This window comes from Clostridium transplantifaecale, assembly GCF_900626075.1.
Lineage (GTDB): Bacteria > Bacillota > Clostridia > Lachnospirales > Lachnospiraceae > Otoolea > Otoolea transplantifaecalis.
In genome coordinates, this window is record NZ_UYZY01000001.1 from 230,686 (window position 1) to 288,356 (window position 57,671).

Sequence of the window (57,671 nt, forward strand, 5' to 3'; positions counted from 1 at the left end):
GAATATCTTTTTTGCCCAGCTGGCCTCACCCGATGTGGTGCATTTCAGCGCGGACGCAACGAGATACTTCTCCGGAGAATTCATCTTCATGATTTTCGGACTACCGGGAGCCGCCCTGGCGATGTACAGACAGGCAAAGCCGGAGCATAAAAAAGCGGCAGGCGGCCTTCTTCTGTCGGCAGCGCTGACCTGTATGCTGACCGGTATCACGGAACCTATTGAATTCTCCTTCCTCTTTGTGGCGCCGATGCTGTTCGCGGTTCAGGTGATCCTTGCCGGTTCGGCCTATATGATTGCCCACATCCTGAATATCGCCGTGGGCCTTACATTTTCCGGCGGTTTTCTGGATCTGCTTCTGTTCGGAATTCTGCAGGGTAATGCAAAAACGAGCTGGCTGTGGATTATACCGGTGGGAGTGGTTTATTTCTTCCTGTATTACCTTATTTTCAGTTTCCTTATTAAAAAATTCAATCTGAAGACTCCGGGACGGGAGGATACGGGCGAGGAAACCAGGCTGTATACCAAGGCAGACGTTCATGCCGGTAAAGGTGGCCGTGGAGAAAACACCGGCAATAAGAGAGAACAAAAAGACCGTGCCATAACTGAACGCAACAGGATGATTGCGAAGGGCCTGGGCGGAAAGGATAACATTTCCGATGTGGACTGCTGTGCTACCAGACTGCGCTGCACGGTTTTAGATTCCGCCAGGGTGCGGGAGGACGTTTTAAAGGCAACCGGCGCCTCTGGAGTCATCAAACGAGGAAACGCGGTCCAGATTATTTACGGACCTAATGTTACGGTGATAAAAGCAGAGTTCGAGGAATACCTCAGGAAGTTGGTGGAAACCGGCGGAGACGAAAGCAACGGGGATGAAACCGATGGGAATCAAACTAACGGAAATCCGATGCGTGAGAATCAGAAACATGAACGCGGCGCTCAGAAAATCCGCCGATTATATTCCCCGTTTAACGGACGCGCACTGCCGATCACGGAGGCTCCGGATCCCGCATTTGCAGATAAAATGATGGGAGACGGATATCTGGTAGTTCCGGAGAACGGTGAAGTCATTGCGCCGGAGGATGGACAGGTGGCATTTGTATTCCCGACCAGCCATGCAATTGGGATGAAGACGGGGGACGGCATCGAATATCTGATTCATGTCGGCATTGATACCGTAAAACTTCAGGGCAGGGGATTCGAAGTTTTTGTAAAGGACGGAGATTTTGTGAAAAAGGGTGACAAACTGATGCAGTTTGATTTACAATACATCAGAGAACACGCGTCATCCGAACACTGTATTGTTGTGTTCACCAGCCTCACAGACGGCCAGGAAATTGTGAATGTAAAAGAGGGACAAGTTAAGGCTGCACAGGCAGTGGCTGAACTGAAACTCTGATATTCTGATAACGGCGGCGCAGGGGAAGAAAACTCTGCGCCGCGTGTTATTGTTCACAGTGCAATGCGGTGTGAACAATACCCCATTGCTCATTCACAAAAGAAAAAGATTTCTGCCGTATTCCCATTTTTTTATATAGGTGCTATAATGTCTGAAAGGTGTCTGCGATTGATATTTGCATGTGACGGCTAATACAATATTAAAATGGAAAATATTAGAAACAGAGAACAGGAGTACATAACATGGAGCATTTAATTGTGCCGGCGGGATATGAACCGGCGATCGACCTTAGGGAAACCCAGATTGCAATTAAGATTATCAAAGATTTCTTCCAGAGGGAGCTGGCAAAGCAGTTGAATCTGACCAGGGTGTCCGCCCCTCTGTTCGTTTTGCCCGAATCGGGACTTAACGACAACTTAAACGGCGTGGAGCGTCCGGTCCAGTTCGGGATTCTGGAGCAGGAGGACCGCCTTGCGGAGATCGTCCACTCCCTGGCCAAGTGGAAACGTATGGCCCTCAAGGATTACGGCTTTGGCAACGGAGAAGGCCTGTACACCGATATGAGCGCCATCAGAAGGGATGAGGATACGGACAATATCCATTCCATCTATGTGGATCAGTGGGACTGGGAAAAGATTATTAATAAGGAAGAAAGAACCAGGGAAAATCTGGAACAGATCGTGAAAGCGGTTTATAAAGCGCTGAAGGTGACGGAAGATTACATGGCTTACGAGTACGAGTATATCGGAAGATATCTGCCCGATCACATTGAATTTGTCACCACCCAGCAGCTGGAAGACATGTACCCCGACAGTACCCCGAAAGAAAGGGAATACAAAATTGCGAAATTACATAAAGCGGTCTTCATCGAGCAGATCGGCGATAAACTGGCCTCGGGTGAGAAACATGACGGACGTGCGCCGGACTACGACGACTGGAAACTGAATGGAGATATTATCGTATATTACCCTGTCCTGGACATTGCGCTGGAGCTTTCTTCCATGGGCATCAGGGTAGATGAGGAGGCTCTGAAAGAGCAGCTTAAAAAGGCCGGATGTGAGGAGAGGGCGGAACTTCCGTTCCAGAAGGCCCTTTTAAACGGAGAACTTCCGTACACGGTCGGAGGCGGTATCGGCCAGTCCAGAATCTGTATGTTTTTCCTGAGAAAAGCGCACATTGGCGAAGTCCAGGCGTCCATCTGGCCGGATGGAATACGCAGGGAAGCGGAGAAACACAATATACACCTGCTGTAACAGCATAACAGTTCAGAGAGGTCTGCGCATTTACTGCGCTGACCGTACAAAAAGGTAACAGCAGAGTTAGGGGGAGCAAATGACGGACCAGTACGATGTAATCATAATCGGAGCAGGCCCCGGAGGCTACACGGCTGCGGCGAAAGCAGCCGGTTTTGGCATGAATGTGGCATTGATAGAACAGGGAGAGCTGGGCGGAGTCTGTGTAAACACAGGCTGCGTCCCGGCCAAGGCCATGCTGCAGGCATCCGCTGTCTACGGAGATTTGAAGCACGCATCACGATTTGGGATCAGCGTGAATTCGGTCGGCTTTGATTTAAAGAGAATGCAGGTGTACAAAGATGAATCGGTGGAAGAGTACAGGAGCATGATCCGCTCGCTTCTGAACCGGAAGAATGTTACGCTGATTCAGGGAACCGCAAAATTACATAAGGGTAATGTTGTGGAAGTGGAGGGAACGGACGGTTCCTTTTCCTGTGTTGGAAAGAATGTGATCCTCGCTACGGGAGCGGAGCCGGCGATTCCGGATATCCCGGGCGTCGATTTGCCTCAGGTGCTGACAAGCCGTGATATCCTCCGGGCGGACGAATGGCATTTTGACCGTCTCGTCATTATCGGAGGCGGTGTAATCGGCATCGAGATTGCAACGATTTTTTCGGCGCTTGGTTCCAAAGTGACGTTACTTGAAAAGAGCAGTAAGCTTCTTGAGACCATGGACCCGATGATTTCCGACCAGTTGGAGGAATCCCTGCGCTCGAAAGGAATCGACGTGATATGCAATGCCTCTGTGATGGAGATACGCAGCCGCGGGGACGACAGCGTGGCGGTCAGTTACCGTGAGGAGGGATCATGGCAGGAGATTGCCGCGGACCGTATTCTCCTGGCGGTCGGCAGGAGGCCCGACATGAGGAAGGTCCTGGCGGAGGACTGCCAGGTGGAATTAAAAGACGGAAAACCGGTGGTCAAGGGAACCTACAGGACGACACAGGAGAACGTGTATGCCATCGGCGATACGGTTGCGAAGATGCGTCTCGCCCATGTGGCGGCGGCCCAGGCCACCTATGTGATTGAGCATCTGACCGGGAAGGGCCACAGGATGCAGCTCACCGTCGTGCCCAACGGAATGTTTGTGGTTCTTCCGGTCGTCCCGACCTGTATTTATACGGACCCGGAGATTGCGGCGGTAGGATTTACCGAGGAAGATGCAAGGCAATATAATATGAAGGTAAAATGCGGCCAGGCCTTTATGGGAATCAACGGAAAGGCGATTCTGGCAAGAAAGAAAGCCGGATTTATCCGCCTTATCTTTGAAGCATATACGGATACCCTGGTGGGAGCGCAGATTATGTGCCCGAGAGCGACCGATATGATCGGGGAGATGGCCACGGCTATTGCCAACGGACTGACGGCCTACCAGCTTTCCACGGCAATGAGGGCGCATCCTACCTACAGTGAGACTATATCACTCGCTATCGAGGATGCCCTGAAGAGCTACGGATGATCAGGGACGGAGACGGTATCAGACAGCCGCTAAGACCGGCTGATATAAATGTATGAAAAAATGCAGGAGGAACGAAAATGGAAAATGCAGTCAGCACAAGAATTGCAGCGCTCAGAAAGCTAATGGCGGAGCGGGGAATGGATGCCTATCTGATTCCTACCGGGGATTTTCACGGTTCTGAGTATGTGGATGGGTATTTTAAAACGCGGGAATTTATGACCGGTTTTACCGGTTCTGCGGGAACTGCTGTCATTACAATGGATGAAGCTGGAGTCTGGACGGACGGCCGGTATTTTGTGCAGGCAGGCAGGGAACTGGCCGGAGGGGAAGTAAAACTGTTTAAGATGGGGGAGGAAGGCGTTCCCACTGTAGAAAAGTATCTGGAGCAGACCATGAAACCGGGCGGCGTCCTGGGTTTTGACGGCCGTGTGGTAAATGACCTGATGGGTGAGGAACTTCAGGACAGCCTCTCATCCAAGGATATCTGCATTGCTTTTTATGAGGATTTGGTGGGTGAGATTTGGGAAGACCGCCCACAGCTCCCGAAAGAGCCGGTATGGATTCTGGAAGATAAATACGCAGGAAAGCCGGCTTCGGTAAAGATTGCCGAGCTGCGCAGCGCCATGGAAGAACACCATGCAAGCGCCCATATATTGACCAGCCTTGACGATATCATCTGGCTGCTGAATATCCGCGGCAATGACGTACCATGTACTCCGGTGGTACTTTCTTATGTGATAGTGACCAGGACGGAATTTTTCCTGTTTATCAACCAGGAGACGCTGAACGATGAGGTAAGAACCTATCTTGGCGGCCTGGGAGTGAAAATTTATGATTACAATGAGATTTACCAGTTTGTTCCGACCTTTAAAAACGAGACGGTGATGCTTGAGAAGGCCCATGTCAATTATGCGGTTTGCCAGAGCCTCGACAGCACGGTCACGGTCATCGATACGATGAATCCGACCTCTTCGGCAAAGGCCGTAAAGAACCCGGTCGAGATTGAGAACATGAAGAAGGTACATATCAAAGATGGCGTTGCTATGGTCAAATTTATGTACTGGCTGAAGAATAACATCGGAAAAATCGAGATGGATGAGATCACGGCCGCCGCTTACCTGGATCAGTTGAGAAGCGAGCAGGAAGGAAATCTGGGACTCAGTTTCGGCACGATTTCCGCTTACTCCGACAATGCGGCCATGTGCCATTACGCCGTGTCCGAGGAGAGCAATAAGAAATTGATGCCGAGGGGACTGTATCTGGTTGATTCCGGCGGACAGTACTATGAGGGCACCACAGATATTACAAGGACTTTTGCGCTGGGAGAAGTGACTGAGGAGGAAAAAGAATATTTTACCATTGTGGCCTCCTGTATGCTCCGGCTCTTGAATATTAAATTCCCATACGGCTGCCACGGATATAATTTTGACTTTGCAGCCAGAGAGCTTCTGTGGAGACGCGGCCTGGACTTTAACCACGGAACGGGTCACGGCGTCAGCTTCCTCGGAAGCGTCCACGAGCGTCCGAACGGAGTACGCTGGCGCGTTGTGCCGGAACGCCAGGATAACGCCGTATTTGAGGCGGGCATGGTAACTTCCGACGAACCGGGCCTGTATTTTGAAGGGAAATTCGGAATCAGGACGGAAAACATGATGCTTTGCGTAAAAGCGGAGAAGAATGAATTTGCCCAGTTTATGAAATTTGAGAACCTGACATGGGTTCCGATCGACCTGGATGCAATCGATGTAAAGTATATGGAGCCGCGTGACAGAGAACTTTTGAATGAGTACCACAAAGAAGTTTATGCAAGAATTTCCCCATATCTGAACCCGGAAGAAGCGGAATGGCTCAAGACGGCAACAAGGGAAATCTAAGCTGCTGTGCACAGGCGCAGGAATAACAAATCTGACGGCCACAGGAATAACATCCGCATTGTTTATATATGATATAGTAACCAACTGTAATGAGAGGTTACAAAAAATGCAGAGATACGGACGTGGTTATGGAGATCTGCGAGCCTGTGAAGCAATAGGGACAGAGCCGGGCTACCTGCAGGTAAATGTAGTCAACAATGAGAATAATTTCCCCATACAGGGGGCAGATGTTACGATTCGGTATCAGGGAACGGAGAGACCGGAAGAGGTGCTTCAGACCAATAACTCCGGACAGACGGATTCCATCACAGTGACGGCGCCCCCTGTAGAACTGAGCCTGAATAAGGATAATCTAATCAGGCCCTATTCCGAATATACGGTGTCTGTAACGGCTCCGGGATTTGAACCAATCACGGTAGTCGGGACCGAGGTGCTGGCAGGGGTTACGGCAATACAGCCAATCCGGCTGATTCCGCTGGCCGATGAGCAGGGAACGCGGGAAGAAATCGATATTCCGGATCACACGCTTTATGGAACCTATCCCCCGAAGATTGCCGAGGAGGAGATAAAGCCGACTAATGAGACCGGTGAGATTGTCTTAAGCCGCGTGGTGGTGCCCCAGACGATAGTCGTACATGACGGAGTGCCTTCAAATGCATCGGCGAAGAACTATTACGTGCCCTACAGGGATTACATCAAGAATGTGGCATCCAGCGAGATTTATGCAACCTGGCCCCAGGCGACGATTGTGGCCAATGTCCTTGCTATCATGTCCTTTACGCTGAACCGCGTCTATACGGAATGGTACAGAAACCAGGGGTATGATTTTACAATCACCTCCTCTACCGCATTTGATCACAAATGGATTTACGGCAGGGATACCTTTGATACTATTAACGTGGTGGTGGATGACATATTTGACAGCTATCTCTCCAGGCCGGGCGTGAAACAGCCTATCCTGACCCAATACTGCGACGGAAGGCAGGTAACCTGCCCGAACTGGATGACCCAGTGGGGTTCCTGCGACCTGGGAGAACAGGGATACAGCCCGATTGAAATACTCAGATATTTTTACGGAAGCAATATGTACATAAATACAGCTGAGATGATATCGGGGATACCGGCGTCTTTCCCGGGAACCAGCCTTACAATCGGTTCAAGTGGAGATAAGGTGAGGCAGATGCAGGAGCAGCTCGACACAATTGCCTCTGTTTATACATCCATCCCCCGTTTGGCGGTGGACGGCATCTATGGACCCTCTACGGCGGAATCCGTAAGGGTATTCCAGTCAATATTCGGCCTGCCCCAGACCGGGGTGGTGGATTTTGCCACCTGGTATAAGATTTCACATATTTATGTCGGCATTACACGGATTGCCGAGCTTTCATAAAGCCGGAAACCCGCATGGATTATTTAAATATAACAAAAGATAAGAAGGAGAAGTGCTATGAACAGCCTGTCTGCCAGGGAGCAGAAGAAGAAAGAGATTAAAAAAAGCGGTGCGGGCTCCATCACGGAGGGCGTAATCTGGAAACAGCTTCTGTTGTTTTTCTTTCCGATTCTGTTTGGAACGTTTTTTCAGCAGCTCTATAACACGGTAGATGCTATTATTGTAGGACGGTTTGTAGGGAAGGAGGCCCTGGCGGCGGTAGGCGGCAGCACGGGAATGCTCATCAACCTGCTGGTCGGCTTTTTCGTCGGCCTTTCTTCCGGGGCAACCGTCATTATATCCCAGTTTTATGGTGCGCAGAATGAGAAGAGGGTCAGTGAGGCGGTCCATACCGCCATGGCCTTTTCTCTTGTCTGCGGATTAGGAATGACTGTAATCGGCCTGCTTTTCGGACGGACAGCCCTGGAGGCAATGGGAACTCCGGAAGAGATTATGGATTATTCTCTTTCTTATTTGAATATTTACTTTGTGGGAATTATCACGAACCTGATTTATAACATGGGCGCCGGTATCCTGAGGGCGATCGGAGACTCCAAACGCCCGCTCTATTTCCTGATGGCCAGCTGTTTTACCAATATTATACTTGATGTCCTGCTGGTAGTCATTCTCAAGATGGAAGTGCGGGGGGCGGCGATTGCGACCGTATTTTCCCAGCTGGTCAGCGCGGTGTTGGTAATAACAGCCCTGATGAAGGCGACGGATTCCTACAGGCTGATCGTCAAAAAGATCCGTTTGAATCTTTTCATGGTAAGGCGAATTATACAAATCGGGCTTCCGGCCGGACTCCAGTCGGTTATGTACGCCCTCTCCAATATTATTATTCAGAGCAGCGTCAACTCCCTGGGTACGGATACCATTGCGGCATGGACAGCCTACAGTAAGATTGACAGCGTGTACTGGATGATCATCAGCGCTCTTGGAATTTCCATTACCACGTTTGTCGGACAGAACTACGGGGCGGGGAAAATCACGCGTGTCAAGAGAGGCGTCAATGTCTGTCTTGGGGTTACCGCCATTATCACCCTGATTCTCTGCACCGTCCTGTATCTCTTCGGGGGATATGTGTATCTCCTGTTTACAACGGATGCAGATGTTATTGCAAAGGGTATGGAGATTCTGTACTTCCTGGTGCCGACATTTATCCTCTACATTTGTATTGAGATTTTCTCGGGTGCGCTCCGCGGGGTGGGAGACTGCTGGATACCGATGATCATGACGGCCCTGGGCGTCTGCACGCTCCGTGTTGTATGGATTATCATCGCAGTTCCGCTCCGTCCGAGTATTATCACCGTTATATTCAGCTATCCGCTGACATGGGGAATTACCACGGTGCTGTTTATCATTTACTATTACGGTTTCAGCACTCTGAAAAAGTTCAATGTGCCACTGCCAAGACTGCGGAGGAAGAGGAGAAGGCGGCTGGAATAAGCAGCAACAAATGGTAGACACTTCAGGTTAATTGTGGTAATCTGTCTATAAGAGAACGAAATTATCAAGTTAACGTGAAAAATTCATTTTATTGTTTTTTCACCGGAGTGAATAAGAAAGGATGAAAGCTATGGATTATGAACAGATGAATCAGGTTTACCAGGCGGAAGGATATGGCCGGGAGACACTGGGACAATATGTGGCAAAGACGTATCTTTGGATGTTTGCAGGACTGATGCTCACCTTTGCGGTTGCGATTGCAGGCTATTTATCGGGAGCCATTTTATTTGTTTTTGCAATCCCGTACGGACTGATTGTCATATCGGGACTGGAACTGCTTACCGTATTCTGGATGTCCGCCAGAGTCAATAAGATGTCAGTGGGCGCGGCAAGAGGAATGTTCCTTTTTTATGCGGCTCTAAACGGAATCGTATTTTCTGCCTACTTCCTGGTATTCGGAGCAGTGCAGCTGCTTCTCGTATTTGTGGCGACCTCCCTGTTCTTCGGGATTATGGCAGGCGTCAGCCTGATCTTTAAGATTGACATCAGCGGAATCAGGCCGCTTCTGGTGGGTGGTTTGTTTTTCCTGATTATCTTCGGCGTGCTGTCCATGTTCCTGAACCTGGGAGCCATGGAAACCGTTATGTGCTATGTGGGAATCGCTGTTTTCCTTGGATTTACCGCATATGACACGGGCAAGATCAGAACGAACTATACTTACTTTGCAGGAAACCAGGAGATTCTGGAGAAAGCGTCTATCTTCTCCGCACTGTCCCTGTATCTTGACTTTATCAATCTGTTCCTTTACATCTTAAGACTTTTGAACAGAAGCAGAAATTAAGGAGGCTGTCTCAAAACAGCCCGTCCGGCCGGCGGCCCGCGATGACAGACAGGTAAAATCCTGGCTGGCGTCACGGGTGCGCCGGTTTCTTATATCATAGGTAAGCCCTCCGGGCAGGATCGCACCGCGGTGTCATATCATGCAAGAATTTTTTCCGGTTCGGTGATAGAATGACAAAAATGCCCCGGGACTGCGGAAAAAAGATACTCTGCGGCATTCCCGGCGCGATTATACAGGAAAAAGGAGGGGGAGAAAATGCCTCATGAGGGGGAGCAGCGTCATATTTATTATGACAGTGATTTGAAATTAGAAGCGTATAATTTGAGAGGGATTGTCCAGAAATTCCCCAACCATTTCCATGAATATTATGTGGTGGGTTTTGTGGAGGGAGGCAGCAGGCATCTCTGGTGCAGGGGACGGGAGTACGATTTAACGGCGGGCGATCTTTTGCTGTTTAACCCGCGTGACAATCATTTCTGCGCGCCGGTCAATGGGGAACTGCTGGATTACAGGGGGATTAATATCGACCGGGACGTGATGGTGAGGGCGGTCGGCGAGATTACCGGCCGGGAGTTTGTTCCTCATTTCACGCAGAATGTTGTTTTTCACAGCGAACTGGCCCAGTCGGTGGGGGAGCTGTATGATGCGATTTTGTCGCATGCGCCTGTGATGAAAAAAGAGGAGGCCTTCTTTTTTATGCTTCAGCAGGTACTGCAGGAATATGTGCAGCCCTTTGAGGAGGCGGACATAGCGGAGCCGGATCAGCAAATCAAGACGCTTTGTGCTTATATGGAAGAACACTTTGACGAAAATATCACTCTCGATGAGCTGCTGTCTATGACGAACTTCGGGAAATCCTATCTGCTTCGTTCTTTTACAAAACAGGTAGGTGTTTCGCCTTACCGCTATCTGCAGACCGTTAGACTGGACCGGGCTAAGAAGTTTTTGGAACAGGGGATTCTGCCGATTGACGCGGCGAACATGGCCGGGTTCTCGGATCAGAGTCATTTCACGAATTTCTTTAAGGAATTCATCGGCCTGACGCCGAAACAGTATCAGAAAATCTTTACCGGCACGCCTCAGGCCGCCGCTAAGACGAAGGAGGATGAAAATGAAAAATAAATCTCTGGCAGGCCATATTGCCGCCTTTGTCACAATCCTGATCTGGGGGACGACATTTATATCCACCAAGGTGCTCCTTCAGTCCTTTTCACCGATCGAGATACTTTTTATCCGCTTTGTCATCGGATATGCGGCGCTCTGGTGTGTCTGCCCCCGCAGGCTGACCCTGTCCGACCGGAAGCAGGAGGGGTACTTTGCACTGGCGGGACTGCTTGGCGTGACGCTTTACTACCTGTTTGAAAATATTGCGCTGACGTATACGCTGGCGTCCAATGTGGGCGTTATTATCTCAATTGCCCCATTTTTTACCGTGATCTTTACCTGTCTGTTTCTGCATGAGGGGCGTCCCGGCCCGCGGTTTTTCTGCGGTTTTCTGATTGCCATGGCCGGAATCTTTCTCATCAGCTTTGACAGTAAGACAAAGCTGCAGCTCAATCCGCTGGGGGACATCCTGGCCGTGACGGCGGCGGTGCTTTGGGCGGCCTATTCCACGCTGATGAAAAAGATTACAGGGTATGGCTATAATACGATTCAGACGACGAGAAGAATTTTCTTCTACGGAATCGGCCTGATGATACCCGTCCTGTTTATTATGGACTTCCACGTGGAGCTTTGGCAGTTCTATGATATGAAAATGTTTTTAAACCTGATTTTCCTGGGACTGGGCGCTTCGGCCCTCTGCTTTGTAACGTGGAACTTTGCCGTGAAGATGGTGGGTTCGGTGAAAACTATCATCTATATTTATATGGTACCCGTCATCACGGCCGTCACATCGGCCCTGATTCTTCATGAAAAGATGACGAAAGCGATAGTCGGCGGCATTGCCCTGACCCTGCTGGGCCTGTTCCTGTCGGAGGACAGAAGAGGAGCAGGGAGAAAGCAAAAGGGAGACAGCCGGGGAGACCAGGATGCGGCAAAATGATTTTTACCGCATCTCCTCGTATACTTTTTGGTAAATATCGGAGAAAACACTTCCTTTATTCCAGATAAAAGTAAAGTCGTGCTCCAGCTGAAAATCCCTCAGGTTCAGAGGGCGGAGCGTTCCGTCTTCGATTCCCTGAAGAGCCGCGGCCTGATAGAGGAAGGAGATTCCCAAATCCGCCTTCAGCAGTTCCAAGATAACGTGAATGTTGCCTATCTCGGTAATATGGGCAAAATCGGTGATGCGGATATTCTTCATATCCAGGTGTTTTTCCAGAATATCCCTGGTGCCGGAACCGGTTTCCCGAAGCAGCAGGCGTTCGTTCAGCAGATCCCGCAGGCAGCCCGGCTCCTTTGAAAAGATGTGGCGGGCAGAGCAGATGGGGATGAATGGTTCGGTGCGGTAAATCAGTGAATCGTATTCGGCCGTATCATAATTGCCTTCCACCAGGGCAAAGTGGATATCCCCCGCGTGGAGCCGTTTTAAAAGGTCGTCTGTATTGGAGATAATCATGCTCAGGCTGACTTCCGGATGGCGGGTCAGGTAGGAGGCCAGGGGAGCGGAGATAACGGATTCCCCGATGGTCATCGTCGTGCCGAACCGCAGCGCTAGACCGTGGGAAGAGAGCTGGGAAAACTGCTCCAGCATAAACTGTTCATCGTTTTTTAGGGCTGCCGCCGTCCTGAGAAGTATCTCGCCGGCAGGGGTGAGACGGATCTTCTTACCCTCGTACCGGAAGAGCTTGACGTGATAAAGGCTTTCCAGATAGTGGATGTGCTGGGACACGGCCGGCTGCGTAATGTGGAGCGCCTCGGCCGCTTTTGTATAATTCATATGTTCGCATACGGACAGAAACGTATTGACCCTGAAGTCCAACATAACAGATTCCTCCTGATATCAGCAGAACCGTTCCGCTATTGGAACGTGTCCCTGCTGTTTTTTGATTGACGTAGTCGGATAATGATAACGTATATTTATTGTAACATAAATATATATAATTTTACATTATTGAATTGGAGAGTTACCATATATTTCATAATAAACAGATGCTTCAGTCCGAAGGTTTTATGAATTGGCGGTGAAAAGTACGCAGAAGATACTTTTCGCCGGAGGAGTGGAAAACTGGCGGCGTCTGCGCACTACTGATTACAGAAATTCAGGAGGAAATAAAATGGAGTTTATGAAAAAGAATGGAAAAGGCCTGCTTCTCTGCCTGGCGGTTGCGGTTCCGTCCTGGTTTGCAGGAAAGTTATTCCCGGTGGTCGGAGGAGCCGTTATTGCGATTATTGCAGGAATGCTGATCACCATGCTCATCAGGGATAAATCACCTTTTGCGGGAGGCATCCGCTTTACATCAAAGAAGATTCTGCAGTGGGCCGTTATCCTTTTGGGATTCGGGCTGAATCTTCACGTGATTCTGGAAACGGGAAGACAGTCTCTTCCGATTATCATTTCCACAATCACCACATCACTTGTAATAGCATTTCTGTTACATAAGACAATGCGCATTCCGGCTAATATTTCAGCGCTAATCGGAGTCGGTTCTTCCATCTGCGGAGGATCGGCGATAGCGGCTACGGCGCCGGTCATCGACGCCAATGACGAGGAGGTGGCTCAGGCGATATCCGTTATCTTCTTTTTCAATGTCCTGGCCGCCATCCTGTTTCCCGTTTTCGGCAAATTCCTGGGCTTTGATACGGCGACGGGTAATGCCTTCGGTATTTTCGCAGGTACGGCGGTCAACGACACCTCCTCGGTAACGGCCACGGCGGCCACCTGGGACAGCATGTGGAACCTGGGTTCGGCTACGCTCGATAAGGCGGTCACGGTTAAGCTGACCAGGACGCTGGCAATCATACCGATTACGCTGGTTCTCGCTTTTATCAGGGCCGAAAAGGAAGAGAAAGAGGATAAGGCCGAGGGAAAGAAAATCAGCATGAAACAGATATTCCCATTTTTTATCCTCTACTTTATCGGTGCGTCCGTTATCACGACAATCGCGCTGCAGATGGGAGCCCCGGTGGGCATTTTTAATCCGGTCAAAGAGTTAAGCAAGTTTTTCATTGTCCTTGCGATGGCAGCAATCGGCCTGAATACGAATATTGTGGAGCTGATCCGGACGGGAGGCAAACCGATTATCATGGGGTTCTGCTGCTGGGTCGGAATTACTGGAGTCAGCCTGGTGATGCAGAGAATGCTGGGAATCTGGTAGAAAGGATCTGGTAGAAAGCGAATTTAAACTTTACAAGGGCGCTTTCTGTGGTATACAATGATCATGACAATTCCGCCTGGTAAAAGAGGCGGAGAGACGTGTGCCGGACAGTCCGGCCAAAGGAGATGCCATGACGATTGCAGAGGTAAGTAAAATGTATGAAATATCGGCCGATACACTTCGCTATTATGAGCGTATCGGCCTGATTCCTCCGGTACCGCGCACAAAGAGCGGAATCAGGGATTATGATGAGAGTTCCCTTGGATGGATTCAGCTTATGAAGTGTATGAGAAAGGCAGGGGTTCAGATCGAGGCTCTTGTCGAGTATGTGGCCCTGTTTGAACAGGGGGAGGAGACTGCGGAGGCGCGTAAGAATATCCTCATTGAGCAGAGGGAACAGCTCCTCTTCAGAATGGAAGATCTGAAGGCATCCCTGGAACGGCTGGACAGCAAGATTGAACATTATGAGCAGGGGCTCCGGCAGGTGGAGGAAAGCCTGAGGAAACCGGTGGAGATGGAAACTAAAAAGGGCGCCTGAAACGAACAACACAATCCGTCCGTTCCGTTTGACGGCGTCGGGGCCGGCAGAGAGCGTTTTGGCCGACGGTTGCCGCATTTTGGTATTATTGTAAGAAAAGTGTCAGAAAAATTCACAATTTCTATATTGACTTACCCCGGAGGGGATTTGGTATAATGTTGGCGGAGCAACTATTATCCAGACGCCCTCCGGGGCTTTTTACGTAAACAGAGAAAACGGGATTTTCTTTGAAAATACGGATGGAAGATAAATTTCGTCGCCCCTTGCCCACGAGATATTGCCGGCAAGGCATTTGTGCAATGGAAGGTCTTCGGAAAGGAATGTATTTACTTTATGAAATATGGAAAACGTTTGACTGCATATACAATAGCAGGACTGCTGGGCCTTTCTGTATGCGCACAGCCATTTACCGCTTACGCAAAGGAGTGGGACAGAGTGGGCAATGTGTATCAGATGGTGGATGGGACCCCCATCCATGGTGTTCTGGCAAGAGGAATTGATCTTTCTTACTGGAATCAGAATGTGGACTGGAACCAGGTGGCTGCGGATGATGTGAAATTTGCGATGCTTGCGACCAGGTTCAGGGGGGAAGAGGATCCTTTTTTCAGCATTAATGCAAAGGGAGCGACCAGCGTTGGAATCAATATAGGAGCCTATCTCTATTCCTATGCCACATCGGTGGAGATGGCCGAGCAGGAAGCCGACTTTATTTTAAATATCATTAAAGATTATCCGATCTCCTATCCGGTCGTATTTGACGCGGAGGATACCAACACCCTTGGAACACTGTCACCGTCCGAGGTCAGCGCCGTAATCAACGCGTTCTGCCGGAAGATTGAGGCGGCGGGGTACCGCCCGATGGTTTATGCCAACGAATACTGGATCAAGAACAAGATTGACATGTCGGCCCTCAATTATGACATGTGGGTGGCGCGGTACGGTGTCATGTATACATATGACAATCCGGCGATGTGGCAGGCTACAAACACCGGTTCCATCAACGGCGTCAATGGAAATGTGGATATCAACTTCCTTTACAGGGATTTTGCAAGCCTCATTCCTGCCAATACGTGGAGGACAATCGGCGGCAATACTTACTATTATCAGAATTATATAATGCAGAAATCCACCTGGATCAACGACGGCCAGGGACAATATTATATGAATGCGGACGGAACGCCGGCTAAAGGCTGGATGACGTTCCCGGAGGGACGCTACTATCTGGATGCTTCCACCGGAAAGATGGCCGTGGACTGGCAGAACCTGGACGGAGCCTGGTATTACTTTGACCCGTCTGGCACAATGGCAACCGGCTGGAGAGATGTGGGCGGATCCAGATACTATCTGGATAGCGAAGGCAGAATGCAGACCGGCTGGAGAGACATAGACGGAGCCAGATTCTATCTCGATAATTCGGGCAGGATGACGACTGGCTGGCAGGATGTGGACGGAGCCCGCTATTATATGGGAGCCGAAGGCAAGATGCAGACCGGCTGGGCGGAAGTAAACGGAGCCTGGTATTATATGAACGGAGAAGGAAAGATGACGACCGGATGGCAGGATATAGAAGGCAAACGGTACTATCTCGATGCCTCCGGAGCCATGAAGACGGGCTGGCAGGATATTGACGGAGCCAGATATTATTTCAGTCCTTCGGGAACCATGAAGACGGGTTGGCAGAATCCGGACGGAAACTGGTACTGCTTAAGCGGCGACGGAAAGATGTTAACCGGTTGGCAGACCGTGGACGGCCAGCATTATTATATGGATGCGGCAGGCATTATGAAGACTGGCTGGCAGAATATAGACGGAAGCTGGTACTATCTGAACGACAGCGGAGCCATGCTGACGGGCTGGCAGGATATCGGCGGAGCCCGGTACTATCTGAACGACAGCGGAGCCATGCTGACGGGCTGGCAGGATATCGGCGGAGCCCGGTACTATCTGAACGACAGCGGAGCTATGCTGACGGGCTGGCAGGATATTGGCGGAGCCAAATATTTCTTTGACCAGACGAGCGGAGCCATGGCCGTGAATGCGGTTCTGGATTTTAACGGAGTTTCCTATCAGGCCGGAGCCGACGGAATCTGTACCCAGATCGCCGCAGACGGCGCGGACGCTGCCACACAGCAGGCGGCGCAGCCGACGGAAGAGACACCATCACAACAGGGACCTGGACACTGATTGCCGGGATAGATAAAATAAACAGAAGGGAATGAGAACCATGTAATCGTATCACAGCAAAACGGACCGCAGCTAAAGGAAAAGCGTATCTCTTGCATCATGTAAAAGTGATGGAAGGTTTAAGGCGTATTCCCTTCTGCCGCGCTGTTACCCGACAACTGTGATACATAAGGCATGGGGCTCGGTGCAGAGGCTGCGGGGAGTTCTTTACCCCGCAGCCTCTTTGATGGTGTTTTGGAGTGCCTCGGCATTTCCAGGGAGCTGCCTTATCCGTATCACCTCAGAAAGTGAGGATGATATCATATGGAAGATATTATAAAATACCCGAGAACCCGGCACATAGAAGGATCAAGAATTCAGGCCGGGGATGAAGATTTAAACAGTGTGCCGTTTTCCGAAATCAGGGGACGTTTTGTGGTGCTGGAAGAGAAAGTCGACGGCGCCAACTGCGGCATTTCCTTTGACGGAAACGGGAAAATGCTGCTGCAGAGCCGTGGCCATTACCTGAACGGAGGTTATGGCGAGCGGCAGTTTGCCCTTCTTAAAACATGGGCGGGCTGTTTTCAGGAAAAGCTCTACGGCCTGTTGGGAAGCAGATATATTATGTATGGGGAGTGGCTCTACGCCAAACATACGGTTTACTATGACGGGCTGTCCCATTATTTTATGGAGTTTGATATTTACGACAAGGAGAGGAAGATGTTCCTCAGTACAAAGGAGCGCCGCAGACGGCTTTTGCCTTATCCGTTTATTAAACAGGTCCCGGTGCTTTTTGAGGGCTGTCTCGACAGGGCGGAGGAGCTTACCTCCCTCCTTGGAAAGTCTGCGTTCAAATCGGAGAACTGTCTTGCGTCACTGCAGGAAGAGTGCAGAAAAAGGAATTTGTCTTTTGAGCTGGCGGCCCGCCAGACGGATGCAAGCGATCTGATGGAGGGAATCTATATTAAAATCGAGGAGGGGGAGGAGACCACCGGCAGATTAAAATATGTCAGGAGTTCCTTTTTAAATACCATCCTAGATTCCGAGACCCACTGGGCTAACCGGCCGATTATTCCAAACGGGCTAAGGGGTGGAGTGGATCTCTTTGCGGAGGAGGTGCGTGAATGATGAAGAAACGTCTGCTTGACCTGCCGGAGGCAAATGATTACGATTATGAAAGGATGAAAACCCTGTTTCCGGAACTTGAGGCAATGAAAGAGGCGGAACAAAATCCGGCCTACCACGGGGAGGGGAATGCCGAAACACATACCAGGCTCGTGTGCCGGGCGGTGACGGAACTTCCGGAATGGACCGGACTAGGAAAGGAGGAGCGGGGAATTATTTATCTCTCCGCCCTGTTCCACGACATTGGAAAACCTGTTTGTACAAAGCTTGAGAACGGAGTGTTTGTCTCCCCGAAGCATACGGTTACGGGCTCCAAAATATTCCGGCGGATGATTTATAAAAAATATGCCTCCCAGTATGAGGTGTCCTTCCGGGAGAGAGAGGAAATTGCCTGGCTGATTCGGTATCATGGCCTTCCACTTCATTTCTGGGACCGGGACAGGGCGGAGGCCAGGCTGTGCCGGGCGGCCGAGAGCGTGCGCCTGCCGCTTCTTTATATGCTGTCCAAGGCCGATATTCTGGGCCGGATTTGTGAAGATACGGAGGACCTGCTCTGCAATGTGGAGTGTTTCCGGGAATATGGCAGGGAAATAAACTGCTATGAAGGAAAACCGGAATTTGCATGTGATTACACCAGATTTAAATATTATAATGACGATTTTGGCGGCGGAAGCAGCCGGATCGGCCGCGGCATACCGCTGTTTGACGAGACGGAATTTACCGTCTTCCTGATGGCCGGCCTGCCCCTCGCGGGAAAGGATACCTATATCGGAGAGAATTTAAAGGAAATTCCCGTCGTCTCGCTGGATGATATCAGACAGGAGTGGGGAGTAAACCCCGCGGACGGTTCCGGCGCGGTGGCCGATGAGGCGCGGAAGAGGGCCAGGGTATTCCTGCGCAGAAAAGAATCCTTTGTATGGGATGCCACAAACACCGTGCTGAGTACGAGGCAGAAACTGCGCCGTCTTTTTGAGGATTACGGCGCCAGAGTAATCACGGTCTACGTGGAGGCTCCTTATGAGGAGCTTTTAAGGAGAAATAAGAAGCGGGACAGAAGCGTACCCGAGGCAGTGATTGACCGAATGCTTGAAAAGATGGATATGGTGGAGCCTTCGGAGGGCTACGGGGTTATCTATGCCGTTGGGGTCTGAGTTTCATGAATGGCGGCCGCCGAAACGGTAAAAAACCGGAAAGCAGCATCAGTTATGGCTGCTTTCCGGTTTTTTATTGACGGATGCCTCGCGGCTCTCCTCGACATCCTGGATAAAGGTTTCATTCAGTTTTTTCTGGATCTCCACGTAGATCATAAGCTGTTCATCGCTGAAGGAACCCAGATTGTGATAAGTGCGTTTATAGCAGCGCTGTTCAAATTGGTTATGTCCCTCGTAGATGGCCCAGCCTTCCGGGGTGAGGTTTAAGTTATACTCGCGGTTGTTGTCGGCGTTTCTTGTCTGTTCGATCCAGCCTTTACGGCGGAGCTTACGCAGGATTTGGGAACAGGCGCTGGGAGTCTTTTTGAGGATTGCAGACAGTTCAACGGCGGTCACTCCCGGCTTTTCACCGACAAGGTGAATGATCTTGGATTCCGCCTGATATAGAACAGCCGTTCCGTAATCGTGGATCATAGAATCATATTCATGCATCAGGCGATATGACTCGTCCAGCTCGTCAATCATTTCATGATAAATTTTGCATCGCTCATCCATTATAATTGTCCTCACAGTATTGATTCTCTTTCTGCAAGTATAATATGGAACACACCGGTTTGTCAAATACTCACGGGAACCGCTGTGCGGACAGAAATACGCTGTCATGCAGAAGCGGCTTCAGTGAGTATTTTTTATCTACTGTGTGAAACAAACAGGATGCTGCGGTTTATTTATTAATCGGACTGTTACTGGACAAATTTTTTATCGAATTCCGGGTTAAAATAGTAATAGTTTTTGGAATCCATGGTAGTTTTTAAGTTTTCCAGAGCTTCTCCGAACCGCTGGAAGTGGACGAGTTCCCTGGCGCGTAAGAACTGGAGCGGAGCGCGCACGTCGGGATCCGTGATAATTCTCAACAGGTTATCATAAGTGGTTCTGGCTTTCTGCTCAGCTGCCAGATCCTCTGTCAGGTCGGTTATGGCATCGCCTTTACTCTGGAACTCACATGCATTAAATGGCACTCCGGCTGCCGCTGTCGGCCACAGGGCGCTGGTATGATCCACATAGTAGGCGTCAAAACCGGCTGTTTTGGCGTCTGCGGTTGTCATATTTTTAGTAAGCTGGTAAATCATGGCACAGATCATTTCCATATGGGCCAGTTCTTCCGTACCGATGTCGGTCAGCAGTCCGGCTACCTTTTTACATGGCATCGAGTAACGCTGGGACAGGTATCGCATGGATGCTGCAAGCTCGCCGTCGGGACCGCCGAACTGGCTGATAATAAGCTGAGCTGTTTTTGGACAGCAGGTCTTAATGCTGACCGGAAACTGAAGCCGTTTTTCATAATTCCACATTAGAGAGCACCTCCTTCCCAGGGCGCCGGGCCGTCAAGCCAGGTGAAATGATCGGTAAGTCCGCCGTTTTTACTGATACAGTCGATTGTAAGCGGTTCAAAATTAGCTGCAAATTCCTGCATCAGGCTGGCGCGTTTTGGAGCCATTTCATTAAAATAGGAGATGGCGTCCGCACAGTCGGGATGGGTATCGAGATACAGTGTAACATCGTTGATAGCGAAGCTGACTTCGTCTATCTGTTTCAGAAGTGTGGCTCTGTCGGTCATTTTTGTTCACCTCCTATATAAAATGGAAAGTCAAGGTTTTCAAAAATAGTTCCGCGCTCCAGGGCGATGGAAAGTTCCCTGGGTTGAATCCAGGGCTGCATTGGGACAGAAGCGATGGCCAGTATTTGTTGACAGTTACATTCTTTTGCCTTATAGTCGTTTGCCGGGCTCATGATAAGTCCTCCTTTCATGATTTGATGGATGAAGTTCATATAAAGTTAATTTCTGATGAAGTTCATTATTTAGTATTGGACTTTGAGCCGGATAATAAATTGCAAAAATATTGCTAAATCAGGGAGAATGTGCAGAGAGAGAAAAAAACGGGAATAAAAAATTTACAGCCCGCAGAAAAATTGGCACATTATTAAAAGAAAAAATGAAAATCTGTGAAAAAAAGTTGTTATAAATTAGAAAAGGTGAATAAAAACTCTCTGAAAGAACTTGCAATTTGACAAAACCCATTATACAATGGCACTAGGCAAAAGTTGGACTTACTAAAAAGTGAACTTTTATGGGGTCACGGTAGGTAGTATCCGTTGTCGAAATAATTCAAATGGAGGACAGCAAAATGAGTAATTCTGCACAGACATTGTCGGGCAAGAGAATTGATTCCCTGCTTGACGATAACAGTTTTGTTGAAGTAGGTTCTTATATCACGGCAAGGAGCACAAATTTCAACATGACGGCACAGGAGACTGCGGCTGATGGTGTGATTACCGGATATGGTACCATCGAAGGCAACCTTGTGTATGTGTACAGCCAGGATGCGTCTGTAATGGGCGGCTCCATCGGCGAAATGCACGCAAAGAAAATTTCCAATATCTATAAGATGGCGATGAAGATGGGAGCGCCGGTGATCGGGCTTTTAGACTGTTCAGGCCTTCGCCTTCAGGAGGCGACAGACGCACTTGACGGTTTTGGCCAGATGTACCTGGAGCAGACTATGGCATCCGGCGTCGTTCCGCAGATTTGCGCGGTATTTGGAAATTGCGGCGGAGGAATGGCAGTATCTTCTGCAATCGCAGACTTTGTATTCATGGCAGATAACGGCAAATTATTTGTTAATTCTCCCAACGCACTGGCTGGCAACGATGTCACAAAATGTGATACGGCATCGGCGGCATTCCAGAGTGAAGAGACAGGGCTTGTTGACGCAGTTGGAAGCGAGGAGGAGATCTTATCCCAGATCAGGACTCTTGTATCTATCCTTCCGGCTAACAATGAAGATGATATGTCCTATGATGAATGTGAAGACGATTTAAACAGGGTTTCCGAAGATCTTGCGGGATGGACCGGCGATACGGCCAAAGCTCTTGCTGAGATTTCGGACGGCTATTTCTTTATGGAAGTGAAGAAAGAGTACGATCCTTCTATGGTGACCGGTTTTATCCGCCTGAACGGTTCTACGGTGGGCTGCGTTGCAAACCGTACTGAAATTTATAATGAAGAGAATGAGAAAACAGAAGAATTCGAAGCGGCACTTTCGGCCAGAGGCTGTGAGAAGGCGGCAGATTTTGTAAACTTCTGTGATGCATTTAATATCCCGATCCTTACACTTGTAAACGTAAAAGGATACAAACAGTGCAAATGCACGGAGAAGAAGATTGCCAGAGCGGCAGGCCGCCTTACGTATGCATTTGCGAACGCCGATGTGCCGAAGGTAACGGTAGTGGTTGGCGACGCATTCGGAAGCGCTTATGTGACGATGAACAGCAAGTCCATCGGAGCAGACATTGTCTATGCATGGCCCCAGGCAAAGATCGGAATGATGGATGCCCAGAGCGCCGTTAAGATTATGTACGCGGAAGAGATTGGCAAATCAGAGAATGCAGCGGCTCTCATCAGTGAGAAAGCTGCCGAGTATGAAAAACTTCAGAGCTCTGCTCAGGCAGCGGCAGGAAGAGGATATGTGGACGATATTATCGAGGCCGGCGAGACCAGAAAACGTGTTATCGCTGCATTTGAAATGTTATTCACAAAGAGAGAGGATCGTCCGTCTAAAAAGCATGGAACGGTCTGATTATGATGAGGTGACGCATATATGAAACAGAATATGAAAAAGGTATTGCTTGTGTTATGTATGGCAGTCAGCTTCTTTGCCCTTACCGCCTGCTCAGGCAGCAATAAGGATTCAGAGCCGGTTCCCGAGACAATAGAGTCTACGATGAAGACGGGGGCTGAGAATTATCTGAAGGAGTTTGACAGCTACGACGATGAAGCGCTGGCAACTACATTAAAAAGAGTGCAGAAACAAAAGAATACTGTCATGGAAAGTGCAATTTCTTCCTGGCAGAGCTCAAAACCTGATTTAGGAAGACTGGTATCCATTCTTTCTGAGGAAGTTGAGCGTGTGAGCGAGGACAGCTACAAAGTAACAGTCAGAGCAAGCTATGAAGAGAGGGAACTGGAATTTGCCCTCACTGCGGAAGAGGTGGTCAGTGATAATTACGGCGGTACTTCTCTTGCAGCGACCGAGATGGTCTTTACTCCAATTTTTACTACAGGTGAGAAGCTCGAGAGAGCGGGAATGAATACTCTGATGGGTATGGGAACCGTGTTCCTGGTACTTATTTTTATCAGTTTTATTATTGCAAGCCTGAAGAATGTAAATACACTGGAAGCGAATTACAAGGCAAAGAAAGAGGCGGCAAAAGCAGCAGCATCAGAACCTGTTGTTCCGGCGCCCGCTCCCTCTGCTCCGGTTCCAGCGCCTGCTGTTCCGGTCCCTGCCCCAGTTCCGGCGCCCGTTGTTTCAGAACCGGTACCGGCTCCGGAACCTGCCTTCTGTGAGGAAGAAAACCTGGCAGATGATATGGAATTGGTGGCGGTAATCACAGCAGCAATTTCGGCTGCCGCCTGTGTCCCGGCAGAAGGACTGATAGTACGTTCAATCAGACGCAAGTCTGGCTCAAAATGGAAAAACGCTTAATTGAATCAGGAGGAAAATCAGATGAAGAATTATACAATTACAGTAAATGGCAATGCTTATGAAGTAACAGTAGAAGAAGGATTTACAGGAGCAGCTAAGGCGGCAGCGCCAGCACCAGCACCAAGAGCGGCAGCACCGGCTCCGGCGCCAGCACCAGCACCAAGAGCAGCGGCACCAGCACCGGCTCCGGCGCCAGCACCAGCACCAAGAGCAGCGGCACCAGCACCGGCCCCAGCGCCTGCGGCACCAGCTCCAGCCCCAGCACCGGCGGCGCCAGCAGCAGGCTCCGTACCTGTGACAGCCCCAATGCCAGGCAAAATCCTCGGAGTTAAAATGCAGGCCGGCGCAGCGGTAAAACGCGGACAGGTGATCCTGATTCTGGAAGCGATGAAGATGGAGAACGAAATCGTAGCACCTCAGGACGGAACAATTGCCAGCATTAATGTAGCAGTAGGCGATATGGTAGAACCAGGCGCAACACTTGCAACATTAAACTAAAAACTGGTAGATACGGGTCATGAAAGATTCCGTTTGGAGGGATTAATATGGAATACATTACAACTACATTGTCTAATCTTCTTCAACAGACGGCATTTCTGAATTTGACTGTCGGAAATATGGTTATGATTTTAGTGGCGCTCATTTTTCTCTATCTGGCTATCCAGAAGGGGTTTGAACCGCTCTTATTGCTTCCGATTGCATTTGGTATGCTGCTCGTTAATATCTATCCGGATATTATGAAAACTGTTGAAGAGTCGTCGAGCGGTGTCGGCGGACTTTTACATTACTTCTATTTATTGGATGAATGGAGTATTTTGCCGTCACTTATTTTCATGGGTGTAGGCGCAATGACCGACTTTGGTCCATTGATTGCCAACCCGAAGAGTTTCCTGCTGGGGGCAGCTGCCCAGTTCGGTATTTATGGCGCTTACTTTATGGCTATTTTCCTTGGATTTAATGACAAGGCCGCCGCTGCTATTTCTATCATCGGCGGAGCTGACGGCCCTACATCCATCTTCCTGGCCGGCAAGCTTGGACAGACAGGACTGATGGGTCCGATCGCAGTAGCCGCATATTCTTACATGGCGCTGGTTCCGATTATTCAGCCGCCGATTATGAAACTTCTTACTACAGAAGAAGAGAGAAAGATCAGGATGGAACAGCTCCGCCCTGTATCGAGACTGGAGAAAATTCTTTTCCCAATCATTGTTACGATTGTTGTATGCCTGATTCTTCCGACGACAGCTCCACTGGTTGGTATGCTGATGCTTGGAAACCTGTTCCGTGAATCAGGTGTTGTTAAACAGCTTACAGAGACAGCTTCCAACGCCCTTATGTATATCGTAGTTATCCTGCTCGGCACATCCGTAGGAGCTACGACGAGTGCAGAAGCGTTCCTGAACATGGATACAATTAAGATCGTTATTCTGGGTCTGGTTGCATTCTCCCTTGGCACTGCAGCAGGTGTTATTTTCGGTAAGATTATGTGCAAGGTAACCCATGGAAAAGTTAACCCGCTGATTGGTTCCGCCGGCGTGTCCGCAGTTCCGATGGCAGCCCGTGTATCCCAGAAGGTGGGAGCGGAAGCAGATCCGACCAACTTCCTTCTGATGCATGCAATGGGACCAAACGTTGCCGGTGTTATCGGCACCGCAGTTGCAGCCGGAACATTCATGGCTATCTTTGGAGTGAAATAAATGAAAAATTCAGGAGGTCACAAAATGGCTAATATAGAGAAAAAGCCGGTTAAGATTGTGGAGACCGTCCTTCGTGACGCTCACCAGTCCTTAATCGCAACCAGAATGACAACAGATCAGATGCTTCCGATCATCGACAAGATGGATCAGGTAGGGTATCATGCCGTAGAGTGCTGGGGCGGCGCTACATTCGACGCATCCCTGCGTTTCTTAAAAGAAGATCCGTGGGACAGACTGAGAAAACTGAGAGCCGGATTCAAACACACAAAACTGCAGATGCTGTTCCGCGGACAGAATATCCTCGGTTACAACCATTATGCAGATGATGTTGTAGAATACTTTGTACAGAAATCCATCGCCAACGGCATTGATATTATCCGTATCTTTGACTGTTTAAACGATATCAGAAACCTTAAGACAGCCGTGAAAGCAGCCAACAGCGAAAAAGGCCATGCCCAGGTAGCTTTGAGCTATACGCTGGGAGATGCCTACACCCTTGATTACTGGAAAAATATCGCGAAGGAGATCGAGGACATGGGCGCCAATTCCTTATGTATTAAGGATATGGCCGGACTTCTGACACCATATGCGGCAGAAGAGCTTGTTACAGCGCTAAAAGAATCCGTGAAGCTTCCGATCGATCTTCACACACACTATACCTCCGGTGTAGCTTCCATGACGTACTTAAAAGCAGTAGAAGCAGGCTGTGATATTATTGATACGGCGATGTCACCATTCGCACTTGGAACCAGCCAGCCGGCAACAGAGGTTATGGTTGAGACTTTCAGCGGTACACGCTACGACACGGGACTTAACAAAGATGCACTGGCCGAGATTGCCGAATACTTCAGACCTCTGCGCGAGGAGGCTCTTGCAAGCGGCCTGATGAATACAAAGGTACTGGGCGTAGATATCAATACGCTCCGTTACCAGGTACCGGGCGGAATGCTTTCCAACCTGGTGTCCCAGTTAAAAGAGGCTCATGCCGAAGACAAATATTATGCCGTACTTCAGGAGATCCCGAGAGTCCGCAAGGATTTCGGAGAGCCGCCGCTTGTTACCCCGTCCTCCCAGATCGTGGGAACACAGGCCGTATTAAACGTACTGATGGGACAGCGTTACAAGATGTTTACAAAAGAGTCCAAGAAACTTCTTATGGGCGAATTCGGCCAGACTGTTAAACCGTTCAATGCCGAAGTCCAGAAAAAAGCAATTGGGGACGCAACACCAATCACCTGCCGTCCGGCCGACAAGATCGAGCCGCAGCTTCAGAAACTGGAAGCAGAGATGTCCCAGTGGAAGAAACAGGATGAGGATGTGCTGACTTATGCATTATTCCCACAGGTAGCCAAGGAATTCTTTGAGTACCGTGAGGCACAGTCAACCGGGATTGATCCTGCGAAAGCCGACAGGCTGAACAGGGCGTATCCTGTATAAAGAGTAGTTTGGAAAAGAGCAGAGGCCATGAGTCTTTGCTCTTTTTATTCCACCCACCCCCTAACTTTTTCAAAATTTCTGTCAACATCCCCCCCTTGTCTGCATATAATACTATAGATAATGGGACTGTTTTGCAAAAATATCAAAACAGATCCGGAGATGGAGGAGGATATGACAGTCAGAGTGATTAAGTGGTGCAGGAAGGATACGGTAAGACAGGCCGTGTTAATCCTTCTGATGCTCATCACAATCCTGTTAGGCAGAATTTGTTAAGAAAATCTTACAATTCCTGTAAATTCCTGGATATTCTGTGAACTTTTGTTCATGAGGTTGACATATAATGGTAGTTTTCATTATAATGTACATAATGCCTAATCAGGCAAATCGCTTTTTTGACCCGTATGGGATTGAAAAGAATTCGCAGGTTTTGAAAATATAGAGGAAAATGCCGCTTCAGGCATTACGGGGAGAGACACGAATGAAAAAAAAGGGATATAAGAGGGTGGTTGCGCTGCTGCTTGGCTGTATTATGGCCTTCAGCCCATGGCAGGCGGGACGTACGGGATTATCCGGTATGGTCAGCATGGCTAGCGAGCGGACCGCCTCGGTCAATGCGACGAATCTGAACGTGCGAAGCGGACCGGGAACCTCCTATCAGGCAGTGGCGAAACTGTCTCATGGGGCCGCGGTTACCGTAATCGGTGAGCAGACCGGGACGGACGGAAAACTGTGGTATCAGATACGGTTCAGCGGAGGCGGCGGAGCCGAGACAATCGGATACGCGTCCAGTGACTACATAAAATTTCCGACGGTAATTACGTCTGATGGTGACTTTGAGAGCTATATGAACAGCCAGGGATTTCCGGAGAGCTACAAGCCGGGACTGCGTGAGCTTCACGCCATGTATCCCAAATGGACGTTTACGGCCCTTCAGACCAATCTGGACTGGAATACCGCAGTAGAGAACGAGAGCGTAATCGGAAGAAATCTGGTGGGGAGAGAGAACATTTCTTCCTGGAAGTCGACCGCAACGGGAGCCTATGACTGGGATACCGGTTCGTGGCCCGGCTTTGACGGCAATTCCTGGGTTCAGGCGTCGGAAGATATTATCCGCTACTACATGGATCCGAGAAATTTTTTAAATGAAAAATACATTTTCCAGTTTATGAAGCAGTCCTATGACAGTTCTATCCATACAAGAGAGGGGCTGGAGAGCATGGTGGCCGGTACCTTCCTGGCAGGCAGCGCGGGAGGAGGCACGGCGCCGTCCGGCGGAAGTTCTTCCGGGGGTTCTTCCGGCTCCGGCTCCGGCAGTTCAGGAGGGGGGCCGGGCTCAGGTCCTGGTTCCGGTCCAGGCGCAGAATCTGGTTCCGGTCCGGGAGACAGTTCCGGTTCAGGGGATAACGGTCAGGTTGTTTCTCCGATTTCACCGCTTGCCTCGATCAGTGATCATCAGGTGGACCGTGTTATGACGGCATACGGACCGGGAATGGGAGGAGACTCCGGTTTCTCCGATTCAGGCAGCAATTCCGGCAATTTTGGCGGTACGGCGCCTGTATCAGGCAGCAGCTCATACGTTGATATTATTATGAATGCAGCGGCCCAGTCGGGCGTGAATCCTTATATCCTTGCCTCGATGATTATCCAGGAGCAGGGCAGCCAGGGCACCGGCCGAAGTATATCGGGAACCGTATCAGGCTATCAGGGATATTATAACTTTTTTAACATTGAATCCTATCAGTCCGGCTCCATGGGAGCGGTCGAGAGAGGGTTATGGTGGGCATCTCAGTCCGGCAGTTATGAACGTCCATGGAACAGCGTGGAAAAGTCCATACTCGGCGGCTCTATTTACTATGGAAATAATTATGTGAAACGCGGACAGGATACTCTGTATCTGAAAAAATTCAACGTACAGGGGGACAACCTCTATAAACACCAGTACATGACCAACGTCCTTGCGGCGGCGGCGGAGGGGCTTACACTGGCTAAAATCAGTGCGCTCAAGACAACGTCTCTGGAGTTTTCCATACCGGTTTATAAGAATATGCCTGCTACGGCGTGCGCAAAGCCAACGATTGACGGCAGCCCGAACAATAAGCTGTCCGGCCTTGGAGTGGAAGGTTTTGCCCTTACCCCTACATTTAACAGGGATACGGAATCTTATGACCTGATTGTGGACCACTCCGTCAGCAGTGTGACGGTGGCGGCTTCCGTGATCGATTCCAAGTCGACCGTCAGCGGAACGGGAAATATTAATCTGCAGAGCGGCAACAACGATATCACCGTGGCTGTCAAGGCACAGAACGGCAGCATAAGAAATTATGTGATTCATGTTGTACGTCAGGACAACGGTCCTACCTATTCTGATTCTATCGGCAGCGGAGTGAACTCCGGTTCGGGAGGCGGTTCAGGCTCCGGTCCCGGGGGAGGTCCTGGAACTGGCCCGGGAGGCGGTTCGGTAAGTAATCCCGGGGGCAGTTCTGCCGGCAATCCGGGAGGCGGTTCGGATGTACAGATTATTGCTCCGGACGGCTCAGGCTCAGGGTTAGAATCGGGTAATACGAACGGGCCGGTGGCTCCGGGCGGCAGTGTATCCGGTTTTGGCACATCGTCGGATCCCTCCAATCTGGTAGGACCCGGGGGAAGTTCGGGAACACCCGGCTCAACAACCGGCCCAACGACAGGAACAACACCTGGCGCTACGCCCGGCGGCAGCGGTTCTTCAGGAACGGGAAGCGGCGGGACGCAGACCGTCAGCGCGGGTATGACCGCAGCACAGCTTGCAGCCTCCCTGGCCGCGGCGGGTGCGGGAAGTATTATAAAGGTTTATAATTCATCGGGTGGAGAAGTCACCGGAGCTGTGGGCACGGGCAACCTTGTCCAGGCTTTCGGCTCCGACGGTTCTCCCACGGTCCGATATGATGTGATCGTGAAGGGAGATAATAACGGTGATGGTAAATTAAATATTCTGGATGTGCTGAAAGCACAGAGGCATATCCTCGGGCTTGAAACCCTTACAGGCCCGTTTGAGAAGGCCACCGATGTCAATGGCAACGGGAAAGTCGACATCATGGATATCCTGGCAATGCAGAAGGATATTCTGGGGAGTCAGAAACTGAACTAGGTGGGAGAGATTATGAACAGAAGAGTAAGAAATATAGTTACCAGCCTGATTGCTGCATGCGCCCTTTGTCTGGCCATGCCGTTTGGCGGCTTTGAGGCTTTTGCAGCCAGCGCGAAGATATCATTTTCCGATCCGAGCACAACGGTGGGACAGGAATTTAATGTGACGGTCAAGGTTACGGCCACCGATGGAAACCTCGGGGCGTCCGATCTGGTTTTATCTTATGATCAGTCGCATATTGAGTTTGTTAGCGGGAATAATGCCAATGGAGGCGCCGGTTCCGTGCGTCTTGTGGGAACGATGGATTCCAACACGACAAAGGAATTTGCCTACACGCTTAAATTTAAGGCAGTACAGGCGGGCGACACGTCGATTTCCGTAGCAAGCCATGAGGTTTATGATGCGGATACTCAGGCCGTCAATGTTACTAAGGTGGGTTCATCGGCAGTGAAAGTCAAGGCTCCTGCGACTTACTCGAGCGAAGCGGCCCTTGCCTCATTAAAAGTATCGCCGGGACAGCTGTCACCGGCTTTTTCACCGGATGTAATGTCCTATACGGTAAATGTCGGCGGCGACGTGGATAAAATCGCAGTCAGCGCCGATGCTAAGGACGCTAAAGCAAAGACAAAGGTCACCGGAGGCTCCGGCCTTAAGACGGGGGCCAATACCGTGGTATGTAAGGTTACTGCGGAGGATGGCCAGACCGTAAAATCTTATACGATTACAGTCAATAAGTCGGAATCATCGGAAGTACCGGCTACGGAGGCCGGTGAGGCCGTGGTCACGGGCAGTGCGGTGGTCGGAGAACTGAAGGCTGATATTGACGGAGTGGAATACAGCGTAGCGTCGTCATTTGACCCTGCAGCTCTTCCTGCGGGCTATACCCAGTCTACCTGCACCTACAACGGCACGGAGATTATGGCCGGTACAGGCAACGGCCTTACCCTGATTTACCTCCAGGGAAGTGACGGGAATGGCTCATTCTATATCTATGTACCGGAATCGGGGGCATTGTCGCCTTATGTGACGATCGACAGCGTGGCAAGGGCAATTGTGGTCCTGCCGATTGACGATACCATCGAAGTTCCGGAAGGATTTGCCCAGACTGCCATCCAGTTGAACGGAGACGCAAAAGTCAAGGGATGGGTATGGAAGACCGATGAGGAACAGAAGTACTGTGTCATTTACGGTATGAATGAGAGCGGCGAAAAAGGACTTTACCGTTACGATATAGCAGAAAAAACATTCCAGCGCTACTTTGAAGATCCGGCACTGGAGAGCCAGTTTGACGAAGCCCAGGTGACAAAGCTCCTGGATGATTATAATGCCCTCTGCAAGGATTACGATCTCAGATTTATTGTTATTGTGGTTCTGATTGTAGTCTGCCTGATTCTTTTCTTTATGGTGATCAACCTGCTGATGCACCGGAGAGAGCATGCGGGAAGAGCGGAGCGCGATGAAACTCCGACACCGGTAAAACGCAGGGCAATGCAGGAAGAGGAAGACAGGAAGAGACAGGGACAGGCGGCCAGAACGGGCAGAATTGCCGAGGACGGCATGGAACAGAGAAGACGCCTTGCCGGAGACGAACGTCCTCAGGCAGAGTCTAGGAGAGGCCAGGAGCCTGCAAGAACGGCAAAATACGGCCAGAATGCTGGATATCAGGACGCCGCGGTGCGCAGAATGGCGGGAACGGCAGAACAGGGTTATCCGGCACAGAGGCGCCCGGAACCGAGAAATTCCGAGCAGAACCGCACATCCCAAAGACGTCCGGAACAGGTAAATACGGCGGGAAGATATCCGGAACAGGGGCGGAGCGCCCAGGGCTATCCGGAGAGAAGAAGCCCGGAGCCGGGGCGGAGCGCCCAGGGATACCCGGAGAGAAGAAGCCCGGAACAGGGGCGGAGCGCCCAGGGATATCCGGAGAGAAGAAGCCCGGAGCCGGGGCGGAGCTCCCAGGGATATCCGGAGAGAAGAAGTCCGGAACAGGGCCGAAGCGCCCAGGGCTATCCGGAGAGAAGAAGTCCGGAGTCCGGCCGAAGCGCCCAGGGCTACCCGGAGAGGAGAAATCCGGAACAGAGCCGTGGCGCCCAGGGTTATCCTGAAAGGAGAAATCCGGAGCCGGGCCGAAGCGCCCAGGGATATCCGGAGAGAAGAAATCCGGAACAGGGCCGGAGCCACCAGGGATATCCGGAAAGAAGAAGTACGGAGTCCGGCCGGAGCGGCCAGGGCTATCCCGAACAGCGGTATGCGGCAAAGCCCGTTAGAAGCCAGGATATAGGAATGGAAGAGGCCATCCGCCAGAGGGAGATGGAACGCGCCGAGCGGGCCAGAAGAACCAGGGAACGCTTAGAGAGGGAACGCCAGGAAGACGAGAGGCGCGCCCGCGCCGCCAGGACAGGGGAAAGAACCAGAAAGCCCGGTCCGCGCGATGACGACGATTTTGAATTTCTTGATTTGAACTAAATGATACGGTGGAAGTCTCACTGAGATTTCCTTAACGCCGGCATACGGACCGGACATGCATGAAAGCAGGGAGAACTGCAGGACGCATGTCCGGTCCGCCTGTATATTTTCTGTGGAAATTGAAATTTTGCGTAATCCACTTGCAGGTTGACTTCATGTTCACTTTGTTATATAATCGCTATAACAAAATGACGAAAGATGGTGGATTATGATTGTAGAGATCGACTTTAACAGCGATGAAGCGATTTATATTCAGCTTAGGAACCAGATTATTATAGGAATAGCGACAGAGCGGCTCCGCGAGGGAGAGACGCTCCCATCGGTGCGCCAGCTGGCCGATGATATAGGGATTAACATGCATACGGTAAACAAAGCATATTCTGTATTAAAACAGGAAGGTTTTGTCAAACTGGACCGCCGCAGGGGAGCCGTTATTTCCCTGGATGCAGATAAAATCAGGGCGATACAGGAACTGGAGCGCGACTTAAGCGTTATTCTTGCCAGGGGAGCCTGCAAGAATGTAAGCCGCCAAGAAGTGCACAGGCTGGTAGATTCTATATTTGACGCTTTTTCCGGATAAAACCGGGTATCCTTTAATGGAGGGTTAGATAATGTTATGTGAGAAATGCAGAATACGCGAAGCAAATATTAAATACACAGAAGTAATCAATGGGGTAAAGACAGAGCATAATCTCTGCTCCCAATGTGCGCAGGAAATGGATTTTGGGCCTTATTCCGCAATTATTGAGGGAGAATTCCCCCTTGGCAAGCTTCTGTCGAGTCTTTTGGGACTGCAGTCTTCCGCGGCCAGACAGCAGAAGATGGATGAGGTGGCCTGCCCTACATGCGGGACCACATACGAGGAATTTGTGGAGAACAGCCGCTTTGGCTGTGCGGACTGCTACCATGTGTTTGACCTGCTGATTGGAGAGAAGATTAAGAAGCTCCAGGAGAGTGCAAGCCACACCGGCAAACAGCCGAAGATGCGCAGGATGGGAAAGACATCGGCAGAGGTTACCAGCGGAGGCGTGATGGAGTTCTCTGCGGATGAGCAGATAAAACAACTGGAGAGACATTTACAGACGGCAATCAGGAACGAAGATTACGAAGAAGCGGCTGTATGCCGGGATAAAATAAAAGCCTTAAAAGAGGAGAAAGAAAAGAATGACGAGATGGTTTGAGAAAGTAAAAAATGATCCGTCCAATATCGTATCCAGCCGGGTTCGTCTTTCAAGAAACTGGGAAGAATATAAATTCCCCTCCAGGCTTGATGAGGATGAAGCCAGATACATGGTAGGCCAGATGACCCAGGAACTTAAAAACTTGAAGGAGACGGACGGCCGCAGGTACGAGTGCAGGACACTGGAAAAGATGGAGGAGCTGGACCGCATGGAACTGCGGGAGCGCCGCCTGCTCAATAAAACACTGATGGAGAAGACGACACCGGGCAGCATTATTTATTCTGAGGATGAGGCGGTGAGCCTGGTGCTTAACGGTGATGATCACATCCGCCTGCAGGTGCTTGCGCCGGGACTGAGACTGAAAGAATGCTATGAGGAGGCCGACAGGCTGGATGACTATATCAACGAAAAGTTCCCTTATGCATTCAGCAGCAAGTACGGCTATCTGACATCCTATCCCACAAATGTGGGGACCGGGATGAAGGCGTCTGTGGTTGTACACCTGCCGTCTCTTTCAACAAGCAAGCGGTTTCAGGAGCTTCTGGGGGATATGAGCCGGTTTGGGACAACGGTGAGGGGAGTTTACGGCCGGGGTTCGGAGAACAGCGGCGATCTCTATGAGATATATAACCAGAAAACGCTGGGAGTAAATGAGCAGGAAATTATGGAACTGGTGAGCAATGTGGCCGTCCAGCTTTCAGGCCAGGAGCGGGAGGTGAGGGAGGCATCCCTCGCAAAACACCGTCTGCTCCGTGAGGATGAGGTGTACAAATCATACGGTGTTCTTAAATACGCGAGAAAGCTTTCAATGAAGGAGGCGATGACTTTTCTCTCCCATTTACGGGCGGGCATCGCGGACGGCCTTGTGGAGACAAAGGAATTTGTCAGTATTTACAACATCATGATAGGAATCCAGCCGGCGAACCTTCAGAAATATTCCAGGCAGCCGCTCGGCAAGGATGAACTGGAAGTGGCGAGGGGAAGATATATCAGGGAGCATCTCCCGGAACTAAAGTAGATTAAGCATAAAGTAAACTAACTATAAAGTAAACTAACTATAAAGTAAACTAACCATAAAGTATGCTAAGCATAAAGTAAACCAACCAGGGGAATTTTCAGGAGGATCAATTTATGATAGATCGTTTTACACAGAAGGCCAGGGAAGCAATCCGCCTGGCCGTGGACACGGCGGAGGAGCTGGAACACGGGTACGTGGGGACAGAACATCTCCTTCTGGGGCTGATTAAGGAGGGAAGCGGCGTGGCTGCCGCCATCCTCGGACGATATGATGTTACGGAAGAAAAAGTGCTGGAGCTGATGGAACGCCTGATATCACCGGCGGCGCCCACCAGAATTGCGGAACAGGCGGAGTATACGCCGGGAGCCAGGGCGGTACTTCAGGCAAGCTATGAGGAGGCCGTATTTTTTAAAGCGCCTCTGATTGGGACGGAGCATATACTCATTGCGATGATTAAAGAAGGGAAGTGCACGGCATCGCGCCTTCTCAATACGATGAATGTCAATATCCAGAAGCTGTATATTGATTTGATGGCGGCTATGGGGGACGACGCTCCCGCGGGCCGTGAGGAAGCGGCGGGACGCCTGAGAAAAGAGAAGGGCAACACACCGAATCTGGACAGTTTCAGCCGTGATCTGACCGAACTTGCGAAAGAGGGAAAGCTGGACCCGGTGATAGGGCGTGAAGTTGAGATGAAGAGAGTCATCCAGATCCTGAGCAGAAGAGGGAAGAACAACCCCTGCTTAATCGGTGAGCCGGGAGTTGGAAAAACCGCGGTTGTGGAAGGACTGGCTCAGCTTATTATCTCCGGCAATGTTCCGGAGACCATTGCAAAAAAGCGCGTTGTCAGCCTGGATCTGTCAGGAATGGTGGCAGGTTCCAAATACAGGGGTGAATTTGAGGAACGCATCAAGAAGGTTCTCTCCGAAGTCAAAGACGACGGAGATGTACTGCTGTTCATCGATGAAATCCATACAATTATCGGCGCCGGAGGTGCGGAGGGGGCCATTGACGCGTCCAACATCCTGAAACCGTCCCTTGCAAGAGGGGAAATCCAGTTAATCGGCGCGACGACGGTGGAGGAATACCGCAAATATATTGAGAAGGATGCCGCTCTGGAACGCCGTTTCCAGCCGGTTATGGTGGAGGAACCGACGGAGGAAGATTCCGTCGCGATTCTGAGAGGACTCAGAAGCCGGTACGAGGAGCACCACAAGGTGACAATCACGGATGAGGCCCTGGAGGCTGCCGTCAAGCTGTCGGCCCGCTATATCAACGACCGTTTCCTTCCCGATAAGGCCATTGACCTGATTGACGAGGCGTCTTCCAAGCTGCGTCTGACCGTGTATACGGAGCCGGATGAGATTAAGGCTCTGGAGGAAGAGATCAAAAAGCTGGAGCGCCAGAAAGAAGAGGCGATCAAGGCGGAGGCGTATGAAAAGGCCGGAGAGATCAAGAAAAAACAGGTAAGGAAGCATGACAAGATAGATAAAATCCGCGATAAGTGGCAGAAGGAGAAGAATTCCAGAAAACTGATTGTCGGAGAGAATGAGATAGCGGATATCGTATCCGACTGGACCAGAATTCCGGTGCGCAAGCTGGCCGAGGAAGAGTCCGAGCGCCTTCTGAAACTGGAATCGATTCTCCACGAGAGGGTAGTGGGCCAGGAGGAGGCGGTGACGGCCGTCTCAAGAGCCATCCGGAGAGGCCGCGTGGGCCTTAAGGATCCGAAACGGCCGATTGGCTCCTTCCTGTTCCTTGGACCTACCGGCGTCGGCAAGACCGAGCTTTCCAAGGCGCTCTCCGAGGCTATGTTCGGCACGGAGAATGCGATGATCCGGGTTGACATGTCTGAATATATGGAGAAACACAGTGTATCCAAGATGATTGGCTCGCCGCCGGGATATGTGGGATATGAGGAGGGCGGACAGCTCAGTGAGAAGGTGCGCCGCAATCCGTATTCCGTCATTCTGTTCGACGAGATCGAGAAAGCGCATCCGGACGTCTTTAATATTCTGCTCCAGATTCTGGACGACGGCCATATCACCGATGCCCAGGGCAGAAAGATTGACTTTAAGAATACGGTTCTCATCATGACCTCCAACGCGGGGGCGGAGAATATCATTTCACCGAAGCGTCTGGGATTCTCGTCCGATTCGGATGCGAAAACGGACTATGAATTTATGAAAAACCGGGTTATGGACGAGGTTAAAAAAATGTTTAAACCGGAGTTCTTAAACCGTATCGACGAGATTATGGTGTTCCATCCGCTGAACCGCGAAAATATTAAAGAGATTGCCGGTATTATGCTGAAAACGATTATCAAACGGACTAAGGCACAGATTGGCATGAGCTTGAATGTGGATGACGGAGCCGTAGAATATCTGGCCGAAAAAGGCTACGATGAGAAGTACGGAGCAAGGCCGCTCCGCCGGACAATCCAGAACCAGATAGAGGATAAGCTGTCGGAAGAACTGCTGGAAGGCCGCATTAAAAAGGAAGATGAAGTACTTGTGACCAAAGGAAAAGAGGGGCTGGAGTTCACCTTTAAAGAGGCCTTGAAAGAGAATAAAATACTGGTCAAGTAAAAGAAACTGTGATAGAATGAGTTTACAGGAAGAAACACACAGAAGAATACCAGGAGGATAGATTTATGCCAGTAGTTAACGAGTTAATCCGCATCGAGGATGACGGTACAATCAGTTTTGGCAATTATGAATTAGCTGCAAAGTCCAAATTGCAGGATTTTGAATACAAAGGGGACTTATATAAAGTTAAAACTTTTCATGAGATAACAAAACTGGAGAGGAACGGAATGTTCGTTTATGAATCCGTACCGGGAACGGCAGTGAACCATTTTGCAGTTGATGATTCCGAGATAACCTTCACCGTGGAGGGAAACCAGGATGCACAGATTACGGTACAGCTGGAAGATGAACACGAATACGAAGTATTTATCGACGGTGTTGCAGTCGGAGGTATGACGACCAACGTAAGCGGAAAACTTGTTTTAAGCGTGGAACTGAACGAAGGCGTAACGACAGAGATTAAGATTGCAGGAAGATAGAGATAACTGATTTAACAGAGTGGAGGCGATCGGCGGATCAGCCTCCATTCTTTTGATAACGGTTTATGGCTAAAAGGGAGAAATGAATGGCAAAAGCTAAGACGAGCATATTTTTTTGCAGTGAGTGCGGTTTTGAGTCGGCGAAGTGGACCGGGCAGTGTCCGGCCTGCAAGGCATGGAATACGATGGTGGAGGAGCCTGTTTCCCAGGTAAAGACAGTGGGAAAGGGCGGAACGTCAGGAAGCAGGCGGGCGTCCTCGGACGCCAGGCCGGTGACGCTGGCGGAGATTGTGCTGGATGAAGAAGACAGAATCAGAACAGGATTTGAGGAGCTGGACCGCGTGCTCGGTTCCGGAATCGTGAGGGGTTCCCTGGTCCTGGTGGGCGGCGATCCGGGTATCGGAAAGTCCACTCTGCTCTTACAGGTCTGCAGAAATCTGGCAGGTCAGAAGCAGAAAGTTCTCTATATTTCAGGAGAAGAGTCATTAAAGCAGATCAAGCTCCGGGCTAACCGGATTGGAACTGTGGAAGGCCCTCTTTCATTTCTCTGTGAGACAAATCTGGGCACAATTGAGGAAGTGATTAAGAGGACCATGCCCGATGCCGTTGTCATCGATTCGATACAGACAATGTATATGGAGGAAGTAACCTCTGCTCCGGGCAGCGTGAGCCAGGTGCGGGAGTGTACCAATATTCTGATGCAGATTGCAAAAGGCCTGGGCGTGATGGTCTTTATTATCGGGCATGTAACTAAGGAGGGCGTGGTGGCCGGTCCGAGAGTGCTGGAACATATGGTGGATACGGTGCTTTATTTTGAGGGGGACCGTCATGCCTCCTACCGCATTCTGAGAGGAATTAAGAACCGTTTCGGTTCCACCAATGAAATCGGCGTATTTGAGATGAGGGAGGAAGGGCTTGCCGAGGTGAAGAATCCTTCGGAATTCATGTTGGACGGACGACCTGCCGGCGCGTCGGGTGCGGTGGCGGCCTGTTCTCTGGAGGGAACAAGGCCGATTATGCTGGAAGTCCAGGCCCTTGTGACAAAGACGAACTTCGGAATGCCCAGAAGAACAGCGGCCGGAACAGACTACAACCGTGTCAATCTCCTGATGGCCGTGCTGGAAAAACGGTGCCGGTACGAGCTGTCCCAGTTCGACGCCTACGTCAATATCGCCGGAGGAATGAAGATGAATGAACCGGCCCTTGATCTGGCTATCGTGATGGCGCTCATTTCAAGCTACAAAGACCGGCCGGTGGATGAAAAGACGGTGATATTCGGGGAGGTCGGCCTCTCGGGTGAGGTGAGGGCCGTGTCTATGTCGGAACAGAGGGTGAATGAGGCGGTAAAACTTGGCTTTACACGATGCATCATGCCGCAGGTGAGCCTGGAGAAGCTAAAAAAGAGGAAAGATATCGAGCTTGCCGGAGCCAGCAATGTGAGGGAAGCCATTAACCTGATTTAGAACCGTTATGAAGATGAGAAAATGTGGTTATTGTTATTCTGAAAGGAATAATTAGAACAGTTTATTTAATTGAAACAATTTTCGACAACTTTGGAAAAACTGATTGACATATTGCCTGTCCTGTGGTATTATACTTGGGCAGGCAATTTTAGGGGAATAGTTCAATGGCAGAGCAACGGTCTCCAAAACCGTTAATGGGGGTTCGAATCCCTCTTCCCCTGTTCATGATTAAGGAATTAAAAAAAGCTCAGAAACCTTTGATTTTAGAAGGGAATCTGAGCTTTTTTTGGGTTCCTGAAAAGAAGTTCCGCCTAAGGGGATTTATGTTAATCAAGATGGCATTATGATTGTTGTTATTGATATGATTTCCCCCCTCATTGCTTTCTTGACATGCCCCGGATTTTCCAGTATGCTTGTGATAACAGAAACAATGGGGAAAGGGGGACATGGACATTTTACTTGAGACGAAAGCAAAAGAATTTGTCTGCCGGCTTCAGAGAGCCTACCTGATGGAGCGTAATGTGCAGGAGGTTTTATCCTGCATGGATGAAGATGTGGAATGGATAGGGACCGGAGAACAGGAGATTGGGCGCGGAATCAGAAACGCGAGAGAATTTCTGGAACAGGAATACCGGTCGTTTCCAGGCTCATTTGCCATTGTGGAAGAAGAGTATAATGTGAGAATCCTGGACGGGAATACGGTCTCAATATTTGGAGCGCTGGTGGTGCAGGAGACGGGAAGAGAAGAGATTTTTGAGAGCCAGAGAATCCGTATGACCCTGCTGTGCCGGGAAGAGGACGGGGAACTCAGGATCTTGCAGATACATATGTCCGCCGGAAGTGAAAACCAGAAAGAAAATGAATTTTTCCCGAGAACAGTGCAGGAGAACAACACAGGAAGTTTGATACGGCTTCTGGACGAGCAGGCGATTTTACTGAGAGAACAGAACGAAAACCTGAATGCATTGATGGAAAATGTGCCGGGCGGCGTTATGTGCTGTGAATTTAATGAGAATCTGGATTTGCTGCAGTACAGCCGTGGCTTTCTTGATATGTTCGGATATACCAGGGAAGAGATGGAACATGAATTTAAGAATCAGTTCAAACGTCTGATTTATCCAGGTGATCTGGAAGCAACATGGAAATCCGTATGTGAACAGCTTGCCAGGGGGAAGACAAAGAAGATCGAGTACCGTGTAATCTGCCGGGACGGGAGCCTGATGGCGGTCTTAGACCATGGCCAGCTGGTGGAGCGGAAAGGAAAGGAAGTATTTTACTGCATTCTGACCGACGTCACCGAAAACCGTAAAGTACTGGAGGAGCTTCGCCTGAGCCTGGAGAGACACAGGATCATAATGGAACAGACCAATGATATTATCTTCGAGTGGAATATGGCCGATGATTCTATTTCCTTTTCCGACAACTGGGTGAAGAAATTCGGGTATTATCCGATTTCAGAGAATGTCAGCTCGATGGCTGCCGTCAGCCATGTCCATCCCGACGACCTGCCGATTCTGATGAATGCGGTCCGTGATATGAAGAGAGATGTTGCAGTCAGTGAAATAGAAATACGGATAGCAAAGAACGATGGATCCTATCTGTGGTGCAGGATTAAGATTGCCCTGCAGGAGACCAGACAGGCCAGCAGAAAAAAGGCAATCGGCGTCATCTCGGACATAGACAAAGAGAAGAGAAATGTGGATATGCTGGTGGAGAAGGCGCTTCATGATGCGCTGACCGGCCTATATAACAAGGCGGCGACGGCGGAACTCGGAGGTAAATATATTGAAAAAGCCACCGCAGACTGTCCCTGTGCATTTGTCATTATCGATTTGGATAATTTCAAATATATTAACGATGTTTATGGTCATTTAAGCGGAGACGTTCTTCTCTCCGATATCGCTCTGCTGTTGAAACGCACCTTCCGTTCGGGAGATATTATCGGGCGGATTGGCGGGGATGAGTTCGTGGTGATTATGCCGGGAGCGCGTTCCCAGGATGTGATATCGGATAAATTTGAACAGATACGGGAGCGGATGGAGGAGTTCCTTGAACGCGACGGCTACATGTTATCCTGCAGCGCCGGGGTGGCATTTGCGCCCCTGGACGGCTGTGATTATCAGACCCTTTATAAAAATGCCGATTTAGCGCTGTATAAGGCGAAGGAGAAGGGCAAGAACCAATGTTCATTTTACCATTCAATCCTGCAGGCGGAGAACAGCATCAGACGCAGCGCCGCCCAGCTTCCGGCGGAGCTAAGGGGGCAGGAAGATTACAGGAACCAGACGCTGGGTGAGTATGTATTTACCGTGCTGCAGCAGGAGGAAGACATTTTCAAAGCCATATCACAGGTTCTGGAGATTGTGGGCAGGCAGTTTGGGGTCAGCCGCGTCTATATATTTGAAGATTCCGAGGACGGCGCAACCTGTTCCAATACATTTGAATGGTGCAATGAAGGGGTGAAGCCGCAGAAGGATTTCCTTCAGGACGTGGAGTATACGGATGGCAACAGGTATGATGAACTGTTTGATGAGAACGGAATTTTCTACTGCCGGGACATCAACGGTCTCACCGGCAGGACAAAGGATGTGCTTGCATCACAGGAAATTGTCTCCATGCTGCAATGCCTGTTAAAGGACAGAAAGAAAAGGAGCGGTTTCATCGGTTTTGACCAGTGCTGGGAAAAACGCATTTGGACCCGGGAGCAGATTAATGTGCTCAGCACTGTTTCAGGGGCGGTCGGGGTGTTTTTGACGCAGCTCCGGATGGAAAAGAAGATAAAAAAGTTGACGAACCAGGAAATAACCTCAGGACCGGTGGTTTAGATGAAGCCGTATGGGCCGCAGCCCATGCCGGAGCTGCGCGCTCTGTTTACGAATTGAGTACCCCATATTGACACGTTCTTGTCAGTGATTTGACATTATCTGGTAATCTCTATATTATAGTTAGATACTACTTGTTACATACAGGGCAGAGGAGGTAGACTTATGGAGAAATCAGATCCTTTATTATTGCTTGACAATGGTACGCTGGCTTATATTTTGGGGGATGGCGAGTATCGCTTTACAAATCTGAAGTTTGATGAAGCGAAAGCAATTATTGAGATGAAGGGGGAAGCGGAAGAAGAGGTAGTCCAGGTGTTCAGAAATCCTGAGCTGGAGAAGGTGATGTATGCCTATCTCGGACTTGAAGAGATGAAATTTAATTATGAACCCGAGGCACATCTGCATGTCGGTCAGGATGCGATTGCATTTAAGCTGTATGTCACCCCGTCCGGCACCCAGCCGATTGTTCTGGGGGAGGAAGGACAGCAGGCGGTAAAGATCAAGAATCTTTATATTTACTGCCAGCATATTGTAAGGATGAAATAGGGCAAACGGTGTATGATGACGCCGCCCCGAACGGAAAATGCAGGGAGCCTGCGGATGTGACATGTCCGCAGGCTCCCTGTGCTTTGGACGCAGTCCTGCTCTATTGCTGAGGGGCTGCTCCCAAACAAACCGTATCAGCTTTACACACTGATAAAAATACCATTTCCATTCCGGCCTGTAACAGAAAAATACGGAGATATATAAAAAAGAAAAGGGAAAGGATTGCGCTTGTCTGCGTAATAGACTATAATAAGAACGTATGTTTAGCTGGAAATTTTATGTAATCTTATAAATTTTGGCAAACTGTAAACCTTATCAAAAATAATCTTCACAACAGTTTCCGGGAACAAAAGTTACAAAAGAGAATAGAATTGTGAAATTAGTTATAAATTCCTGTATAACATGGAAGGTTTTGTCAATAATGTACAAAGGAAAAAAACGATTTTCCATCAAATATAATTTGACAAAATTCGCGATTGATGCTATAAGTATTAATTGAATCAGCAATAAGTTGCACCAGTTAAAGGAGTTTTGATTATGAAACAGAGAAGAATTATGTTAGGAACTGTAGAAGATGCAAAAAATTTTGTAGCAGCTGCAACGAAATGCGATTTCGATATTGATGTATTTTATAACCGCGTCGTGATTGACGCCAAATCTCTTTTAGGCGTAATGAGCCTTGATATGACGAGAGTACTGACAGTAGAATATAACGGAGAGAATAAAGATTTTGAAGCATTTCTTGATAGGATGGCAGTAAAAGCCGTCACAGCTGCTTAATTGATTTTTGCATACAATTTGAGAAAAGGGATTGCAGGAAACTGCAGTCTCTTTTTCTTTTTACAATATTTAGAGGCATGTTTTGTATTGACGCAGTCGGGAGGGAGAAGGACAGATGGAGATGAAAGGGAAGCAGATACGGGTTTCCGTGCGGAACCTGGTGGAATTTGTCCTGCGCTCCGGCGATATAGATAACAGAAGGACCGCAATTGACCAGAAAGAGGCCATGCTGGCGGGAGGCCGCATCCACCGGAAGATTCAGAAAAAGATGGGATCCGGCTATCAGTCCGAGGTGGTGCTGAAGTGCACCGTGGAGGAGGACGGCTTTGAAATTCTGGTAGAAGGAAGAGCCGACGGCATTATCCGGGAGGGAAACCGCGCGACTATCGATGAGATTAAGGGCGTTTACATGGACATTGGAGAACTGGAAGAGGCGGTGCAAATCCATCTGGCCCAGGCCATGTGTTACGGTTATTTTTACGGTTCGCAGGAGAACCTGGATGAGCTGACGATACAGGTGACTTACTGTAATCTGGATACGGAAGAGATCAGGCGGTTCCAGGTGATTAAGACCACGGAGGAATTGAAGGAATGGTTTATGGGCCTGATCCACGAGTATGTCAAATGGGCCAGATACCTGCACCACAATGCAAAACGCCGTGATGAATCCCTGAAAGAGCTGGAATTTCCATTTCCCTACAGGGAAGGTCAGAGGGAGCTGGCGGTCAGCGTGTACAGGACCGAAGCGAGAAGGCGGAAACTCTTTATCCAGGCTCCAACCGGAATTGGAAAGACGCTTTCCACCGTATTCCCAAGCTTAAAAGCAATTGGTGAGGGCCACGGAGATAAACTTTTTTACCTGACGGCCAAAACGATCACAAGAGGGGTGGCGGAGGAGGCCTTTGCTATCTTGAGGGAGCGCGGCCTTTATTTCCGTTCCGTCACCATAACGGCCAAGGATAAGCTCTGTTTTCTGGACAAACCGGAATGCAACCCGGATGCCTGCCCCTATGCAAAAGGCCATTTTGACAGGGTGAATGATGCGGTTTACGAGATCGTCCATAAGGAATTCGGGATAACGAGAGACGTGATACTGCGGTATGCGGAAAAATTCCAGGTCTGCCCCTTTGAATTCTGTCTCGATATCAGCAGTTTTGTGGACGGGATCATTTGTGATTACAATTACGTTTTTGATCCCGATGTGCGGCTTAAACGTTATTTTGCTGACGGGGCCAAGGGGGAATATATTTTCCTGATTGACGAGGCCCATAACCTGGTGCCGAGGGCACGGGAGATGTACAGCGCCGCTCTGATAAAGGAGGATGTGCTGGCGGCAAAGCGCCTTGTGAAGGAGAAGTCTGCCGGCCTTACAAAGCAGTTGGAACGCGTCAATAAAATTCTGTTGGAGATGAAACGCGACAGTGAGGGATGGCAAATCCTGCCCGATGCGGACCATCTGGTGACGGCGCTGACCTCCCTGTTCTCGGTACTGGAAAAGTTTATGGACGACTATAAAGGAAATGACGGGCGGGAGGAGCTGCTGGATTTTTATTTTTGCGTGAGAAACTTCCTTAATATTTATGAGAGGGTGGACGAACATTACCGTATTTATACGGAACTGACGGAGTACGGAAACTTTATGATTAAACTGCTCTGTGTAAATCCCATCGTCCATATCGGAGAATGCCTTGCGCAGGGAAACAGCACGGTGTTCTTCTCGGCAACCCTTCTTCCCATCAGGTATTACAGACAGCTTTTAAGCAATGATGAGGAGGATTATACCGTTTACGTCAATTCACCGTTTCCTCAGGAGAACCGCCTTCTCCTGGCAGCCACCGATGTGACAAGCCGCTATACGAGGAGAAACAGGGCCGAGTATAAGAAGATATTGGAATATATCCGCCAGGCGGCGGAAGTAAAGAAAGGAAACTATATCGTGTTTTTCCCTTCCTACCAATATATGAACCGTGTCCTGGAACTGGTGGACAGCAGACGGATCCTGCGACCGGACGGAGACGATGAATTGATGGCGGAAGCCGAATTAACGGTGGATACCCGATGGAAATCCTCGGATTTTACAGATTTTGTCCAGGTGGAGCAATCTGTTTTTGATACGGAAAAAGGATCCGGAGCGGAGGAAACACAGGATGGGGGCGAACAGGATACCGTCTTAATTTTGGAACAGACGGATGAGCCGGACCAAACGGCATCAATGGACAATCAAATGGAAGACGGAATTGAGTGGCTGGTACAGGGAAACAGGATGAGTGATTCGGAGCGTGAGGATTTTTTAAAGGAATTTGAGAAAGAGCGTGATCATTCCCTGGTGGCGTGCTGCGTCATGGGAGGCCTGTTTTCCGAAGGGATCGACCTGAAAGAGGAGAGGCTGATAGGGGCTATTATCGTCGGAACGGGACTTCCGATGGTATGTACCGAACAGGAGATATTGAAGGGGTATTTTGACGAGGAGGAGCAGGAAGGATTTGCCTTCTCTTATCAGTATCCCGGCATGAATAAAGTCATGCAGGCGGCGGGCCGTGTAATCCGGACGGCAGCCGATAAGGGGATTATCCTGCTTCTGGACGACAGGTTCCTGAGGAATGACTACCGGGAACTGTTTCCCAGAGAATGGAGCGATTGCAGCAGGGTGACGCTTAGAACGGTGAGAAAAAAACTGGAGGAATTCTGGTCCCGCCGGTAAATGGGAAAAGCGGACGTCAGAAAAAGCCGATTGGGTTAAGTGATTACTCAATCGGTTTTTCTTTGTCTACATCGGCATGTTCCTCCAACAGTTCGATAAACTGCCTGGCAGCCTGGGAAATAGGCAGCGTCTCATTATGCACGACAACAAGCTGCCGTCCGGGGAGGGTTTCCTCCAGGTTTAAGATAAAGAAATTGTCGTCCTGCTGTGGGATGCAGAAATCGGGAACAAAAGCAATTCCAAGCCCGATTTTAGCCAGGTCGATGAGCAGGTCGTTGCTGCTGAGCTCAATCTCGGGAACAAGATCAAGCTGATGTTTCTGGAACATACTGTGGAGAAATTCACTGGTGGTACTTTTCCGATCCAGCATCAGTATAGGATAGGACTGAAGTTCTTTCAGCGTGATAATTCTGTCTTTCAGCGGGAAGTAGTCCTCATTTGCCACAAATACGTCTGAAAATTCATGGATGACCTGAATATTCTGGGTGTTGGACAGACCGGAGTTGGGGTAATTGGTGATAATGAAATCCACCTGTCCGTTTTCAAGGAGACGGGCGCATTCAATCGAAGTGCGGTTTGTAACCTTGATATGGATATTCGGATACATTTTGTGAAATTCATTTAAAAACGGTACCAGAAAATAGCGGCAGATTGTGTCGCTGGCGCCGATACGGAGCTGTCCGCCGTTCAGGGTATTTGCTTCCAGGAGCTGGTTTTCCCCTTTTTTAATCAGGTTCATTGCAGGTTCTATATGTTTTAACAGAATCTCCCCCTCGGGCGTCAGCTGGACACGCTTCGTACTTCTGATAAAAAGCGTCTGGTTCAGTTTCTTTTCCAGAACCTTGATGGACTGGCTGACCGCAGATTGAGAAATAAAGAGCTGTTTTGAGGCTTCCGAAAAGCTGAGGGTGGAAGCAACGTGGTAAAAAACCTTATATAATTCATAATTGATATCCATTTATTAGTCCTCCTTATAATGCTGCTTAGAGTTTAGCACAGGTTTGAGGGGAAGTAAAGGGGGAAGGAATACTTTATGATAGCACAGAGGGGAAGCGGATGAATACTGAGAAATTTTGGAAGATGAGAGAAACGGCGGAATTAAAGCAGAGGGATCATGACAGATGAGGATGAGTTTAAATATGGAAGAATACAGGAAAATGCAGTAATTATAAAGAGGGGGGAGAATAAGGCGAGGTTTTTAAGAGCCTGTGGCGGCAGAACGGCAGCAGGGGAAGAAAATTATATTGTTGACTTTTTAACAGACGTTTGTTATGCTTTATAAGTTAGTTAGCTTTAACTAACTTTTTGCATAGAATAAAATGCAGGACAAAAGAAAGGAGGATGATGTTGACCTATATTTGGATTAACCCAGTGACGGAGAGCATGTATGAGGAGACTGTGCTGGAACGTTTTCTGGCACGGAGGGGATTGGTTCGGGTGAGGTGCAAGACGGACTGGGGGAGTATTGTGAGAGAGAAGTATAGAAGGCTTGTGGAAGTGAGCGAAGTGACGATCGCCGACGCTCGCTGCCCGATGGCCTGCGGGCTGGTAAGGGAAGTGCAGGGTGAGCGGCAGCAGGGGGAGAACATAGACAGAGAGGCAGGGATGAAGGTGGCGGATATTGAGCCTATCCTGATTCACTGTGCCAGGGAAATCAGTGGCCGTAAAGAGTTTTCAGATGGAGAAAAGATTATTACAACTCCATGCCGTTCCCTTGCTGATATGGGGAATTCCCTGGGGCTTAAACATACACGTTTTATGACATGGAATGATTTTCTGAAGGAGATGGAAGAATGGCCCGAAGGACGGCTGCCAGAGGCCAGTCCCATTCCGCTCGGATTTTTCAGCGGTTTGGAGGGAAAGATTGAAAGTCTGACGGGAAAGGAAACTATAGAGAATTATATGGAACATCCGGGCGGCAGGAAAACTGTCCTCGTGGAGATGCTGTATTGCGACAGGGGGTGCCACAATGGAGACGGCGTGGTAAGAGAAGTGCGTGAAAAAGAAGATATAAAGAGGACACAGAGGTTTTAAAAGGAGAGTGAAATGCATGAAAGATAAGGCGAAAAATGCTCTGGCTGCCGCGGCGGGGATTTTAGCGGTCCTGCTCCTCTGGGATGCCGTGTGCAGGTCAGGGCTGCTTAGCTCTTATGTGCTTCCTCCGCCTTCCAGGGTATTGCAGAGCTTCTACAAGATGCTTTTAAACGGGGAACTGCGGGAGGACATTACGATCAGTTTTATCCGTGTTATGAAGGGATTTTCCATTGCATTTTTGCTGGCTTTTTTACTTGGGATGGTGCGGGCGATGCTGCCGGGCTCCGGCAGGTACTACGAATATATTGTGCAGTTTTTCCGCAATGTGCCGCCGCTCAGTATGATACCGCTTTTAATTCTCTGGTGCGGCATCGGGGAAACCACGAAGACCGTTATTATCGTACTGGCCTCCTTTTTCCCGATGTATTTAAGCATCGTCAAGGGATTTACCGGGTGTGACAGAAAACTTCTGGAGGTCGGGGATATGTTCGGTTATTCCCGGGGACGCAAGTTTCTGAGGATCGTGCTTCCCTATGCTTCGGCCGATATCCTGGTCGGCATGCGGGTTGGTCTGGGCTACAGCTGGAGGGCTATCATCGGAGCAGAGATGGTTGCGGCTTCCACCGGGCTGGGGCATATGATCCTGTTTGCCCAGCAGATGTCCAGGACGGATAAAGTGATTGTGGGAATTCTGGTGATCGGGGCGGTGGGGTATGCGACCGACCGGCTTTTTGCCCTTGTAATCAGTAAATTTTTGAAAGGATCCTGTGACAATGGCTGGAATTGAACTGATTGACGTACATAAACAATATCTGGTGGAAGACAGGGCCGTCCGGGTTCTGAACGGCATCAGCCTGAAAATACCGGAAAAGAAGATTACCGTCATCCTGGGTCGGAGCGGCTGCGGAAAGACGACACTTCTGCGCCTTACCGGAGGTCTTGAAGAGGCGGATCAGGGAGAGATAAGATATGGGGAATCCCACAGGACGGCGTTTGTCTTTCAGGAACCCCGGCTCATGCCCTGGCTTACGGTGCAGAACAATATAACGTTTGGACTTACGAAGAAGGAAAAGGACAAGAAAAAGACGGCGGACATCATCGCCTCGGTCGGCCTTACGGGGTTTGAAAAAGCGTATCCGGCACAACTGTCGGGAGGAATGCAGCAGAGGACCGCGATTGCCAGGGCTCTTGCATATGGGCCGTCTTTCATTATGATGGACGAGCCTTTTGCGGCCCTTGACTATTTTACCAGGGAACAGATGCAGAAAGAGCTTCTGCGGGTCCAGAAAAATAAGAAAAGCAGTATTCTGTTTGTGACCCACAGTATCGACGAGGCTCTGATCCTGGGAGATGAGATCGTGATCATTGAAAAAGGTCTTGTAAAGGCCCGGTGCCCGGTTCCCGAAACAGCAGGGGAACGGAACCTTTTAGACGATTCATTTATTTCCCTGAAAAGAGAAATTATCAATAACTTAAACACAGAAGAAACAGGAGGAAACTGATTTATGAAACGATTTATGGCATTAGGACTTGCAGTATGCATGGGGGCGATGGGGCTGGCCGGCTGCGCAAAAGCAGATTCCGGCTCCGCAACGGAAACGGCGCAGGCCGGGACACAGGCAAATCAGAGCACATCGGAGGAAAGCCTGGCGGCAAAAGAAGGCTCAGGACTTGACAAACTGGTGCTCACCTATGTGACGTCCCCTCTCAATATTCCTACGATCGTTGAGAAGCATGAAAATATGTTCGCCGACAGTTTTAAGGATATGGGAATCACGGTGGAGTATGCGGAGATTAATTCCGGCGCGGATCAGACACAGGCTCTGGCTTCCGGCGATGTACAGATTCTCTATGCGGTTGGCGCCACCTCGGTGGTACTCTCCGCTGCAAACGGGGCCGATATCAAGGTTCTCAACATGTACAGCCGCTCACCCGAGGCTTTCCGTCTTTATTCAAAAGATGAGGCCATAAGCACGCCGGAGAGCCTGAAGGGAAAGACGGTGGCGGGGCCTGCAGGAACCAATCTGCATGAACTTCTCGTATCTTACCTGGCTTCCGGAGGACTGACGATTGACGATGTCAACTATGTGAACATGTCCATCCCCGATGCCAAGGCTGGCCTGGACGGAGGCAGCGTCGACGCGGCTCTGGTTGCAGGCGCAGCGGCTTATCAGGCGGATCAGCAGGGATATCATCTCGTAACCGACGGCGAGGGCCTTATCAAAGCCATCATAGCCGTAGCGGTAAGGGCAGACTTCTATGAACAGCACAGGGATGTCATCGACCGCTTTATGGAAGCCCAGCAGAAAATAGCCGCATTCATCGCAGAAAATCAGGACGAGGCCCTGAAAATAGCGGCCCAGGAACTGGACCTGGACGAAGAGGCGGCTCGTGAAATGTATGAATACTACGATTTCTCAATGGAAATCAGCGACGAAGACAGAGAAGGATTCCAGAAAACAGCCGATTTCATGCTGGAAGCCGGCATGATAGAGGACCCGCTGGATGTAAGCACGTTATTTTTACAGTGATAACAAAAGGATTCCACTGAACCAATAGAACAGATCAGCGGCCGCAGGCCGGGGCTGGGAATGGCGATACCCAAACGCGTCTTCAGTCCCGGCCATAACCTGCCTGTGGGGAGGGAGAAAAAGATTCCGGAGGGAACCTGGGAGTTCATCGGCACTTACCGAGGTGTTTTCGAGGTTAGTGTCCGCTATGTACTCCAAAGAGCGCAATGTCATTAAGTTAAGAGATTTTGATTCCGCCTATGTAATGGATTTTCTTTCGGAAGGTCAAGCGCTGCCTTTTTATGGCACCACAAAAAGGCAGGTTGCCATCTGCCTGGTTTCTGTCTTATAATGAAGGGGATATTAGACAACTCTGTAGTTGAATTTTACTGCGGGATGATAGCTTACCTTCCGGGGAAAGCTCCGATTCGGGCGGATTGGCAGCAGTTCTTTCGCGATCAGTGTTTCTACATCAGGTGGAGCTCCCTGGAAGTGACCTTTCAGGAAATTACGGCAGATATGGATGGCCATTGTGTGGTTAACCTGGTATTGATATTTCGTACCTTTTTTCTCGACGATCACAGCGGCAATGACGATCTCGCAGTAATTATACAGGATGACCCGTGCCAGGATTTCCTGTTGGATGAGCTCCACCTTTTTTGAATGGAGATTGGAAAGGCCAATGGCATATTTCAATTCCCGGAAGGAAGTTTCGATTCCCCAACGCATCCGATAGAGTTCTTTTAACTCTTCCGGAGGAAACTCTTTTTTTGGGAGATTGGTGATGACACACTCATAAATGCCCGGTGATACTTCAAACCGTACAATCCGCAAGGTCATTTTAAACTGCGGCCGCTCCTTGTTGAGAAAATAGGGGGAGTTGCCATGGGTAACGATTTTGTAAAGCTCCGGATGGGTTCGGATATACTCGTTTTTGCGCCAGGTAAAAATCCGGGTAAAGGTTTCGTCGAATTGGGCATCCTTTTCTTTCGGGAGTGGAAAGCCCTTTACAATCCCCCCGGTATTGCCGTCCTTGACCCGGAAGAGATAGAAAAGCTCTTTTTGTTCAATCTGGGCAAAGAGACGGTAGGCCTCATAGCCGCGGTCAGCGATCAGAATCGAACCGGGAGTAAAATCCCGGCGTTCCAACATCTCGCAGAGGCCTTGGACCTCATGGTGCCCTTTTCTTGGATGGATGATCAAATCGGTATAACAGTAATTGCATAAATCATAAAGGGCATTGATATGAAGCTGATAGTAATCCTTCTGGGTCTCGCGCTTTGAATAAGAGTAGGCTTCATTTCCCGGGACATGGTCAAGGGGGACATTCAAAACAGAACCATCGCAGGCCAGGAGTTGGTGTCCACGGTAGGAAGAAGAGAGGAAGGCCTGGTTAAACTGATAAAGAAGGTGATAAAAAGCCTTCAGGCGTATCTTTTTTCTTTGCTGGATTAAAGCGGAGGGAGAGACGGTATCCGCCTGATAGTCAAAGAAGTCCAGAAGCTCTTTTTTTAAGGGAGAAGCCTGCATGGAAAGAGTAAATCTCATGGTGGTGAAGAAGTCAAGGATGCGGTTCCTGGTAAAATCCTTATCCGGATTCAAAACATAAGGAGCCGGGGAAGCGGCCATAGAGCGGATGATTTGGAAAAGCGTATTTTTTGCAATCAGTGCCTGGTTCATAAACGAAACCTCCTAAAGATAATTTATAATTAAGGGCTTCGCCGCACATTTTTATAAAGATGTCAAGTGTTTTTTGCGATTTCAAGAAAAAAATCAAGAAAAAAAGCGACCTATGAAAGGAGGAATTTCATACATCGCTTTATGATGGTAATTATAAATTTCTTAACTTAATGACATTGCCAAAGAGCGCAAGCGTTTCCCGCAGGAACTTTTTCTGCCCGGATTCTCCACCCGCGACAACCTTTACCCCGGGACTGAAGACTCACAACCTCCCCTTCACCATCCCGTCCCCGACCATCCCGGCGGCGTTCTCATTTCTCAATTCAAATCCCTATTTACTATCCCCGCTATTTTTGATAAAATGTTCTGAACAGTAACATTTTACACGCCATCATATTTTACAGAGGGAAACACAAATGATTAAAACAGTAGCTTCTTTAGAGCTTCCGGTCAGTGAAACACTTCTGATAAGAAAGAATGTAATCACGCCGGAACAGGGTACGGACGGAGGAAAACGGTTCTGCGTCGTGACGGGGACCCACGGCGATGAGCTGGAAGGACAGTATGTCTGTTACGAGCTGAACAGAAGAATCAGGGAACAGATTCATTATCTGAAAGGGACGGTGGAGATTTACCCGGCTCTTAACCCGTTGGGACTGGATACGATCACCAGGGCATTTCCTGTATTTGACGTGGATATGAACCGGATTTTTCCGGGGACCGACAACGGTTCGGTGGCGGAACTGGTGGCCGGCATGATAGTGAAGGATCTGGCCGGAGCGGATATGTGTATCGATGTCCACGCCAGCAATATCTATATCAGGGAAATTCCACAGGTGCGCCTCAATGAGAGCACTTCCGACAGCCTCCTTGGATATGCCAGACGCCTGAATACGGAGTTTGTCTGGGTCCATCATGCATCCACCGTGCTTGAATCAACCCTTGCCCATACTTTAAATATGATTGGCGTTCCCACCCTTGTCGTAGAGATGGGGGTCGGCATGAGAATTACGGAAAAGTTCTGTTTCCAGTTGGTAGACGGGATCTTCTGCCTGATGAAAGACCTTGGCATCTGGGACGGCCCGGTGATCGAGCCGAAAGAACCGATTGTTTCGCTTGGCGGGGAAGTGGGCTTTGTCAACGCCGGCAAATCGGGGCTTTTCGTCTCAAAAGTGGTACACAGGAACGACATCAAAAAGGGAGAGCTGATCGGCGAGATTGTCAATCCGCTGGAAGGAACTGTGGAGGAGCGGCTGTATGCCCCCTGTGACGGGCTGGTTTTCACGCTGAGAGCTTATCCGATGGTGGAGGAAGGTTCTTTAATTGCCCGGATTCTGGGAGGTGTTGTCTGATGAAACACGAGCTGATTTACTCGATGAAGAACATCCACAGGGATGATTTTAATATTTACGGCTACCGTTTCGGCAAAAACGGCGGCAAGGCGGCATGCATAGTAGGTTCGCTCCGGGGCGACGAGGTGCAGCCTCTCTATATCTGCTCGCTCCTGGTTAAGATGCTGAAAGAAATAGAGATGCACGGAGGTATTGTTGGGGATAATGAGATCCTCGTAATCCCCTCGGTCAACCATCCGGCGATGAATGTGGGTAAACACTTCTGGTCTACGGACAATTCCGATATAAACCGCCTGTTCCCGGGAGATGAGAACGGCGAGACGACGAAGAGGCTGGCCGCCGGCATTTTCGGCAGGGTGAAGGATTACGGTTATGGGATACAGTTTGGGAGCCTTTATATGACGGGAGATTATGCGCCCCACGTCCGCATGATGGAGACGGGCTACCACAATCCGGGACTGGCCAATCTCTTCGGCCTGCCTTATGTGGTGATGCGCAAGCCGACGCCATATGATACGGCCACATTGAATTACAACTGGCAGATGAACGGGACGAATGCATTTACCGTTTTTTCTGCATCCACGGAGTCAATTGACGAACCGTCTGCGAAGCAGGCTGCCTCCAGTGTCCTGCGCTTTCTGACGAGGATGGGAATTATCCGCTATAACAGCCACAGCGGCTATATAGCAAGTGTAATCCGCGAGGAGGATCTGACCAGTGTAAAAACAGACCGCGCCGGTTTCTTTTGCCGGGAAGCAGAGCCGGGGAGCGAGGTACTGCGGGGAGATTTGATGGCAACGATCATTGAACCCGGAAGCGGAGAAGTGCTAAGCCAGATTCTGGCTCCCACGGATGGAATTGTATTTTTTGCCCACTCCCAGCCGCTTGTAATGGAGAGGGCGATTGTTTTTAAGATTATCAGACGCCTCCATGCCTGAGCGCGGCGGAAATGTTATATCGGATACCGCGGTCTTAGGAGGAAACAGGGCGTATAATCAAGAGGAATATTAAAGGAAGGAATTAGAAAAATGGCAAGTGACAGCTTAAAAGATTTTTTAGATGCCGGGGAATCGGACGGCGAGAGAGAATTTACGACAGGGGATGATTTTTACCGGCTTTATCTGGACGAACTGAAGATGGTTGCGCCCTGCACGCCGGAGGAAGAGGAACGGCTTCTGGATGAAATCCTGGCGGGCAGCCAGGCGGCGGTAAAGCGTCTGGTGGAAGGAAAACTGGGACAGGCGGTTAAAATTGCCGAGGAGTACAGAGACAGGGGCCTTACGATGAACGATCTGGTGCAGGAAGCTAATATCGCGCTTCTGCTCACTGCGCAGGAGTACAGCGGCGGAGATTTCAACGGGCAGGCGGAGGAACGCATCAGACGGATGATAGAGGACGCCATGGAACTCCAGAGTTCGGAGTACAGGGTCGAGGAAGAGATGCTGGCCCGCGTCAACGTCCTCAAGGATATTTCCGCAAGCATGGCCGGGGAACTGGGCCGGGAGGCTACGGTGGAAGAACTGGCCGAACGGATGAAGATGACGGAGGAAGAGATCAAGGATATCATGAAACTGACTCTCGATGCAATGAGCGTCAGCGGGGAATAGGGCAGCCGGAGCGATGAAATTTTACTTACTGCGTCACGGACAGACAAGATGGAATATTGAAGGAAAGATACAGGGCAAGACGGACATCCCGTTAAATGAGACAGGGATGGAACAGGCGGAATGTCTCGCAGTGGCTATGGCGGACTGCCGGGCGCGGGCGCTCTTTTCAAGCCCGCTTCTCAGGGCAAGGCAGACAGCCGGTGTCTTGGCGGAGAAGATGGGACTTGAAGTCACGGTGCTGCCGGAGCTGAAGGAAGTGGATTTCGGCCTGTGGGAAGGCAGAACCTGGAAGGATATCGAAGAAAATTATCCGGAGGACTACAAAAATTGGGAGAAAAACCCGGCCAGGGCGGCGCCCACGGGAGGAGAACTCCGGCAGTCCTGTATGAACCGCAGCCGCAGTGCTGTGGAACAGATGCTGGGGATTGTGAATACCCTGGGTAAAGGAGACGTATGCATTGTCGCCCATGGAGGCATCCTGGTCTATCTCATCGACTACCTTCTGAGAAACCAGGAGGAGAAGCGGGAGATTATCGTCAAGAATGCCAGTATCTCCGTTGTGGGATACGATGAAAAATCAGGCATTGGAAAGCTTCTGGAACTCAACCGCACGTCCCACTTGCCGGCCGCCAATGAACGAAAAACAAATAAGTATTGTTAATAAAAAATATTAGATATATTAATTTTACTAATTTATAAAAGTTGTGTATGATTAAGGCAGATGATGGACAGAGTTACTTTTCATACTGCGGCCGGAAGGCGGCTGCGGCTCGGACGGTAGCCGGACAGTATGCATCTGTCTTTTTTTTCGCACAAATTGCCAGCAGAAAAACAGGAGGTACTTTAATGAGTGTAAGACGAATTTTCGTTGAAAAGAAACCGGAATTTGCCGTAAGGGCTAAGGAACTGCGCACGGAGATCGAGAATTATCTGGGGATCACTACGATCACGGATGTCCGTGTCTTAGTACGTTATGACGTGGAGGACGTATCAGAGAAGGTATACAAAGAGGCTCTGGTTACCATTTTCTCCGAGCCGCCGGTAGACTTTGTATATGAAGAGAGTTTCCCGTCAGCAGAGGGAGACACAATTTTCACCGTAGAGTATCTGCCGGGACAGTTCGACCAGAGAGCAGACTCTGCCGAGCAGTGCGTAAAGCTGTTAAATGAAGAAGAAAACCCGGTGATTAAGTCGGCCACTACCTATATTATTTCCGGCGCCCTGACCGCAGAGCAGGCAGAGGCTGTTAAATCACTGTGCATCAACCCGGTGGATTCCAGGGAGAACAACAATGAAAAGCCGGAAACTCTGGTAACCGTATTTGAACAGCCGGAAGACGTGCAGATTTTTGAGGGTTTCTGCGGTTTTACACAGGACAGCCTCAAAGAACTTTACAGTTCTTTAAATCTGGCCATGACGTTCAAGGATTTTGAGCATATCCAGAATTATTTTAAAAACGAGGAGAAGAGGGATCCGTCCGTGACGGAGATCCGCGTTCTTGATACATACTGGTCCGATCACTGCCGCCATACCACATTCCAGACAGAGCTTAAGAATGTGGAATTTACAAAAGGCGATTACAATGAACCGATCGAGGCATCCTACCATAAATATCTGGCCGATCGCGAAGAGATTTTCAAAGGCCGTGATGACAAATTTGTCTGCCTGATGGATCTCGCCCTGATGGCAATGAGAAAACTCCGCAAGGAAGGCAAGCTCGAAGACATGGAGGTTTCCGAGGAAATCAACGCCTGCAGTATCGTAGTGCCGGTTGTCATCGACGGACAGGAAGAAGAGTGGCTTGTCAACTTCAAGAATGAGACTCATAACCATCCGACCGAGATTGAGCCTTTCGGCGGCGCAGCAACCTGTCTTGGCGGAGCGATCCGCGATCCGCTTTCTGGACGTACCTATGTATATCAGGCCATGCGCGTGACAGGTGCGGCAGACCCGACAAAACCAATGTCTGAAACACTTCACGGAAAGCTTCCGCAGAAGAGGATTGTGACGGATGCGGCCCACGGCTACAGCTCTTACGGAAACCAGATTGGCCTGGCAACCGGATATGTAAAAGAAATTTATCATCCGAATTATGTGGCAAAGAGAATGGAAATCGGAGCCGTGATGGCGGCTGCTCCGAGAAAGAACGTAATCCGTGAGACATCCGATCCGGGCGATGTCATCATCCTGATGGGAGGCCGCACGGGCCGCGACGGGATCGGCGGAGCCACAGGTTCTTCCAAAGTTCATACCGAGGCGTCCATCGAAGTGTGCGGAGCCGAGGTTCAGAAGGGCAATGCGCCGACCGAGAGAAAGCTTCAGAGACTGTTCCGCCGCCCTGAGGTGAGCAGTTTAATCAAGAAATGTAACGACTTTGGCGCCGGCGGCGTTTCCGTAGCTATCGGTGAGCTGGCGGACGGACTTCAGATCGACCTGGACTCCGTGCCGAAGAAATATGCCGGTCTGGACGGAACCGAGATTGCCATCTCCGAGTCCCAGGAGAGAATGGCGGTTGTAGTAGATCCGAAAGATGTCGATAAGATGCTTAAATTTGCCGAAGAGGAGAACCTGGAAGCTATTCCGGCCGCCGTTGTGACGGAGTCCCCGAGACTTGTCATGAACTGGAGAGGAAAGACGATTGTAGATTTAAGCCGTGCGTT

Annotated in this window: 48 protein-coding genes and 1 tRNA gene (2 of these 49 only partly in view); 42 read left to right on the forward strand and 7 right to left on the reverse strand. The window is 49.8% G+C overall.

The features are described from left to right. From EJL91_RS01045 to EJL91_RS01085, 9 genes are all read left to right on the forward strand, one after another. A protein-coding gene (locus EJL91_RS01045; protein ID WP_125140115.1) for a PTS sugar transporter subunit IIABC crosses the window boundary here: on the forward strand, positions 1 to 1,396 show its 3' portion. 800 nt of this gene lie to the left of the window's left edge; the window shows 1,396 of its 2,196 coding nt (coding positions 801–2,196); its start codon lies beyond the left edge, outside the window; its stop codon occupies positions 1,394 to 1,396. 242 nt (positions 1,397 to 1,638) lie between these two features. Continuing rightward, positions 1,639 to 2,649, forward strand: coding sequence for an aspartate--ammonia ligase (gene asnA, locus EJL91_RS01050; protein ID WP_125140116.1), 1,011 nt, complete (start codon positions 1,639 to 1,641; stop codon positions 2,647 to 2,649). A gap of 79 nt (positions 2,650 to 2,728) precedes the next feature. Then, entirely contained in the window at positions 2,729 to 4,150 is a 1,422-nt protein-coding gene (lpdA, locus tag EJL91_RS01055; RefSeq protein ID WP_125140117.1) for a dihydrolipoyl dehydrogenase, read from the forward strand. 77 nt (positions 4,151 to 4,227) lie between these two features. Then, complete coding sequence (locus tag EJL91_RS01060; RefSeq protein ID WP_125140118.1) at positions 4,228 to 6,024, forward strand: aminopeptidase P family protein; 1,797 nt, start codon at positions 4,228 to 4,230, stop codon at positions 6,022 to 6,024. A gap of 106 nt (positions 6,025 to 6,130) precedes the next feature. Continuing rightward, a complete protein-coding gene (locus EJL91_RS01065) occupies positions 6,131 to 7,414 on the forward strand; it encodes a peptidoglycan-binding protein (protein WP_125140119.1) in 1,284 nt (427 codons plus the stop codon). A 57-nt stretch (positions 7,415 to 7,471) separates the two neighbouring features. Next, on the forward strand, positions 7,472 to 8,902 hold the full coding sequence (locus EJL91_RS01070) for an MATE family efflux transporter (protein ID WP_125140120.1): 1,431 nt from the start codon (positions 7,472 to 7,474) through the stop codon (positions 8,900 to 8,902). 130 nt (positions 8,903 to 9,032) lie between these two features. Next, positions 9,033 to 9,743 carry a Bax inhibitor-1/YccA family protein gene (locus tag EJL91_RS01075; protein WP_125140121.1) on the forward strand — a complete coding sequence of 237 codons (711 nt, stop codon included), beginning with the start codon at positions 9,033 to 9,035 and terminating at the stop codon, positions 9,741 to 9,743. 255 nt (positions 9,744 to 9,998) lie between these two features. Beyond that, positions 9,999 to 10,865 carry an AraC family ligand binding domain-containing protein gene (locus EJL91_RS01080; protein ID WP_125140122.1) on the forward strand — a complete coding sequence of 289 codons (867 nt, stop codon included), beginning with the start codon at positions 9,999 to 10,001 and terminating at the stop codon, positions 10,863 to 10,865. Further along, complete coding sequence (locus tag EJL91_RS01085) at positions 10,855 to 11,787, forward strand: EamA family transporter (RefSeq protein ID WP_125140123.1); 933 nt, start codon at positions 10,855 to 10,857, stop codon at positions 11,785 to 11,787. Before EJL91_RS01080 ends, EJL91_RS01085 begins: the two co-directional genes overlap by 11 nt. Before the next feature lie 3 nt (positions 11,788 to 11,790). Here the strand turns inward: EJL91_RS01085 and EJL91_RS01090 are convergent, their stop codons facing one another. Next, positions 11,791 to 12,666 carry a LysR family transcriptional regulator gene (locus tag EJL91_RS01090; RefSeq protein WP_125140124.1) on the reverse strand — a complete coding sequence of 292 codons (876 nt, stop codon included), beginning with the start codon at positions 12,664 to 12,666 and terminating at the stop codon, positions 11,791 to 11,793. A 292-nt stretch (positions 12,667 to 12,958) separates the two neighbouring features. Here EJL91_RS01090 and EJL91_RS01095 point away from each other — a divergent pair, with 292 nt between their 5' ends. From EJL91_RS01095 to EJL91_RS01115, 5 genes are all read left to right on the forward strand, one after another. Beyond that, complete coding sequence (locus EJL91_RS01095; RefSeq protein WP_125140125.1) at positions 12,959 to 13,999, forward strand: YeiH family protein; 1,041 nt, start codon at positions 12,959 to 12,961, stop codon at positions 13,997 to 13,999. A gap of 130 nt (positions 14,000 to 14,129) precedes the next feature. Continuing rightward, a complete protein-coding gene (locus EJL91_RS01100; protein ID WP_125140971.1) occupies positions 14,130 to 14,537 on the forward strand; it encodes a MerR family transcriptional regulator in 408 nt (135 codons plus the stop codon). 333 nt (positions 14,538 to 14,870) lie between these two features. Next, entirely contained in the window at positions 14,871 to 16,721 is a 1,851-nt protein-coding gene (locus EJL91_RS01105) for a GH25 family lysozyme (protein WP_125140126.1), read from the forward strand. Between the two features lie 303 nt (positions 16,722 to 17,024). Continuing rightward, positions 17,025 to 17,828: an RNA ligase family protein gene (locus EJL91_RS01110; protein WP_125140127.1), complete on the forward strand. Its 804-nt coding sequence runs from the start codon at positions 17,025 to 17,027 to the stop codon at positions 17,826 to 17,828. Then, the gene (locus EJL91_RS01115; RefSeq protein WP_125140128.1) at positions 17,825 to 18,976 is read left to right on the forward strand and encodes an AAA family ATPase; all 1,152 of its coding nucleotides are present in this window, start codon (positions 17,825 to 17,827) and stop codon (positions 18,974 to 18,976) included. The genes EJL91_RS01110 and EJL91_RS01115 overlap by 4 nt, the downstream gene beginning before the upstream one ends. 48 nt (positions 18,977 to 19,024) lie before the next feature. Here the strand turns inward: EJL91_RS01115 and EJL91_RS01120 are convergent, their stop codons facing one another. The 4 genes from EJL91_RS01120 to EJL91_RS01135 form a co-directional block, all read right to left on the reverse strand. Continuing rightward, positions 19,025 to 19,546 carry a MarR family winged helix-turn-helix transcriptional regulator gene (locus EJL91_RS01120; RefSeq protein ID WP_341466933.1) on the reverse strand — a complete coding sequence of 174 codons (522 nt, stop codon included), beginning with the start codon at positions 19,544 to 19,546 and terminating at the stop codon, positions 19,025 to 19,027. Positions 19,547 to 19,719: 173 nt separating this feature from the next. Beyond that, positions 19,720 to 20,328, reverse strand: coding sequence for a manganese catalase family protein (locus EJL91_RS01125; protein ID WP_125140129.1), 609 nt, complete (start codon positions 20,326 to 20,328; stop codon positions 19,720 to 19,722). Further along, on the reverse strand, positions 20,328 to 20,594 hold the full coding sequence (locus tag EJL91_RS01130; RefSeq protein WP_125140130.1) for a spore coat protein CotJB: 267 nt from the start codon (positions 20,592 to 20,594) through the stop codon (positions 20,328 to 20,330). Before EJL91_RS01130 ends, EJL91_RS01125 begins: the two co-directional genes overlap by 1 nt. Continuing rightward, positions 20,591 to 20,767: a spore coat associated protein CotJA gene (locus tag EJL91_RS01135; protein ID WP_243125199.1), complete on the reverse strand. Its 177-nt coding sequence runs from the start codon at positions 20,765 to 20,767 to the stop codon at positions 20,591 to 20,593. Before EJL91_RS01135 ends, EJL91_RS01130 begins: the two co-directional genes overlap by 4 nt. 395 nt (positions 20,768 to 21,162) lie before the next feature. On the opposite strand from EJL91_RS01135, the gene EJL91_RS01140 reads away from it, so the two are divergent. The 18 genes from EJL91_RS01140 (at position 21,163) to EJL91_RS01225 (ending at position 45,828) form a co-directional block, all read left to right on the forward strand. Continuing rightward, entirely contained in the window at positions 21,163 to 22,614 is a 1,452-nt protein-coding gene (locus EJL91_RS01140; protein WP_125140131.1) for an acyl-CoA carboxylase subunit beta, read from the forward strand. Positions 22,615 to 22,635: 21 nt separating this feature from the next. Next, positions 22,636 to 23,523, forward strand: a complete 888-nt coding sequence (locus tag EJL91_RS01145; RefSeq protein ID WP_125140132.1) for an OadG family protein — start codon at positions 22,636 to 22,638, stop codon at positions 23,521 to 23,523. A 21-nt stretch (positions 23,524 to 23,544) separates the two neighbouring features. Continuing rightward, positions 23,545 to 24,021 carry a biotin/lipoyl-containing protein gene (locus tag EJL91_RS01150; RefSeq protein ID WP_125140133.1) on the forward strand — a complete coding sequence of 159 codons (477 nt, stop codon included), beginning with the start codon at positions 23,545 to 23,547 and terminating at the stop codon, positions 24,019 to 24,021. Between the two features lie 47 nt (positions 24,022 to 24,068). Further along, positions 24,069 to 25,220, forward strand: a complete 1,152-nt coding sequence (locus tag EJL91_RS01155) for a sodium ion-translocating decarboxylase subunit beta (protein ID WP_125140134.1) — start codon at positions 24,069 to 24,071, stop codon at positions 25,218 to 25,220. Positions 25,221 to 25,244: 24 nt separating this feature from the next. Next, the gene (locus tag EJL91_RS01160) at positions 25,245 to 26,657 is read left to right on the forward strand and encodes an oxaloacetate decarboxylase subunit alpha (protein ID WP_125140135.1); all 1,413 of its coding nucleotides are present in this window, start codon (positions 25,245 to 25,247) and stop codon (positions 26,655 to 26,657) included. A gap of 478 nt (positions 26,658 to 27,135) precedes the next feature. Continuing rightward, a complete protein-coding gene (locus EJL91_RS01165; RefSeq protein WP_125140136.1) occupies positions 27,136 to 29,781 on the forward strand; it encodes an SH3 domain-containing protein in 2,646 nt (881 codons plus the stop codon). A 12-nt stretch (positions 29,782 to 29,793) separates the two neighbouring features. Beyond that, a complete protein-coding gene (locus EJL91_RS01170) occupies positions 29,794 to 32,247 on the forward strand; it encodes a cadherin-like beta sandwich domain-containing protein (RefSeq protein ID WP_125140137.1) in 2,454 nt (817 codons plus the stop codon). 208 nt (positions 32,248 to 32,455) lie between these two features. Further along, positions 32,456 to 32,827, forward strand: a complete 372-nt coding sequence (locus EJL91_RS01175) for a GntR family transcriptional regulator (RefSeq protein WP_125140138.1) — start codon at positions 32,456 to 32,458, stop codon at positions 32,825 to 32,827. 31 nt (positions 32,828 to 32,858) lie between these two features. Beyond that, complete coding sequence (locus EJL91_RS01180) at positions 32,859 to 33,428, forward strand: UvrB/UvrC motif-containing protein (RefSeq protein ID WP_125140139.1); 570 nt, start codon at positions 32,859 to 32,861, stop codon at positions 33,426 to 33,428. Beyond that, positions 33,412 to 34,446 (forward strand): ATP--guanido phosphotransferase, encoded by a 1,035-nt coding sequence (locus tag EJL91_RS01185; protein WP_125140140.1) that lies wholly within the window; start codon positions 33,412 to 33,414, stop codon positions 34,444 to 34,446. Before EJL91_RS01180 ends, EJL91_RS01185 begins: the two co-directional genes overlap by 17 nt. Positions 34,447 to 34,559: 113 nt before the next feature. Next, positions 34,560 to 37,034 carry an ATP-dependent Clp protease ATP-binding subunit gene (locus tag EJL91_RS01190; RefSeq protein WP_125140141.1) on the forward strand — a complete coding sequence of 825 codons (2,475 nt, stop codon included), beginning with the start codon at positions 34,560 to 34,562 and terminating at the stop codon, positions 37,032 to 37,034. Between the two features lie 65 nt (positions 37,035 to 37,099). Next, positions 37,100 to 37,513, forward strand: coding sequence for an endosialidase (locus EJL91_RS01195; protein WP_125140142.1), 414 nt, complete (start codon positions 37,100 to 37,102; stop codon positions 37,511 to 37,513). 86 nt (positions 37,514 to 37,599) lie between these two features. Beyond that, complete coding sequence (radA, locus tag EJL91_RS01200) at positions 37,600 to 38,976, forward strand: DNA repair protein RadA (RefSeq protein ID WP_125140143.1); 1,377 nt, start codon at positions 37,600 to 37,602, stop codon at positions 38,974 to 38,976. A gap of 150 nt (positions 38,977 to 39,126) precedes the next feature. Further along, positions 39,127 to 39,197: transfer RNA gene (locus EJL91_RS01205), tRNA-Trp, on the forward strand. Between the two features lie 225 nt (positions 39,198 to 39,422). After that, on the forward strand, positions 39,423 to 41,801 hold the full coding sequence (locus EJL91_RS01210) for a diguanylate cyclase domain-containing protein (protein WP_125140144.1): 2,379 nt from the start codon (positions 39,423 to 39,425) through the stop codon (positions 41,799 to 41,801). 162 nt (positions 41,802 to 41,963) lie between these two features. Beyond that, positions 41,964 to 42,347 carry a hypothetical protein gene (locus tag EJL91_RS01215; RefSeq protein WP_125140145.1) on the forward strand — a complete coding sequence of 128 codons (384 nt, stop codon included), beginning with the start codon at positions 41,964 to 41,966 and terminating at the stop codon, positions 42,345 to 42,347. A 537-nt stretch (positions 42,348 to 42,884) separates the two neighbouring features. After that, positions 42,885 to 43,127, forward strand: a complete 243-nt coding sequence (locus EJL91_RS01220; RefSeq protein ID WP_125140146.1) for an HPr family phosphocarrier protein — start codon at positions 42,885 to 42,887, stop codon at positions 43,125 to 43,127. 115 nt (positions 43,128 to 43,242) lie between these two features. Next, on the forward strand, positions 43,243 to 45,828 hold the full coding sequence (locus EJL91_RS01225) for an ATP-dependent DNA helicase (RefSeq protein WP_243125200.1): 2,586 nt from the start codon (positions 43,243 to 43,245) through the stop codon (positions 45,826 to 45,828). A 43-nt stretch (positions 45,829 to 45,871) separates the two neighbouring features. On the opposite strand, the gene EJL91_RS01235 is transcribed toward EJL91_RS01225, so the two are convergent. Further along, positions 45,872 to 46,786, reverse strand: a complete 915-nt coding sequence (locus tag EJL91_RS01235; protein WP_125140147.1) for a LysR family transcriptional regulator — start codon at positions 46,784 to 46,786, stop codon at positions 45,872 to 45,874. Between the two features lie 156 nt (positions 46,787 to 46,942). On the opposite strand from EJL91_RS01235, the gene EJL91_RS24460 reads away from it, so the two are divergent. Genes EJL91_RS24460 through EJL91_RS01255 form a run of 5 tightly spaced genes read left to right on the forward strand, consistent with a single transcriptional unit; the run spans position 46,943 to position 50,393 of the window. Further along, positions 46,943 to 47,110 (forward strand): hypothetical protein, encoded by a 168-nt coding sequence (locus EJL91_RS24460; protein ID WP_164516727.1) that lies wholly within the window; start codon positions 46,943 to 46,945, stop codon positions 47,108 to 47,110. A 59-nt stretch (positions 47,111 to 47,169) separates the two neighbouring features. Next, a complete protein-coding gene (locus EJL91_RS01240; RefSeq protein ID WP_243125201.1) occupies positions 47,170 to 47,862 on the forward strand; it encodes a hypothetical protein in 693 nt (230 codons plus the stop codon). Positions 47,863 to 47,878: 16 nt separating this feature from the next. Further along, a complete protein-coding gene (locus EJL91_RS01245; RefSeq protein ID WP_125140148.1) occupies positions 47,879 to 48,649 on the forward strand; it encodes an ABC transporter permease in 771 nt (256 codons plus the stop codon). Further along, positions 48,636 to 49,364, forward strand: coding sequence for an ABC transporter ATP-binding protein (locus tag EJL91_RS01250; protein WP_125140149.1), 729 nt, complete (start codon positions 48,636 to 48,638; stop codon positions 49,362 to 49,364). The genes EJL91_RS01245 and EJL91_RS01250 overlap by 14 nt, the downstream gene beginning before the upstream one ends. 3 nt (positions 49,365 to 49,367) lie before the next feature. Next, positions 49,368 to 50,393, forward strand: coding sequence for an ABC transporter substrate-binding protein (locus EJL91_RS01255; protein WP_125140150.1), 1,026 nt, complete (start codon positions 49,368 to 49,370; stop codon positions 50,391 to 50,393). Between the two features lie 342 nt (positions 50,394 to 50,735). On the opposite strand, the gene EJL91_RS01260 is transcribed toward EJL91_RS01255, so the two are convergent. Further along, the gene (locus tag EJL91_RS01260; RefSeq protein WP_125140151.1) at positions 50,736 to 52,052 is read right to left on the reverse strand and encodes an IS4 family transposase; all 1,317 of its coding nucleotides are present in this window, start codon (positions 52,050 to 52,052) and stop codon (positions 50,736 to 50,738) included. A gap of 416 nt (positions 52,053 to 52,468) precedes the next feature. Between EJL91_RS01260 and EJL91_RS01265 the strand changes: the two genes are divergently transcribed. The 5 genes from EJL91_RS01265 to EJL91_RS01285 all read left to right on the forward strand — a co-directional run. Beyond that, the gene (locus tag EJL91_RS01265; RefSeq protein ID WP_125140152.1) at positions 52,469 to 53,404 is read left to right on the forward strand and encodes a M14 family metallopeptidase; all 936 of its coding nucleotides are present in this window, start codon (positions 52,469 to 52,471) and stop codon (positions 53,402 to 53,404) included. Next, a complete protein-coding gene (locus tag EJL91_RS01270; protein WP_125140153.1) occupies positions 53,404 to 54,342 on the forward strand; it encodes a M14 family metallopeptidase in 939 nt (312 codons plus the stop codon). Before EJL91_RS01265 ends, EJL91_RS01270 begins: the two co-directional genes overlap by 1 nt. Positions 54,343 to 54,432: 90 nt before the next feature. After that, complete coding sequence (locus EJL91_RS01275; RefSeq protein WP_125140154.1) at positions 54,433 to 55,011, forward strand: sigma-70 domain-containing protein; 579 nt, start codon at positions 54,433 to 54,435, stop codon at positions 55,009 to 55,011. A gap of 13 nt (positions 55,012 to 55,024) precedes the next feature. Then, the gene (locus EJL91_RS01280) at positions 55,025 to 55,672 is read left to right on the forward strand and encodes a histidine phosphatase family protein (protein ID WP_125140155.1); all 648 of its coding nucleotides are present in this window, start codon (positions 55,025 to 55,027) and stop codon (positions 55,670 to 55,672) included. Between the two features lie 185 nt (positions 55,673 to 55,857). Beyond that, on the forward strand, positions 55,858 to 57,671 hold the 5' portion of the coding sequence (locus EJL91_RS01285; RefSeq protein WP_125140156.1) for a phosphoribosylformylglycinamidine synthase. 1,951 nt of this gene lie beyond the right edge of the window; 1,814 of the gene's 3,765 nt are visible here — the first part of the coding sequence; it begins with the start codon at positions 55,858 to 55,860; its stop codon lies beyond the right edge, outside the window.

What these genes read in the sequence shown, in the direction of transcription:
- asnA (WP_125140116.1), top strand. Translation starts at nt 1,639, where the DNA reads ATGGAGCATTTAATTGTGCCGGCGGGATATGAACCGGCGATCGACCTT.
- lpdA (WP_125140117.1), top strand. Translation starts at nt 2,729, where the DNA reads ATGACGGACCAGTACGATGTAATCATAATCGGAGCAGGCCCCGGAGGC.
- EJL91_RS01060 (WP_125140118.1), top strand. Translation starts at nt 4,228, where the DNA reads ATGGAAAATGCAGTCAGCACAAGAATTGCAGCGCTCAGAAAGCTAATG.
- EJL91_RS01065 (WP_125140119.1), top strand. Translation starts at nt 6,131, where the DNA reads ATGCAGAGATACGGACGTGGTTATGGAGATCTGCGAGCCTGTGAAGCA.
- EJL91_RS01070 (WP_125140120.1), top strand. Translation starts at nt 7,472, where the DNA reads ATGAACAGCCTGTCTGCCAGGGAGCAGAAGAAGAAAGAGATTAAAAAA.
- EJL91_RS01075 (WP_125140121.1), top strand. Translation starts at nt 9,033, where the DNA reads ATGGATTATGAACAGATGAATCAGGTTTACCAGGCGGAAGGATATGGC.
- EJL91_RS01080 (WP_125140122.1), top strand. Translation starts at nt 9,999, where the DNA reads ATGCCTCATGAGGGGGAGCAGCGTCATATTTATTATGACAGTGATTTG.
- EJL91_RS01085 (WP_125140123.1), top strand. Translation starts at nt 10,855, where the DNA reads ATGAAAAATAAATCTCTGGCAGGCCATATTGCCGCCTTTGTCACAATC.
- EJL91_RS01090 (WP_125140124.1), bottom strand. Translation starts at nt 12,666, where the DNA reads ATGTTGGACTTCAGGGTCAATACGTTTCTGTCCGTATGCGAACATATG.
- EJL91_RS01095 (WP_125140125.1), top strand. Translation starts at nt 12,959, where the DNA reads ATGGAGTTTATGAAAAAGAATGGAAAAGGCCTGCTTCTCTGCCTGGCG.
- EJL91_RS01100 (WP_125140971.1), top strand. Translation starts at nt 14,130, where the DNA reads ATGACGATTGCAGAGGTAAGTAAAATGTATGAAATATCGGCCGATACA.
- EJL91_RS01105 (WP_125140126.1), top strand. Translation starts at nt 14,871, where the DNA reads ATGAAATATGGAAAACGTTTGACTGCATATACAATAGCAGGACTGCTG.
- EJL91_RS01110 (WP_125140127.1), top strand. Translation starts at nt 17,025, where the DNA reads ATGGAAGATATTATAAAATACCCGAGAACCCGGCACATAGAAGGATCA.
- EJL91_RS01115 (WP_125140128.1), top strand. Translation starts at nt 17,825, where the DNA reads ATGATGAAGAAACGTCTGCTTGACCTGCCGGAGGCAAATGATTACGAT.
- EJL91_RS01125 (WP_125140129.1), bottom strand. Translation starts at nt 20,328, where the DNA reads ATGTGGAATTATGAAAAACGGCTTCAGTTTCCGGTCAGCATTAAGACC.
- EJL91_RS01130 (WP_125140130.1), bottom strand. Translation starts at nt 20,594, where the DNA reads ATGACCGACAGAGCCACACTTCTGAAACAGATAGACGAAGTCAGCTTC.
- EJL91_RS01135 (WP_243125199.1), bottom strand. Translation starts at nt 20,767, where the DNA reads ATGAGCCCGGCAAACGACTATAAGGCAAAAGAATGTAACTGTCAACAA.
- EJL91_RS01140 (WP_125140131.1), top strand. Translation starts at nt 21,163, where the DNA reads ATGAGTAATTCTGCACAGACATTGTCGGGCAAGAGAATTGATTCCCTG.
- EJL91_RS01145 (WP_125140132.1), top strand. Translation starts at nt 22,636, where the DNA reads ATGAAACAGAATATGAAAAAGGTATTGCTTGTGTTATGTATGGCAGTC.
- EJL91_RS01150 (WP_125140133.1), top strand. Translation starts at nt 23,545, where the DNA reads ATGAAGAATTATACAATTACAGTAAATGGCAATGCTTATGAAGTAACA.
- EJL91_RS01155 (WP_125140134.1), top strand. Translation starts at nt 24,069, where the DNA reads ATGGAATACATTACAACTACATTGTCTAATCTTCTTCAACAGACGGCA.
- EJL91_RS01160 (WP_125140135.1), top strand. Translation starts at nt 25,245, where the DNA reads ATGGCTAATATAGAGAAAAAGCCGGTTAAGATTGTGGAGACCGTCCTT.
- EJL91_RS01165 (WP_125140136.1), top strand. Translation starts at nt 27,136, where the DNA reads ATGAAAAAAAAGGGATATAAGAGGGTGGTTGCGCTGCTGCTTGGCTGT.
- EJL91_RS01170 (WP_125140137.1), top strand. Translation starts at nt 29,794, where the DNA reads ATGAACAGAAGAGTAAGAAATATAGTTACCAGCCTGATTGCTGCATGC.
- EJL91_RS01175 (WP_125140138.1), top strand. Translation starts at nt 32,456, where the DNA reads ATGATTGTAGAGATCGACTTTAACAGCGATGAAGCGATTTATATTCAG.
- EJL91_RS01180 (WP_125140139.1), top strand. Translation starts at nt 32,859, where the DNA reads ATGTTATGTGAGAAATGCAGAATACGCGAAGCAAATATTAAATACACA.
- EJL91_RS01185 (WP_125140140.1), top strand. Translation starts at nt 33,412, where the DNA reads ATGACGAGATGGTTTGAGAAAGTAAAAAATGATCCGTCCAATATCGTA.
- EJL91_RS01190 (WP_125140141.1), top strand. Translation starts at nt 34,560, where the DNA reads ATGATAGATCGTTTTACACAGAAGGCCAGGGAAGCAATCCGCCTGGCC.
- EJL91_RS01195 (WP_125140142.1), top strand. Translation starts at nt 37,100, where the DNA reads ATGCCAGTAGTTAACGAGTTAATCCGCATCGAGGATGACGGTACAATC.
- radA (WP_125140143.1), top strand. Translation starts at nt 37,600, where the DNA reads ATGGCAAAAGCTAAGACGAGCATATTTTTTTGCAGTGAGTGCGGTTTT.
- EJL91_RS01210 (WP_125140144.1), top strand. Translation starts at nt 39,423, where the DNA reads ATGGACATTTTACTTGAGACGAAAGCAAAAGAATTTGTCTGCCGGCTT.
- EJL91_RS01215 (WP_125140145.1), top strand. Translation starts at nt 41,964, where the DNA reads ATGGAGAAATCAGATCCTTTATTATTGCTTGACAATGGTACGCTGGCT.
- EJL91_RS01220 (WP_125140146.1), top strand. Translation starts at nt 42,885, where the DNA reads ATGAAACAGAGAAGAATTATGTTAGGAACTGTAGAAGATGCAAAAAAT.
- EJL91_RS01225 (WP_243125200.1), top strand. Translation starts at nt 43,243, where the DNA reads ATGGAGATGAAAGGGAAGCAGATACGGGTTTCCGTGCGGAACCTGGTG.
- EJL91_RS01235 (WP_125140147.1), bottom strand. Translation starts at nt 46,786, where the DNA reads ATGGATATCAATTATGAATTATATAAGGTTTTTTACCACGTTGCTTCC.
- EJL91_RS24460 (WP_164516727.1), top strand. Translation starts at nt 46,943, where the DNA reads ATGACAGATGAGGATGAGTTTAAATATGGAAGAATACAGGAAAATGCA.
- EJL91_RS01240 (WP_243125201.1), top strand. Translation starts at nt 47,170, where the DNA reads ATGATGTTGACCTATATTTGGATTAACCCAGTGACGGAGAGCATGTAT.
- EJL91_RS01245 (WP_125140148.1), top strand. Translation starts at nt 47,879, where the DNA reads ATGAAAGATAAGGCGAAAAATGCTCTGGCTGCCGCGGCGGGGATTTTA.
- EJL91_RS01250 (WP_125140149.1), top strand. Translation starts at nt 48,636, where the DNA reads ATGGCTGGAATTGAACTGATTGACGTACATAAACAATATCTGGTGGAA.
- EJL91_RS01255 (WP_125140150.1), top strand. Translation starts at nt 49,368, where the DNA reads ATGAAACGATTTATGGCATTAGGACTTGCAGTATGCATGGGGGCGATG.
- EJL91_RS01260 (WP_125140151.1), bottom strand. Translation starts at nt 52,052, where the DNA reads ATGAACCAGGCACTGATTGCAAAAAATACGCTTTTCCAAATCATCCGC.
- EJL91_RS01265 (WP_125140152.1), top strand. Translation starts at nt 52,469, where the DNA reads ATGATTAAAACAGTAGCTTCTTTAGAGCTTCCGGTCAGTGAAACACTT.
- EJL91_RS01270 (WP_125140153.1), top strand. Translation starts at nt 53,404, where the DNA reads ATGAAACACGAGCTGATTTACTCGATGAAGAACATCCACAGGGATGAT.
- EJL91_RS01275 (WP_125140154.1), top strand. Translation starts at nt 54,433, where the DNA reads ATGGCAAGTGACAGCTTAAAAGATTTTTTAGATGCCGGGGAATCGGAC.
- EJL91_RS01280 (WP_125140155.1), top strand. Translation starts at nt 55,025, where the DNA reads ATGAAATTTTACTTACTGCGTCACGGACAGACAAGATGGAATATTGAA.